Genomic DNA, 57,671 nt, shown 5'->3' on the forward strand with positions numbered 1-57,671 from the left:
CGCGGCTAGACGGAAAGACCCCGTGAACCTTTACTACAGCTTGGCACTGAACATTGAACCTACATGTGTAGGATAGGTGGGAGACTTAGAAGCAGAGACGCTAGTTTTTGTGGAGTCGTCCTTGAAATACCACCCTTGTAGTTTTGATGTTCTAACGTTGGCCCCTGAATCGGGGTTACGGACAGTGCCTGGTGGGTAGTTTGACTGGGGCGGTCTCCTCCCAAAGAGTAACGGAGGAGCACGAAGGTTGGCTAAGTACGGTCGGACATCGTACGGTTAGTGTAATGGTAGAAGCCAGCTTAACTGCGAGACAGACACGTCGAGCAGGTACGAAAGTAGGTCATAGTGATCCGGTGGTTCTGAATGGAAGGGCCATCGCTCAACGGATAAAAGGTACTCCGGGGATAACAGGCTGATACCGCCCAAGAGTTCATATCGACGGCGGTGTTTGGCACCTCGATGTCGGCTCATCACATCCTGGGGCTGAAGTCGGTCCCAAGGGTATGGCTGTTCGCCATTTAAAGTGGTACGCGAGCTGGGTTTAGAACGTCGTGAGACAGTTCGGTCCCTATCTGCCGTGGGCGTTTGAGAATTGAGAGGGGTTGCTCCTAGTACGAGAGGACCGGAGTGAACGAACCGCTGGTGTTCGGGTTGTCATGCCAATGGCATTGCCCGGTAGCTACGTTCGGAACTGATAAGCGCTGAAAGCATCTAAGCGCGAAGCAGGCCTCGAGATGAGTTCTCACTAGACTTTTAAAGTCTCTGAAGGGCCGTTGAAGACTACAACGTTGATAGGCAAGATGTGGAAGTGGTGTGAGCCATTAAGCTAACTTGTACTAATTACCCGTGAGGCTTAACCATACAACGCCAAACGCGTTTTATGTGATAGTTTAAGCGCAGAAGTTAATATGACTAAAGTAGATTTACGATACTCTTTATTATCAGAATTCCAAATTTTAGTAAGCTCGATTAAATCGACCTTACACCAAATTTGCTTGGTGACAATAGCGTTTTGGACCCACCTGACCCCATGCCGAACTCAGTAGTGAAACGAAACAGCGCCGATGATAGTGTAGCATTTGCTATGTGAAAGTAGGACATTACCAGGCTCCAAATTAAAGAAAGCCCGACTAGAAATAGTCGGGCTTTTTTACGTCTGCAGAAAAGTAAAAACGTAGGTGAAAGGTAAAAGGCATCAGGTAAAAGGAAAATAATAAGCGCCTAATGCCGACTCTATACATTTGCTATGTGGCTCTCTACCGCTGTGGGCACCACGACACTACCAGGCTCCAAATAAGAGAAAGCCCGATTAGAAATAGTCGGGCTTTTTTACGTCTGCAGAAAAGTGAAAAATAAAGTTGCAAGGTGAAATGCACTAGTTAAAAGGAAAAAATAATAGCCAAAAGCTACCTGCATGCTTTCATTATGGCTCTCAACGCTGTTTTGCCATGCGCTGTTGCTAAGAAGTAGCAAACAGACTCAAATGAGCCGCAGCTTACTTTGAGTTTTTATATTATTAAAGCAAGCTTAACGGTGCTCGTTTCTGAGAAAAATATAATTTTGCTTTGTTAGTGGCTTTGATTTAGGATCAAAACAGTTTAAAACCAAGAATGATTTGCCTGTGTATAGATTATTAATTAGCGCCTTATCCATTTTCTTTTGTGTTTCTGTATCTGCAGTTGAAGTAACTGATCTATATCAAGATATTTTGGTCGTAGAAGATAAATCTCGTGATGCGCGTTTAGACGCTAGTCGCAAAGCGCTTCTTAACGTACTAGTAAAAGTGAGTGGTGATAAAAGTGCAGATGAAAATCAGATAGCACAGCAACGCACCAAAGATATATCTGATTATATGCTTAAATTTGAATACGATGAGCGTATTCCTGGAACGCTTAAGTTACTAGTTAAATTTGAAGCGCGAAAGATCAATGCACTAATAAAAGATCTTAATTTGCCGTTGTGGGGAGCTCAACGCCCACTGGTTGCCATCTGGTTAGGCATTGAAGATAACAGGCAGCGAGAGCTGGTTACTCAAGAGAGTTATCCTCAGTTAGAGCAACTGATTTACGACAAAGCAAGCCGCCGCGGTTTACCGGTTGTTGTGCCTTTACTCGATTTACAAGACAGACGGCTTGTTGGTGTCCCTGAAGTTTGGGGAAATTTTTCTGGGCCTGTAGAAGAGGCATCTAAACGCTACAGTGCTGAGCGCAGTATTACTGCTAGAATGTATCAAGAGTTTAACTCCGATAATTGGGTATTAGATTGGCGTTTTACTAATGACGAAATGTTTGAATCTAACCGAATTATTGGCTATAGACAGCAAATCGTTGCGCAAATGATTGATGATTTAGCGCAAGGTTTAGCTGGCGAATATGCGATCGATCCGAATGCGTATTATGAGCAACGTACTGCCAATTTGACCTTAAAAGGGACAGATAATTTTGTGGATATAGAGTTGGCAAAGCGTCGTCTACTCAACCTAAGTGTTGTCACCCAAGCGGTTATTATACGTAAAACTCCCGATTCGGTTGAGTTTGAGCTTCATCATACGGGGACTGTGAGTGACCTTAAAAAAGCCCTTGGCCTGGATAACGCCTTTAAAGACTATGTTGATCCTCGTGCTTTTTATCACATAGTTGATGAGCAAAGCCTAGAGTATCAATGGGTTGTAAATTAATGCTAACTCAAGAGCCAATACAAATGGCATTGCCGGTTACTTTACCGGACGATGAAACATTTGCATCCTACTTTGGCGGTGAAGACTCACTCGAGGTAAATCATCTCAAAGATAGCTTTTCTAAGCTTGCTCACTCTTTTCAGTATACCTATTTGTGTGGCTTAGGAGATTCTGGTAAATCTCACTTACTATATGCCACTTGTATTCAGGCACAAGAGCGTGGCTTATCTAATATGCTGCTTTCCATGCGCGAGGTCATTCATTTTGGACCAATGGTTTTAGATGGGCTTGAAGCATTGGATGTATTGTGTATTGATGATGTGCACTTGGTAGCAGGCAATGATGCATGGGAAAAAGCGTTATTTAACTTTTTTAATCGCTTTAATGAGCCCAATAAAATGCTGGTAGTGACTGCCGATTTACTGCCTAACATGCTTAATATTAGCTTGCCCGACTTAGAATCCCGTTTAAAGTGGGGCACTACGTTTCAAATTCGTTCTATGAGTGACGATGATAAAGCACAGGCGCTGGTTAAGCGTGCAAATATGCGTGGGCTTGAACTGAGCGATGAATGTGCGCGATTTTTATTAACGCGTTTGAGTCGTGATATGCGTGCTTTATTGGATGTATTAGACAAATTAGATCACGCATCCATGGCTGCACAACGAAAATTGACTATTCCTTTTATAAAATCAACGCTAAAGCTGTAGTAGGTCTAGAATCTAGACCCTGCTTTCAGTTATCATTAGCTAACTAAATTGTAATCACCTTCTGTGAAAGATCAGGTATCGAATGAACTTAGAAAACATATTAGCGCAAGCACTTGAGGCGGTAGCCAGTGCCAGTGAAATCGCGCAGCTAGAAGAGATCAGGGTTAACTATCTTGGTAAAAAAGGCGAAATTACCAGCTTACTTAAAACGTTAGGTAAAATTGCCCCTGAAGAACGTAAAGAAGCAGGCCAAGTAATTAACCAAGCTAAGCAAGACGTGCAAGTTGCGATTAATGACAAGCGTGAATTGTTAGCAAGTAAAGCATTAGAAGAAAAACTAGCAGCAGAAACAATCGATGTAACTTTACCTGGGCGTGTTATGCCATCGGGTGGTTTGCACCCAGTAACTCGCACCATTGAGCGTATTGAAAGCTTCTTTGGTGAACTTGGCTTTGCTGTTAAATCAGGCCCTGAAGTTGAAGATGATTTTCATAACTTTGATGCGTTAAATATACCAGAGCATCACCCAGCTCGCGCCGATCACGATACCTTTTACTTTAATCCTAAGCTGGTTTTACGTACTCAAACCAGTGGTGTACAAATTCGTACTATGGAAACTGAGCAACCGCCACTGCGTATTATTTCGCCAGGGCGTGTATACCGTAATGACTACGACCAAACACACACGCCTATGTTCCATCAGGTGGAAGGGTTGATGGTTGATACTGATGTAAGCTTCACTGAGCTTAAAGGTATTTTACATGACTTTTTACGTAACTTTTTTGAAGAAGACATGGAAATTCGTTTTCGTCCTTCATTCTTCCCGTTTACAGAGCCTTCAGCCGAAGTGGACGTGATGGGTAAAGATGGTAAATGGTTAGAAGTATTAGGCTGCGGCATGGTTCATCCTAACGTACTTAAGTCTGTAGGCATCGATCCTGAAAAATACACAGGTTTCGCTTTTGGTATGGGTGTTGAGCGCTTAACCATGTTGCGTTACGGCGTAAACGATTTACGTGCGTTTTTCGAAAATGACTTAAAATTCCTAAACCAGTTCCGTTAAGAGTGAAGAGATAAAATGAAATTTAGTGAAAAGTGGTTAAGAGAGTGGGTAAATCCTGCAATTGATACGCAAGCTCTTTCGGAACAGCTTTCAATGGCTGGTTTAGAAGTAGATGGCGTTGAGCCGGCAGCAGCCAAATTTAATGGTGTTGTTGTAGGTGAGGTGGTTGAATGTGGCCAGCACCCTGATGCAGATAAACTACGTGTAACAAAAATTAATGTTGGTGGTGATGAACTGCTTGATATTGTTTGTGGTGCACCAAATTGCCGCCAAGGTATTAAAGTTGCAGTTGCCACTGTTGGCGCAGTGTTACCAGGCGATTTCAAAATTAAAAAAGCCAAACTCCGTGGTCAGCCTTCACACGGCATGTTATGTGCGTTTGATGAGCTAGGTATTAGTGAAGAAGGCGATGGCATTATGGAATTGCCTCTTGATGCGCCTATTGGTAACGATTTACGCGAATATTTAGCGCTTGATGACAACATTATTGACGTAGATTTAACGCCTAACCGTGGCGACTGTTTAGGTATTAAAGGGCTTGCCCGCGAAGTCGGCGTACTTAACAGTATTGATGTAAATACATTAAGCATTCCAGCGGTAACGCCGACAATTGAAGACAAAGTATCAATTGAGTTGGTTAACGATGATGCCTGTCCTCGCTATTTAGGGCGTGTTATTAAGGGCATTAACCTAGACGCTGAGACGCCATTATGGATGGTTGAAAAGCTACGTCGTAGTGGTGTACGTTCAATCGATCCGGTTGTTGATGTGACTAACTTTGTATTATTAGAGCTTGGCCACCCAATGCATGCATTTGATTTAAATGCGATTGAAGGTGGAATTAAAGTACGTAGTGCAACCCCAGGTGAAGAGCTGGTTTTATTAGACGGTAATACGGCTAAATTAAATGAATCGACATTAGTGATTGCCGATCATCATAAAGCACTAGCCATTGCTGGTATTTTTGGCGGTGAGCAATCGGGTGTTACTGAAAAAACAACTGATATCCTGTTAGAAAGTGCATTCTTCAACCCTGTGGCTATTGCAGGACAAGCACGCAGCTATGGTTTGCACACTGATGCATCTCATCGCTATGAGCGTGGCGTCGACTTTGCACTACAACACGATGCCATGGAGCGCGCTACAGCGTTACTTCTGGAGATTGTAGGTGGTAACGCAGGTCCAATCGTTGAAGCTGTTGCTGCAGATAAACTACCAAAAGTAACTGAAGTGCGTTTACGTCGTTCACGTTTAGACCGTGTTATTGGTCATCACATTGACGATGCTAAAGTAACCGATATACTTACGCGTTTAGGTCTTGATGTTAAATTTGACAATGATAGCTGGAGCGCTGATGTACCAAGCTACCGCTTTGATATTCGTATTGAAGAAGATTTAATTGAAGAAGTAGCACGTGTATACGGTTACAACAGTATTCCTAATGTGGCACCAACTGCAAAACTTAAAATGACCACACACGATGAGTCAACTGTTGCACTGAGCCGTTTTCGTAATGCGCTAGTAACCCGTGGCTATCAAGAAGCCATTACTTACAGTTTTGTTGATCCTAAAGCGCAAGCTATTTTACATCCAGAGTGTAACGCATTGGTATTGCCGCACCCAATTTCAATTGAAATGTCAGCGATGCGTATAAGTTTAATGCCTGGCTTATTAGCATCTGTTGCCTATAACCAAAACCGCCAGCAACCACGCATTCGCTTATTTGAACATGGCCTTAAATTTATCAGCGATGAAAGCGCAGAAAATGGCGTTTACCAAGTGCCTGTTATTGGTGGTGTTATTACCGGGCTTGTGCATGGCGAACATTGGGTTGAAGAAAAACGTAACGTTGATTTTTACGACCTAAAAGGGGATGTTGAAGCATTACTTGCTATTACCAATGATGTTAGCCGCTTTGAAATTAAAGCCGAGCAATCAGATGGCCTTCATCCTGGTCAATCAGCTGTTATTTATGTTGATGGAAAAAAAGTAGGTTTCTTTGGTGCATTACACCCTCAAGCGCAAAAATCGTTAGATATCAATAACGCTACTTTTGTGTTTGAAATTGAAATGTCGGCATTAGAAAAAAGAAATTTACCGCAGGCTGTTGGGGTGTCTAAATTCCCATCAAATCGCCGCGACATCGCTATTTTAGTACAAGACAGCGTTAAAATAGGTGATATTTTAAACGTCATCGGAAAAGTTGGCGGAAATCAATTGGTTGACCTAAACTTATTCGATGTGTATAAGGGCAAAGGTATTGAGCCAAATTATAAGAGTTTGGCGATTGCTCTAACACTGCAAGCGGTTGATAGAACACTCGAAGAGAAAGATATCAATCAGGTAGTTGATAACGTGGTGGCCGCACTGGCCGAAAAGTTTAATGCATCGTTGAGGGACTAGATATGGCGCTTACTAAAGCCGACATAGCTGAACACCTATTTGAAAAGCTCGGGATCAATAAAAAAGATGCCAAAGATTTAGTTGAAGCGTTTTTTGAAGAAATCCGCTCAGCGCTTGAAAAAGGCGAGCAGATTAAGCTCTCTGGATTTGGTAACTTTGATCTTCGAGATAAGAAAGAAAGGCCGGGACGTAATCCGAAAACGGGAGAAGATATCCCAATTTCAGCACGTCGCGTGGTTACCTTTAGACCGGGGCAAAAGTTAAAAACCCGTGTCGAAGTAGGCACTAGCAAAAAATAAACAAAAAGGCAGCGTAAGCTGCCTTTTTTGTATCTGTTTTATTATTTCCGGGGGGAGATAAACGTTCCTTGATCTATTTGCTGCAAAGTCTGCTCGGCTAACCTATCTAAACTCTCTAAATTCTTTCCTTGTGCTATTAACTGCTGCTCAATTAACAGTATATCAATATGTTCAATACCAGAAAACTGAGCTATTTTGGCAAAAATATAAGCATGTTTATATTGTTGATGTTTATAAAACAGGCTGATTAAAGACATATATATTTCAGGGTTCGGTTCATGCTTCGCTTTATTCAGCGCTAGCGTGTTGTATAAAAAATTAATCGCTTTTTCTTCATCAACCTTAATGTAATAAGACGCTAAGTAAAATTGCATCTCAGCACTTTGTTCAACTTCTGCAGTATGTTCTAAAGCGAGCAAACGTGTTAATGCACTTTCGTCATTGTTTCTTGACCAATGATAATAAAGCAAGCCCGGGTGGCTGGTGTGTTTTGTCTGTTGATAAATCCGTGCCATTTCCCTCATGCTCGTTAAGTGGGCATGTCGGCGAGCCGTGGTTTTGCTTTTTAGTTTTATGTGCTGAATGTTGGCTGCCAAAGCAATACATTGATTGTAATGCTCAAACGCTTTAAGTAATTGATATTTGTGTTCATCGGTTGGTTGTAAAGATTCAAGGTGACGAGAAAAAATAGTACGTTCTCGCTGCGCTTTACAGTGACTATCTTGGTTAAGATCATTACATATGGCCGGCGATTGAACGCAAATATCTTCAACGGTTAAAGATTCTTCACAGCCTGTAAGCAAAATTGCAAAGGCGAGGGTTATGCGCTTAAAAGCCATCCGAGTCTCTCAAATTATTAGGGTCTGTTGACCTTTCAAGGTTGAATTTGCAGCAGTCTGTTTGGTATTGAGACAAGGCAGAGCCTATGTGGTGTGGTTATTCCCCATAAATAGGCGATAACGTAGCATCAATGCCAAACAGGCGCTGCCCGAAGGGTTCTGCCTAGGTGCGATTTACTCTTTGCTGCTCGGTTTTGACTTAGCCCACTAGGTTACAAACCTCGCGCCGCGATTAAATTGTCCCTAGTTTGAACAAATTTTAATCCGCAAAGGTCAACAGACCCTCATATAGTATTATTCTAGCCTAAACTTTAGTCTCTAACAGTAGAGAATAAAATGAGATTAAATTAGAATAGACCTGCCCGAAGGAATGCGTTGCTCTCAAAATTTGATGCATTCTTAGGCTATCCGTTCAAAATTGTTTAATTAGGTAAAAAAAATGACCTCATCTCACGAGTTAGAATACACAAGTAGCTGGCAAGAACGTCAAGATTACGCAGAAAGCATGCAGCCTATTATTGGTAAATTGTACCGTAATCGTGGTATCGAAATCGCTGTTTACGGCCGTCCATTAGTAAATTCAAGCACTATTGATATTATCAAGTCTCACAAATCAGTAGCTCAATTTGAAGGGACTAAACTGCGCCTACGTGAAAGCTTCCCATTCTTAGAAGCTATCAGCAAAATGGAATTAAATTCTGCCCGTATCGATATTGGTAAATTAGCATACAGCTATTTATACACAGATGCAGCGAATGGTCGTTCAGTAGAAGAGTTTGTTAAAGATGAACTTGCTGAAATTGTTGACTCTAAACCAAAAGCACCACGTGACGTTGTACTTTATGGTTTTGGTCGTATCGGTCGCTTATTAGCACGTTTGTTAATTGAAAAGTCAGGCCCGTATGCCGATTTAAACCTTCGCGCTATTGTTGTGCGTGGCGGTAAAGATGGCGATTTAGAGAAACGTGCAAGCTTATTACGTCGTGACTCTATCCATGGTCCATTTAATGGTTCTATCACCATCGATAAAGAGCGTAATGCAATTAAAGCGAACGGTAGCTACATTCAAGTTATCTACGCTAATTCGCCAAGCGAAGTTGATTACAGCGCTTACGGCATCGAAAACGCATTAGTCGTTGATAACACAGGTATCTGGAAAGATGAAGCCGGCCTTGGTCAGCATTTAGAATCTAAAGGGGCTGCAAAAGTATTATTAACAGCGCCTGCTAAAGGTAATATTAAAAATATCGTTTACGGTGTAAACAACCAAGATATTTTACCGGAAGACAAAATTGTCTGTGCAGCAAGCTGTACAACCAATGCGATTACGCCAACACTTAAAGCATTAAACGATCAGTTTGGTATTAAGAATGGCCATGTTGAAACGGTTCACTCGTACACTAATGACCAAAACTTAATTGATAACTACCACAAAGCGGAACGTCGTGGTCGTGCTGCGGCACTAAACATGGTTATCACTGAAACAGGTGCAGCGAAAGCGGTTTCTAAAGCATTACCAGAGCTTGAAGGTAAACTAACAGGTAACGCAATCCGTGTACCTACACCAAACGTATCGTTAGCTATCTTAAACTTGAACCTTGAAAAGAGTACAACGGTTGAAGAGCTTAATGCGTTTTTACGTGAAACAGCACTTCACTCAGACCTACGTGATCAAATTGATTACACAGCATCAACTGAAATCGTCTCTACCGATTTAGTGGGTAGCCGTTACGCAGGTGTTGTTGATTCTCAAGCAACGATTGTTGATGATAACCGCGTAGTACTTTACGTATGGTACGACAATGAGTTTGGTTATAGCTGCCAGGTAGTTCGCTGTATGCGCGACATGGCAGAAGTCTCATTCCCAAGTTTACCTCGATAAACATATGAGCAATTAAGAAAAGCCAGCACTTGCTGGCTTTTTTAGGCCTGAAGATTTTTAAAGTGAAGCGGTTATGGTACGCTTTATTAAATTGGGTACGCGTTTATACACTTTTAAAGTGCAGTGACACGTATTTACCTCTTGGCTAAATGCCTTAGTCAAAGACACACAGTTAACTAATAGGTTTGTTGTAATGAAAATCAGTAGCAATTTCGACAGTGGTAATATTAAAGTTATTGAAGCCACCGATCCGTTAAATATTCAGCTAGAAATTAATAAAGATCACCAGTCTGAGTTTTATCAGTGGTTTCACTTTCGCCTTGAAACAACGCCTTATCAACTTCATCAGTTAAATATTAATAATCTTGATAAGTCTGCATACCCTGATGGTTGGGTAGACTACCAAGCTGTTGCTTCATACGACCGTCAAACATGGTTCCGTGTACCGTCTTCGTATGAAAATGGCACATTAACATTTGAGCTTGAGCCTGAGTGCAGCAGCGTTTACTTCGCCTACTTTGCACCTTACAGCTACGATCGTCATTTAGACTTATTAGCATGGGCGCAAAGCCAAGAAATTTGCCAACTAGAAACACTAGGTCAAACCCTTGATGGGCGTGACATGAGCGTGCTTAAAATTGGTCAGCCAAGCGCCGATAAAAAAATCATCTGGGTTACGGCTCGCCAACATCCAGGTGAAACTATGGCAGAGTGGTTTGTAGAAGGCTTATTACACAAACTGCTTGACGATGAAGACCCACATGCAGCAGCCTTACTATCAAAAGCGGTATTCTATGTAGTGCCAAACATGAATCCAGATGGCAGTGCACGTGGTCACTTACGTACTAATGCTAAAGGGGTTAACTTAAACCGTGAATGGCAAACGCCAAGCATGGAAAATAGTCCTGAAGTTTACTTAGTGCTTAATAAAATGCGCGAAGCCGGCTTAGACATGCACCTAGACATTCATGGTGATGAAGCCATTCCATATAATTTTGTTGCCGGTAGCGAAGGCATACCAAGCTATGATGCACGCCTAAAAGGCTTAGAGGATAGCTTTAAGGCCGCGCTTTTAACTATTACTCCAGAGTTTCAAGATACGCATGGCTACGATAAAGACGAACCAGGTCAAGCTAACCTAACAGTAGGTTCATCAGCGACAGCAGAAGAATTTAAAGCACTTACTTACACAGTAGAAATGCCATTTAAAGATAATAATGACTTACCCGATCCAGATTATGGTTGGTCAGATCGTCGTTCTTATCAATTTGGACAAGATACTTTAGCAGCCATTGTTAATGTTGTAGACAACTTAAGATAAAACGTTTGTTTCAAAGGGTATCAATAATATTGATACCCTTTTTACTTTTAGCTAAACCAACCGTACCAAAAAATAAGAATCATTTACCCACCACAGCACTAAAACGTTTCAATACACCTTCTCGACAGATTTAATACCATATAGTCTAAATCAATTTGCACTTAGTTAAACCTTGTCTTAGCAGGCTCAATATAAATAAACAATAAGTTGTTTTGAAAATTAACTGTTAACAATATTGGGTACTTAAGTTAATATCGATTGAGCAATAAGAAAGACGGAAAAGATTAATCCCTTATTTCGTAAAGCTTATAACAGGTATTCTGAGTAGCAGAGTATGGTAATTAATAATAATAAATATAACTGTGAGGATGTTCATGGAAGCTTTTGTAAGCGCCGTTAATGATGTTGTTTGGAGTGATGCACTCATCTATTTATGCCTAGGCGCAGGCTTATTTTACTCCGTACTAACTCGATTTGCTCAAGTTAGACATTTTAAAGAAATGTGTAAGCTATTATTTAGCCCTAACACCTCAGAAAAAGGGATTTCATCTTTTCAAGCTCTTGCTGTCTCATTATCTGGGCGAGTAGGGGTTGGTAATATTGCCGGGGTTGCAGCCGCAATTGGTTTTGGTGGCCCTGGCGCTATTTTCTGGATGTGGGTTGTTGCTTTTTTAGGTGCAAGTACTGCATACGCGGAGTCAACATTAGGTCAAATTTATAAATTAGAAGAAGACGGCCAATACCGCGGTGGTCCAGCGTATTATTTTGACCGTTGCTTAGGGCAAAAATGGCTGGCTGTATTATTTGCTGTGTCGGCAATTATAGCCTGTGGGGTTTTCCTACCGGGCGTGCAAGCAAATGCTGTGGGCAACGCATTCACTCAAGTATTTGGTGATGGCACTATGGTGTCTACAAGTTTTGGTGAAGTAGGCAGTTTTAAACTGGTTGCGTTGGCCATTATTCTTATTGTTTTAGCGTTTATTATTTTTGGTGGTATAAAGCGCATTGCTAATTTTACGCAAATTGTAGTGCCATTTATGGCGCTTGGTTACATCGTATTGGCCTTAATTATCGTATTTTTAAATATAGACAAAGTCCCGGGTATTTTCTCGCTCATTATTGGTGATGCATTTACAGCCCAAGCAGGTTTTGGTGCTGCAATTGGCTGGGGTGTTAAGCGTGGAATATACTCTAATGAAGCCGGCCAAGGTACAGGTCCTCATGCTGCGGCTGCGGCAGAAGTTGATCACCCTGCACAGCAAGGTTTAGTGCAAGCTTTTTCTGTTTATGTTGATACACTTTTTGTATGTACAGCAACGGCATTAATGATTTTAATGACGCAGCAATACAATGTAGTCGGTACTTTGCCAGAAGGGCAATTCATTATACAAAATGTGGATGCGGCAACTGAAGTGGGATCAGCAGCATTCACCCAAATGGCGTTGTTTAGTGTATTTGGTAGCTTTGGAGAAGCGTTTGTAGGTATCGCTTTATTCTTCTTTGCTTTTACCACCATACTGGCTTATTACTTCATTGCTGAGACAAATATCGCGTACTTAAATCGCTACTTTAAAGGAAGTATTCCGCTTGTAGTGGTAAAACTTATGATTATGTTTATGGTAGCCTACGGCATGGTTAACAGTTCCGGTTATATTTGGACTATTGGCGACATAGGCGTTGGCTTAATGGCGTGGATCAACATATTGGGTATATTAGCCATTTTCTTTGTCGCTAAACCGGCCTTAACATGTTTGAGTGATTATGAAGACCAGAAGAAAAAAGGTGGCCAAATCACATTTGATCCCGTTAAGTTAGGGATTAAAAACGCCACCTTCTGGGAAAAACGTCTTGAAAAGCAATCTAAAGACGCTGAATAAACAGATCCCAATAACCTAATATCATCTATTGGGTTAAATTCAAAAAAGACAAAGAGCAATAAAACAAGTACAATGAAAAGCGCCGAAAGGCGCTTTTTTTATGCGTAGTATGGAGAGAGATGTATGGCGATTACTCGTTGCCCCAAATGTGCAAAATCAATTTCAGATAAACATTCGCAGTGTCCACATTGCCAAAGTAACGTTGCTGAATTAAATGCCGAGCAAGTTCAACAACTTCAACGTGAGCAGCGAATTAAAAAGCAGCAAATGTTTATGAACCACTCCTTTTTAGCGCTGATCTTATTTTTAGGTGGCTTCTTTTGTTTGTACTTCCTACAACCTCAAGAAAAAACACTTCAGTGGTATGCGTATACCTCGGCCATTGGCATTGGCTGTATTTGGTACCTTATTAACCGTATTATTTTAGTGACTCTGAAAAAGAAAAAATGACATGAATATTGACAACCTAGTACAGAATATTACTCCAGAATTATTTGAGCGCTTACAGTATGGTGCGGCAACGGGAAAGTGGCCAGATGGCACGCCTTTATCAGATGAGCAAAAGCAACAAACAGTGCAACTAGTGATGTTGTACCAAGCAAAAGTAGCACAATCAAACGAGCAGTTTACCATTGGTGCAAATGGAGAAATGATCCAAAAAACCAAAGCGCAACTACAAAAAGAATTCAAATCAGATAACGAAATAGCTAGGTTCAGTGAAAATGATCTTTAAACACCTTTTTACACCAAAATGGAAACACCCAAAGCAACAAGTTCGTTTAGATGCGATTGAAAAACTTGATGTGGCACGTGACGTAACAATTTTAAGCACCTTAGCCCTTGAAGACTCATCGGCTGAAATTCGTCGTAAAGCACTGCAAAAAGTAAACGACTTACCACTGTGGTGGAAAGCTTACAAACAAGATCAGGCATTGAAAGATGTTGCTGAACAACAAATCTCATCGGCTGTATTAAACAGTGAAAGTAGCTTGTCGGCGCAGATTAAAAATGAGTACATTGAACGCTTTGCACCGGTTAAAACCCTTGAAAAACTAGCATTTGCTGAAAAAGAACTGCAAGTGAGAGTTAAGCTATTAAAACGCCTAGCTAACCCTAAACTGATTGAAAAAGCCTTTAAAGAAGCAAACGAAGAGCTGCAAAAACAGTTAGTTGATTTAGTCATTACTCAGCAGTTAACTAAAGCACTGTTAAAGCATGCTCAAGGTGAAGCCAAAGTTGCGCTAGAAAGTCATCTTGAAAACGAGCGTTTAGCGCTTGAAATGCCATCGCAAGTTGAAAACGCAACCCGTGTTATTTTAGCCAAGCTTAATGCATTGCGTGATAAAAATGACTACGCCATTGTTGACCCACAAGCTGCAGAACTCATGGCGCAGTGGCAAGCTCTTGAATTAAAATGGCTAAGTGAAGAACATGTAAAAACCCTTGATGCTAAATATATATCAATTACCGATAAGCTTAATGCTCACATTGCCACATTAAAAGCGCAACATGAAATAGAGCAGCAACGTTTAGCGCAGCAACAGCGCCAAGTCTTAGCATTAGCTACGTTAGAAGCATTAAGTGAAGAAATTGAAAATGCATTGCAACTTGGATTAGAAACCCCAGAGCAAATTCAGCAAGATTGGCTTAATGCAAAAGTAGCACAAGCAAAAGACACACTAGATAAAACGCAATTGATGGCTGATCAGCAATCAAAACAAGTGATTAATAAGCTTGAGCAACTATTTTTACAAGTAGCCAAGTTACCTGAGCTAACTACGGCGATTAAAGAATATAAAATTGCCTACAGTACGCTTATTGAAATAAAACCTGCAGAGCAACTTAGCGATTACGATCAACAACTAAGTGCCTTTAATCACACATTTAAAGAGGCACGCAGCCATTTAGATGTACTTAGCAATGATTTACAAGCGTCATTTAAAACCCAACTTAATGCGCATAAAAAGCAATTTTTAGCTGCAATGAGCGAACTCACTAAGCTGCTTGAAAAAACCCAGAGCCAAGCTAAACGCAAGGCACGTGATGTAAAACGTTTAATTGAAGAAGGGCGCTTTAACGTTGCATTTGGTGTATTTAAAGGCTTCGAAGAGTTATTTAATGCCCTAACTGAAAAGTATCAACAGCCGCTGGTTAACTTAAAAGCAGACCTAGAAGCGCAATTAGCCGATGCTAAAGATTGGCAAAAATATGCGGCCGCACCAAAACGTGCAGCACTTTTAGAAGAAGTAACAGCGTTAGTTGATGAGCCGTGTAACGATCCACAACAGCGTGCTGATCAAGTTAAAGTACTTCGCAAGCGTTGGAACGAGCTAGGACGCCTTGATACAGAGCAAGAGAAACAACAGGGCAACGAGTTCGATGAAAAAATTGAGCTTTTATTTGCCCCTTGTCGCAGCTACTTCGCTGAGCAAGAAGTGCAACGTGAAGCAGCAAAAGCAGAGCGCGAGCAATTGATTGCTGATATGCATGCATTGCATTTACAAGCAACTGATACGGCTGATTTAGATTGGAAACAACTAGAAAGTCACTATAACCGTTTGCAAAAGGCATGGCGAAGTGTGGGTAAAGTTGACCCGAAAACATACCGCGTATTAAACGAGCGTTATAAGGCAGAGCAGCAACAGGTTGTAGCGTCACTTAACGCGTTTCATAAAGGCAATGCCGCACTTAAAAATGAGCTCGTTGAACAAGCACAGCAATTATCACAAAGCGATAATTTAGCAGACGCTTGCCAACAGCTAAAGCAGTTACAGCAACAGTGGCAAACCATAGGGTTTGCAGGCTTAAAAGCTGAAAATGCATTGTGGCAAAAATTTCGTCAGTTTAATGATGCAACTTTCACTAAACGAAGCGAAGAGTTTGAACAGCAAAAGCGCGAACAAAGTGAGTCAGATAAGCTGGCAACAACTGAGCTGAATGAGCTTGAAGCAGCATTAAATAGTGTTGAAGGTAAAGCCCAATTACTTGATTTGCAAACCAAAGTTAAAGGGTATAAACAGTTTAAATCGTTAACCCCTAAAGTGTCTGCTTTGTTATCAGCCATAGATGAAAAGCTGACAGGGTTAGCGGCTAAAAATGAGCAAGCTAATTTAGATGCTTTATTTGTTGCACTTGAGAACAACGAGCCAGTCCCGAGTCAATTTAATGGTGCAGTTAAAACAGCATTGAGCTGTGAGCAGCTGTTAACGCGTATGGAAATACTTGCGAGCGTAAGTTCGCAAAACTCATCGCAAAGAATGGTAGAGCAAGTAGCTATGCTTGATGATAAGCACCGTGGCGAACACGCTGATTTAAATTATTATTTAAAGCAGTTATTAGCACTCAGTGAGGGTTCAGTCACAGCTGACACACTAGCAAGGTTAAAAGTTATTTTTGCTGTAAATTAAGCGCAATCACTTTTATCAACTAAAATGAAAAAGCCGCTATTAAAGCGGCTTTTTGTTATGGTTACTTACTGCCTATACGATTAACCAATAGGGTTTTGCATGAAAATTTTTGTTTTTATTTCACTACTATTTTTAACTGCCTGTAACAGTACGCAGGGTATTTCGGTTTATTCATTTACAAATTCAGAGGTTGAGTCGTTACTAAATAAAGAGTTACCTAAATTAAGTGAAAAAGTTAGCCTGATGGGCTTACCTGTGCAGTTTGATGTGAATGATTTAAGCGTTAATATTGGCCCAGATAATAGTGATTATGTTTTATTAGGTGCAGATTCTAGCGCCGAGATTAATGCTTTTGCATTAAAGTACCCAGTGCGCTTAAAGCTGCAAATACAGGGCACTCCTTTTTATGACAGCGAGAAAAAAGCGGTATTTTTACGTAATGTTAAGTTACTCGACTCAAGCATTGATGCCGGTGGCTTTAAAGGTAATTTAGAAGTGCTGGATAACGAGGCCATGGATGTAATGAATGCTTTTTTAGCCGTTAACCCCGTTTATAAGTTAAATATGAACGATCCTAAAATGGCATTATTAAGTAATTTACCTTTAGATTTAAAAGTAGTAGAAGGCGCTATTAAGCTAGTCCCTCGGTTATAATTTAGATCCAATAGGCGTAATAAAACGTATTAGTTGACCTTATTATTAATAGATTAGGTTAATTATGGCTAATGAGCGATCCGTTCCCACATCTCGACTTTCACGTTTTGCAAAGTTAGGCTCATTAGCCACTGGCGTCGCCACGAATATGTTAGTGGGCGGGGCTAAAAGTGCGCTTTCTGGTAAAGGCTGGGATAATAAAAGCTTATTGCTTCAGCCTAAAAATATTGAAAACCTAGCCACTCAACTCTCACACCTGCGCGGTGCGGCAATGAAGCTTGGGCAGCTGCTTTCAATGGATGCTGGCGACTTACTAACCCCCGAACTTGCTCAATTGCTGTCTTTATTGCGCTCAGATGCCAACCCGATGCCACACAAACAACTGGTTAGTGTTTTAAAAGAGCAATGGGGAGAGGATTGGTTATCGCGTTTTTCTCATATTGAGCTCAGGCCGTTTGCGGCGGCGTCCATTGGCCAGGTTCATTTAGCTTATAAAGAAAATGGCGCGCAACTGGCAGTTAAAATTCAATACCCTGGAATCGCAAAAAGTGTAGTGAATGACGTAGATAACGTGATCACTTTACTTACTTTATCGCGGTTATTACCTAAAGAGCTGGATATTAAACCCCTAGTGGCTGAAGCCAAGGCACAGCTATTAGCAGAGGCCGACTACACTCGAGAAGCTGAATATTTATCACGTTACAAAAATCTGTTAGCAAATAACGCGCATTTCAAAGTCCCTAGCGTGTATCCCCAGCACAGTACTGCGCAAGTGCTAACCATGGAGTATGTAGATGCCAAGCCTATAGAGGGCATTACATATTTACCACAATCAGAGCGAAGCCGAGTTGCTGAACAACTGATTGATTTATTTTTTAAAGAAATGTTTGTCTTTAATTTAATCCAAACCGACCCTAACTTTGCAAATTTTCATTACCAACCTGAATCACAAAAAATAGTATTATTTGACTTTGGTGCCACACGAGAAATTACCCCAGCACTAAGTAATGCCTATCTAGCTTTATTTAAAGCTGGTAGTAATAACGATCGTGAAGGGGTGCTCAATGCCGCCACCGATATTGGCTATTTTAAAGATTCCCTCAAAGACAATTACAAAGAAAAAGTGATTGATTTATTTTTAATGGCCTGCGAGCCACTGCGCTATAACGGCGAGTTTGATTTTAAAAATAGCGCGCTTGCTAGCAATATTAAAGATGCAGGCTTGCAGTTAAGCGCACAGTCGCAGCAATGGCATACGCCTCCTGTTGATGCGTTGTTTATTCACCGTAAGCTAGCGGGCTTGTATTTAATCGCAGCACGGCTAGAAGCAAAAATAGATATTAAGGCATTATTTAGCCATTACTAGGTGCTAAAGCAAGAGAGAATTGGCATAATACTCGCGATATTTCGCGAGGTCTGCAATGATAAAAAACTTTTTAAACGATCCTACTTTATTACTTAATGCGGTAGGTGAGGGCATATATGGATTTGATTTATCTGGTAATGCGGTGTTTGTAAACCCAGCGGCAGAGCGAATGACGGGTTGGACAGCCGATGAATTGCTGGGTAAAAAAATACATCAATATCATCATCACAGTCATGCAGATGGCACGCCTTACCCTGCCGATGAATGCCAAATTTACTGCACCATGTTTGATGGCAAACGCCGCGAGGTTAAAAACGAAGTATTTTGGCGTAAAGATGGCAGCGCCTTTGCTGTTGAATATACCTCCACGCCTGTTTATAAAAATAGCCAGCTTATTGGTGCCGTGGCCGTTTTTCGCGATATATCAGCGCAGCAGCGAACCCAAACCGCGCTCCAAGATGCTTTAGCGCAAGTAAAGCATTTAAGCGAGCAGCTCAAAGATGAAAACGACTACCTTACTGCCGAGCTAAATCAAGATTGGCAAGACTCGGGGCTAGTAGGGCGCAGTGATGTATTTCAACGTATGTTGCAGCAAATACAGTTAGTGAGCGAAACCGACAGTACGGTGTTGATACTTGGCGAAAACGGTACTGGCAAAGAGCTGGTGGCGCGTAACTTACATAGATTAAGCAAGCGCAATGAGCAGGCGTTTATAAAAGTTAATTGTGCGGCGTTTACCCCTAGCTTATTAGAATCGGAGTTGTTTGGACACGAACGAGGCTCGTTTACCGGCGCAAATGAGCGACGTAAAGGGCGTTTTGAACTTGCTGATAAGGGCACTTTATTTTTAGATGAAGTGGCAGAGCTGCCGTTAGAGTCACAAAGTAAATTATTACGAGTATTACAAGAGCGCGAATTTGAGCGAGTAGGGGGCAGCCAAACTCTAAAAGTCGATATTCGTATCATTGCTGCAACCAATCGTAACTTGTGGGAAATGGTACAAGCAGGGCAGTTTAGAATGGACTTATACTACCGTTTGAACGTGTTTCCTATCAAAGTGCCAGCACTAAAAGAGCGAAAAGAAGATATACCTTTTTTATGTCAAAACTTAATTGCTCAAATAAACAAGCGGCTAGGTAAGCAATTACAGGGGTTAAGTAAGAAAGCTATTAGGCAACTACAAGCCTATGACTGGCCAGGCAATATCAGAGAGCTGCAAAACGTGTTAGAGAGAGAAGCTATTTTATCTACACAGCCCACACTGCAGTTAAGTCAGCCGCTAAAAGCCGGTGATGCGAATGCCGTTAACCCAACGCTTACACTGGATGAGGCGCAAAGACAGCATATTATCTCCGTACTGATGTTATGTAACTGGAAAATTGCAGGCGAACAAGGCGCGGCAAATAAGCTGGGCTTACCTGAGAGTACGCTTCGCTCAAAAATGCGAAAATTGGCAGTGCAACGCACACGTTAACTCGCGATATATCGTGCATGTCGTTAAATGTCGCGAATTTTCGCTTGGGTAGTATATGTAAAATTAATTAATATCAATAAGTTAAATTAACTTTCACTGTGGTCTGAAAGTTGCAAAATCGTACTTAATACCCGTCACTATTAAGTAAGTAACATGAAGTTTGATATTAAAGAAGAAGACATGATCATTAAGCCCTACAAAGAAGAAGGGCCAATTTATATACGCGAGCAAAAAGGGTTTTTTCAGCGTATACGCCGTAATTTAGGTTGGCTGCTAATGCTCAGCTTTATCGCCATTCCTTGGATTCAATATAACGGTCAGCAAGCGGTTTTATTGGATGTTGCCACCCAAAAGTTTACTATTTTTGGCCTAACCTTACTACCTCAAGACTTTATGATTCTCGCCATGCTATTTATGGTGGGGGCGTTTGCGTTATTTTTTGTGACCAATTGGCTTGGCCGTGTGTGGTGCGGCTATACTTGCCCGCAAACAATTTGGATGTTGATGTTCTCTTGGGTGGAGCAACGTATTGAGGGAACGCGTAACCAGCGTATTAAGCTTGATAAAAGCCCATGGGATATTACCAAGTGGCGTAAAAAAATTACTAAGCACAGTGCATGGCTGGTTATTTCACTCTTAACTGCCACTTCTTTTTTAGCGTATTTTATTCCAGCTAAAACCTTATACCTAGAAATGGTTAATTTTGAATGGTCTGGAATTACCAGTTTTTGGGTGTTTTTATTTGCGTTTTGTACCTATGGCAACGCAGGTTTCTTACGAGAAAAAATGTGCACAGTGGCGTGTCCGTATTCGCGCTTTCAATCAGTGATGTTTGATAAAGACACGCTGGTGGTAACCTATGATAGCGAACGAGGTGAAAACCGCGGTCCACGTAAACGTAAAGCCGATCCTAATGCGCTTAATTTAGGTGACTGTGTAGACTGTAACTTATGTGTTGAAGTATGTCCTGCTGGGATTGATATTCGCAATGGACTGCAATATGAATGTATTAACTGTGGCTTATGTATTGATGCCTGTGACGATACCATGGATAAGTTTGGCTACGAAAAAGGCTTAATTAAATACGCCAGTGAAAAGCAAATGGCGGGGCAAAAAACTAATCCATTTAGGCTCAAGTTAGTGGGCTATGGCGCTTTAACTGCGCTGTTAATTATTTCTATGTTTGCTTGGATGCTACAACGTACGCCTATCGAAGCCTCTGTGCTTAGAGACAGAAACGCACTGTATCGGGTAAATTATGAAGGGTTAGTCGAAAACCCTTATACACTCACCATCATTAACAAAACGCAGCAACCTTTGCATTATTCTATTTCAATTAGTGGGTTAGAAGGTGCGAGCTTGCAAAGTCCTAACGCCGTGTTGGTAGAGCCAGGGTTGATGAAAAGTGTTCCTGTAACGGTTACTGCCGATGGATATGATATACCCACGAAGGTGAGTAAGCTGAAGTTTAAAATCACCGCACAAGAGGACAATAGTATTTCAATTACTAAAGAGAGTCAGTTTTATAAAAACTAGCCCATTTGGTTTTTCGTTGACTATACCTCGGTCGTGTAATTGATTTACTCGGCTGAGGTAAGCTGACTTTTTATAAATGCCTTAGCGCTTGGCAAGTCATCAAACAAGCATTCTTGTAAATAAGCGTCACGACCTGAGCTGTGCATAATACGTTGTAGTTGCCTTATGGCAATGGGAGAGGTGAGTATAAAGGCACTCATTATGCAATTATTTATCCCCATTGTTTGGCTAACATCGATCATATTTTTTTCAGCGTCAGGGGTGGCGGCCACAACGTCGGGCGAATGGCTAATATAGCCCCAAGGTTGATGTTTAAACGTTGTAATGGTGTCTAACAGAGCGGCTTTAAAGTGATTTAATAACTCAGGGTTTAAGTTGCCTTTAAATTGGGCAATAACAATATTTCCCTCAACATAAAAACTGTAACTGCCGTAATTATTTTTAAATTCCAATAGCCGCTCCTTTGTCTGCACCTTACTATGTGCTGATGAATACCATAACTATTACTTATTAATAATGTAGTCCAACGCACCCGAAATTGCCGCAACTTGCGCTAATATGCACTCTTCAGGGTTGGCCGTTGCACTATCTGGGTAAACTTCAGTGGTTGTAACGTAGGTTGCATCAGATAACCCCATGCATAAACCTAACTCTTTTGCTGCATAGTTTACTACCCCAAATTGTTCTTGAGGTACACCAATTAATTGTTTATTTTCATCGCTTGGAGCGATGTGTGTGACCTTTTCAACACATTCAATAATAGCTTTTTGAAAAGCAGGCTCTGGTTTGTTGCTGTCAGCGACTAAATAAAAACCGTCTGGTATATTCCAATTAGTATTTATTTTACCTTCGCGCGCTGCAAGTGCAGGGCGAAATTCACTGTTATCTGAATCAGTGGTTTCATGCAAATCGATATGCGCGATTAAATCAGTATTTAAAGATTGCACATAATTCATTACCAATGCAGATTCTTGCGCTGGGCTGCCTTCATAAAAAGAACGGTTTGGATCAATTGCCTCTGGGTTCCAGCGGTTTATTGTTTCATAACCCCATGGGCTAATGCAGGGAGTAATCACCAGATTAAATTTCTCTGCGTATTGAGTTGCCAATGTTTTTGCAAACCTTAACGCACCGTGTACTCCGCTGGTTTCGTAGCCATGTACGCCGCCAGTGATTAGCACTGTGTGTTTATTTTTATCAAAGTGTTGGGTTTTTAATGCAAACAAAGGGTAACTGTTTTGAGCATAATTAAGTTCACCATATTGATCTACAACAAGCGTATCTTTTAGCTCATTAATTAGCGTTAATACTTCATCGTTATAACTACGTTTAATTTTCTGGGCTTCAAGCCATTGGAGTTTATGATTGTTATTCCACTTTTCACCAGGGTTGCCAATAGGGTAGGTACTGTTATTCATATTAAACCTTTACGTTGAATTATCTCTGCGGGCTATAGAGCACATAGACCATAATGACGAAAATAAAGCGTTAGCTTAACGCTGACTAAAATAGCGCGCAAGTATATGCGATAGTCACTGCATTAGTTAATGGCTGAGCTTGAATGCGGATAGTGCCTTTGTTGCATAAAGTCTTCTAAAAACCATGCGGCAAACTCATGTCTGCCCTCTACATCGGCTTTACTATAGATGTCTGATGCTTGTTGGCGAACGGTTTTTTCTTTTGTGTTTCTTAGTGCGCTTATTTCTTTAAAGCTTAAGCCTTTAAGTAATAACATCGCGACTTCTTGCTCGCTACGAGTGAGTGTCCACTGAGAAAACTGCGTTTGTATAACACCACTGTATTGATGACGCGCGTCTTTCATTTCCTGCGATATGTTGTTTAACTGAGTCACAGAACTGTGTAATTCGCGCTTAAGGTTAATAATTTTTTTAGTTCGCGCGTTAATATCTTTAATTAAATACAGAGCACCCAAGGCAGAAATAATCACAATTAAGCTCTCAGTAAAAATATGCCACTGCGGCACCCCTAATTTTAAATCCATGATCACGTCAAAAAAATTTAACACCATGATCACCAATAGCGTTGCTGCGATTATTTTATCTCTCATTAAGTTCTCTAATATCAGTAGGTTAAATTTGCAATGGACATATGTACTGTACTGCCAAAATCAGGGTTTATAAGCATATTAAGGCGTATGCCTGATGCGATAACCCCACAAAAAAGGCATGGTTATTCTATAAAATTAATCACATGCGAACAAACCAAATGCAGTTAAATTTTACAAAAAAAACGCGTCATTTTTTGCGTATTCAATATACGTTATTTTTCTTCTTTACGGTGATTTTATTAACATTTAATCCTGTGTTTGCTTCGCAAAATTTAGCACCTGTAGGGCTTTCGTCACTCAGTGGTTTTGATGTTGAATTTGCGCCGATTCAAAAAACAGAGTTTATTAACGGGCAAAGTTTAATTGGTGAAGTTAATTTCAAACCTGGGGTCAATTATACGGTGCTGTTTGCGTTTGATGTACAGCAGGTTCGTTACTTATACCCTAACGGCAGCATGGTTGAAAAGGGCGCTACTATTGCAAGCGTTGAGGGCAGTGATGTACACCATTTTTTAGATGCCTATCAATCAGCAAAAGACATGCTTTCTATTGCTAAAAGCCATTACGACATAAACCAACAACACTTAAAAAACAAAATAATAAGAAGTTCTGAATGGGTTGAAATCACAAAAAGCTATTTTGAAGCCAAGCTAAATTTTGAACATATGCAACATCAAATGGCATTTTTAAACATTGATGATAATGAAAATGTGACCTTAGTGAGTCCAAAAACGGGCATTTTAAAACTCACTAATGAGTCGGGAAACCGTGTGATGGGTGACACCGCGTTTGATATTATCGATGCAAGTAGTATTCGCGTTAAGATTAAAGTCCCTCTTAGTTTTACCAACACGTTAGCGCATTTCAAGCTGTCACAAAGTTGCAGCTTAAATATTGAGAGCTATGACAGTATTGCAGATAAATACCATCAAATAGTGTGGGCGTCGCCAAGCTCAAATGAGTGCCAGCTTAGACTGGGGCAAACTATCAAAGTCACACCGGTAAATAAATTAACGGGCTTTAAAATAGCAAAGTCAGCGGTGTTTGAATTTGAAGATGTTAATTACATTGCTTTAAAGTCTGGCGATAACCTTGAGTTACTGCCGATTGAGCTCAAGGGTACACAAGGCAAAGACTATGTATTTACTGCCAATAAAAACCTAGATGATCAGCAGGTACTAATAAGCTCGGTAAGTGCGCTACAAGGTATGTTGCTTCACTTAGGGAGAGAGTAAATGTTAAACCAGCTTATTAAGTTTTCACTTACTCAGCGTTTGTTTGTTAGTATTTTTGTTATTGTTGCTATGGCCATTGGTGCTAAATCTTGGTTAAGTATTCCAGTGGATGCTTTTCCAGAAATATCACCTACTCAAGTTAAAATAGTTTACAAATTACCCGGCATGAACGCCCTTGAAATAGAATCGCAAGTAACACGGGTGATTGAAACCGAATTACTGGGTATTCCGTCACAGCAAATGCTGCGCTCTACCACTAAGTATTCTATTACCGATATTACCATTGACTTTGAAGAGGGCACCGACATTTATTGGGCCCGTCAGCAAGTTAATGAGCGTTTATTAAATATTTTGCCCACCTTGCCCAGTAATATTAGTGGCGGCATGGCGCCAATGAGCACGCCTTTGAGCGAGGTGTTCATGTTTACCATAGAAAGTACTCACTTATCGCTGATTGAAAAAAGAGAGCTTTTAGATTGGCAAATTCGTCCATTACTGCGCACTGTAACCGGCGTTGCTGATGTAAATAGCCTTGGCGGCTTTTCAAAAACCTATGAAATACTTCCCAATACTTTATTGATGCAACAGCATCAAGTCAGCTTTGATGAAATGAAGTTAGCAATCACGCAAACGAATCAAAACGGTGGCATAGGGCGCTTAGAAAAAGGCAACGACACCTTAATTTTGCGCACTGAGGGCAAATACACCGATATAACCGCCATTGAAAATACCGTGATTAAGTCCACTCAAAATAAGGTTATTCGGTTAAGTGATATTGCCACGGTACACGTTGGCAGTTTAACCCGTTATGGCGCAGTCACTAAAAACAGTGAAGAGGCGGTACAAGGGCTTATAATTGCGCTTAAAAATAGTAATACAGCGCAAGTTGTTGCAGATGTAAAAGATAAACTTCGCACCATTGAAGCGTCATTACCGCAAGGCACAAAAATTAATGTGTTTTACGACCGTTCTAACTTAATAAATACCGCAATTAGCACCATTACCAGCGCATTAGGCCAAGCGATTATTTTAGTGATAGTGCTACTTGCCTTGTTTTTAGGTGATATTCGCTCTTCATTGGTGGTGTCTTTGTCTTTACCTATGTCGGCATTGCTGACGTTTATAATGATGAAGCAGTTTGATTTATCGGCTAATTTAATGAGTTTAGGCGGCTTAGTGATTGCCATTGGTATGCTGGTGGACTCATCGGTAGTTATTGTTGAAAACATAGTGAATCGGTTGGCTAATAATCAGCACCTCCCTCGGCTGCATGTTATTTATCGCGCCTGTAAAGAAGTCGCGGCGCCAGTGTTCTCAGGCACAATTATTATTATTATCGTGTTTTCACCGCTATTAATGTTAACAGGGTTAGAGGGCAAGTTATTTACCCCAGTGGCGCTCACTATCGTGTTTGCCATGCTAAGTGCGCTGTTGTTGTCGTTAACGGTTATTCCAATTTTAGCCTCATTGTTATTAAAAAATGAACCCGTAACCCAGCCTAAAATGGTCACGCTATTACAAGGTTTTTATACTAAAACACTTGCCCAAGCAATTAAAAAGCCGGTGGCTATTAGTGTTATATCGGTAGCTGTTTTAGTGCTCAGTGGGGTGTTATTTCAGGGGCTTGGTAAAAGCTTTATGCCCGTTTTAGATGAAGGCGACATTATTGTGCAACTGGAAAAATCGCCGAGTATTTCCTTGCAAGCCTCGCTGGATATCGATAAACAAATTGAAGCCACACTGCTAAAAAACACCCCAGAAATCGTACAAATTGTTGCCCGTACCGGCTCCGATGAACTCGGGCTTGATCCTATGGGGTTAAACGAAACCGATGTGTTTATGGAATTAGCGCCAAAAGATACGTGGCGTTTTGACTCCAAAGCGCGGCTAATCGAGGATATTCGACAAACACTTACGCAATTTCCAGGGGTAAATATTGGCTTTACTCAGCCAATACAAATGCGGGTATCAGAAATGCTCACCGGTGGCACCGGTGATATTTCGATTAAAGTATTCGGTAATGACATTGCGACACTTGCCTCATTAGCTGAAAAAATCACGGCACTTGCCACTAATATTGACGGCGCAAGTGATGTGCAAATGGCGCTTATTGAAGGGGGTAAATACGTAAATATTAAACTTATTCCTGAGGTTGCCAGTCAGTTTGGTTTAACCACCGAAGGATTAAGCGATTATTTAAAGTCGCAATTAGAAGGCCTACAGGTATCGGCACTGCAAGAAGGAAACCGCGTGATCCCTATTGTGTTTAATGCACAAAAAGGCGAAAGCGCAGCACACTTTGAGTTATCGTCAATGAGCGCATTAAAACAAAAGTTAATTTTAATGCCCGACAACAGCCTACTACCACTTGAAGAGGTGGCTAATATTAGCTTTAAAACGGGGCCATTGTTAATAGAGCGAGAAAAAGCAAAGCGCTTTGCTTCTGTAAGCGTTAATGTGGATAACCGCGATGTGGTTAGTTATGTAAATGAACTGGAAGCTAAAATTAATAGCAGCATAAAGTTACCCAGTGGTTTTACCTTGTCGTTTGGTGGCGAATTTGAAAGCCAGCAACGTGCAACACAAAACTTGCTGGTGCTTATTCCTGTGGCATTAATACTGATTTTCATTATTTTATTTACCACGTTTAAATCCTTATCTAAATCAACGCTGATAATTGCTAATATTCCGTTTGCATTAATGGGGGGAGTGATTGCCCTATTTATTAGTAATGAATACCTCTCGGTGCCTGCATCGGTTGGTTTTGTTGCTTTACTTGGCGTAGCGGTACTCAATGGTATTGTGATGATCAGCTACTTTGAGCAAATAAAAATGTTTTCTGCCAATGTAACGCAGCGCATTTTAGATGGCGCAAGCAGACGCCTTCGCCCAGTGTTAATGACAGCCACAACCGCCATGTTTGGTTTACTGCCACTGGTATTTGCCACCGGCCCCGGCGCTGAGATTCAAAAGCCATTGGCGATTGTGGTTATTGGCGGGTTAATTACCTCAACAATTACAACACTTTATTTATTACCTATCTTTTATGGTTGGTTGGAGAAAAAACATGGCTGAACAGTTACTTTTTACCCTAAATGTACCCACAAACATAAAAGATGACGTGGTTGATATATTAATTGGCATAGACTGCATTACCGGCTTTAACTTAAAAAACATTGAAGGCTACAGTAAAGAGCACAGTGAATTTGACATTGCCGAGCAAGTAGAAGGGCATCGCAGCTTTTATCAGTTTGAGGTGCATATATTATTACCTGAACTTGCCATAGTAAAAACGGCGTTAAGCCCTGTTTGTAAGTACACGCCGTTAAAATATTGGGTTACGCCTATAGTTGAAAGCGGGCATATTGTTTAGCTTTTTGTATTAGGTTTATTTTATAAGCTACTTCAATTGGATTGATATTTGAGCTTATTTAATTGATCTTAACAACTTATCAATGTTTAATGAGGCGATATGTCTTAACTGATTTTTATTATGCACTTTCTCAATAAGTACTTCTTACTTAACGATCATCATACTGCCCATGATGAAGTCGCACACTGGCGGGTGAGTGCACTACGGATAATTTTAACGCTCGTTACTTTGCTCTGTTTTTTGGTCGTTTGTTATACATACACCCGCGCAATTGAATTTAACCTAATTTATATTGCAGTTATTACTATTAGTTTTTTCACTATTGCTTTTAGTCTTTTATTAGCAAGTAAGCGATTTTACACATTTAGTGCAAATGCACTTCTATTAACTATCGTTGCCGGTAGTTTATCAATGAATTTATTTTTAACTGACTTAGAGCTTGCCAAGGTGGGTTCTATGTTTATGTATTCATGTCCCATCATTGCTCTTATGCTACTCGGTTACAGAACGGCTTTGGCCTACGGTATTTTAAACATCATACCTTTTTACATGATTATTAATAATGTTGATTTATCCGGCTATTCAGGAATAGCAAGCCAATTACCAGAAGCTGACTTATATATTACAGGCCTAATATTTTTATTTTTTAATATTTGTATCCCACTTGCCACTGCGCGAACAATTGTTGCTGCCAAACGTTTAAACAAAACCATGTTAAATGCTAATAGCTTCCTTAAAGATAAAAACGAGCTTTATCGCACCTTATTTACTGAATCTAATAAAGCTAAAATTATTGTCGACGAAAATTTAGTAATTACAGATTTAAATCAACATGCTATTGAAATGTTTGGATTAAAAAACAGCTTGAAAGAAAAGGCTGTCAGAATTGATGGGTTATTCCCTGCACTTAATAGCAAAGAGTTAAATATAAAAAATCAAATCATAGAATATAAGAGTCGCTACTATAAGAGTAATTATCAGCAAATAGCAATGAGTACAAATTATCGAGTGTATGACTTTTATGATTGCACGCAAGAGCAGTTAATTAAACAAAACTTGTCTATGATGGAGCAAGAGAACAAACGTCTAAGGTTTAGAGACTCGCAAACGAAATTGCCTAATCGAGAGTGGTTTGAAATGCAATGCGATAGGTTAACGTCTAAATACCAAAAAGGGTTTTATATTGTCGTTACACAAAGCGCAAATAGTGAATATTTAAATTTAAAACTTAACAAAGCTGACTCGCAATCATTGCTAATTACTGCTTATAAGCGCTTAAAAGCAATGTCAGAGGGGCCTTTGCTTTGTGCGTCTATAGAAGGTGGCAAACTTGGCTTTATTATTGGTTCAAGCTCAAGTGAACAGCAAAACAAGTTATTAATACAAATTAAAAGCACCTTAGATCAAGCTTATGATGTGTTTGGTACTAATTACCAACAATCATTTTTATTTGGTTTTGCTAAGTGTCCTGAGCATGGTGAAAATAGTGCGATTGTTCTTAGTAATGCGTGTGAGGCGCTCAAACTCGCAGACTATAACTCGCCATTTAATGGTTACAATCAAAAACAATCACAGGCCTTTATGGAAAAGTATGAAATTTCCATGTTACTTGATGAAGCTTTGCAACAAAATGATCTGTCAGTACATTATCAACCTAAAGTGAATGCAAAAGGTGAATGTATAGGGCTTGAAGCATTAGCTCGTTGGCATAGCTCTGTACTTGGCAGTGTATCGCCCGCTGTATTTATTCCTATTGCAGAAGAGTATAGAATGATTAGCCGATTAACGGACTTAATTATTCAAAAAGTCTGCGCTCAAATTGCCCAATGGAGTAAAGTTGGTTTGCCACTTTTACCCGTAGCAATAAACATATCTTTACTCGATTTTAGCCAAGCTGATTTTATGTCAAAGTTGGTAAAATATTTGGCGGATTTTAATGTAAAACCGAATCAAATAGAATTAGAGCTTACTGAAACGTCACTTGAGGCTAACCAAGTTCACTCTCTAAAACTTATGCAAACTCTGCAAGATTGGGGGTTCACTATTACAGTGGATGATTTTGGTGTTGGATACTCGAATATTGCACGACTTGCTGATTATCCCATTGATAAACTTAAATTGGATCGCTCTTTAATAAGTAAGGTTACAAGCTCTACACGCCAAAAAAGCTTAGTTAAAGCCGTGCATGTGATGTGTGATGAACTTAATATTAAGTGTGTAGCCGAGGGAGTAGAAACCGAAGAACAGGTCCTAATAATGTCCGAAATGGGATGTAAAGAGTTTCAAGGCTATTACTTTTCTAAACCTATGAGTGCTCAGGTTTATGCTGAATATATAAATCAAAATGGTCTGCTTTTTACGACAAAAAACTTAGCTACGGCGAAAAGTAGCTGAATTTAACAACTAGGTTCTAGTGACCTTGTTGGATTGATATTTGTTTAAACTAGGGTAAAAAACTCTTTGGTGTTAAATGCTGCTGAAATATCTCAGCAGCATTTTAGCTGTACTAGCTTATTCAAACACTCCTTTTATAACTGCATGGGTGTTTTGCACCATTAATGTGCCGTTAGCCCATACATACTCAGGGGTTAGGGTCTCTTTATCGAGAAGGACAACATCCGCGTCGCTCGCTGCTTTAAGACGGCCTTTATCAACTCCTAAAATATCGGCAGGATTACTGGTTATGCTCATTAAAGCGTGCTCAATAGGGACGTTATATTCTTTGACTGCTTGCTGAAACGAGGTTAATAAAGATGCCTCTTTGCCCACCTCAAGCCCTAATAAATTAAAGTCTTTATCAAAAATAGGTAAACTGGCATGGCCATCTGAGCTCATAGTGAGTTGATTTGGTGCTACGCCTTGTTCTAAGCAGTAGGCAAGGGCATGGGCTGCTGCATATTCACCATGGGCTAAATCATAGTCGGTTGTGCTGGTGGTAAAGTCGATAGTACCGCCCTGATCACAAAAGTGAATACCGGCATCAAGAAGTGCTTTATTGCGGTTCATATGCGTAGGATAAAACTGTTTAAGCTTAATATCACTTTGCTCAGCCACCTGATGTAAAATAGTTAAATGGCTATCAACAGGGCCAACATGAATACTCACAGTGCCTTTTTTACCACTGAGCATACCGGCTACTTTGGCCTCTGCTGCCAATTCTGCTAATTGCTGTACCGTAGGTTGGCTACTACGATGATCAGAAATCGCCACTTCGCCAACACCTATAAACTCCTCTATATACATGATGTCGTCAGTAATTGAGTGGGTGAGTGTTTTCGCGGGTAAATGATACGAACCGGTATGGCAAAATACATTCAGCCCTTGCTCTTTTAGGCCTTTTGCTTTGGCAACCAAGTTGGTCAGTGTACGTGAGCTTGAATCGGTACCCAGTGCGGCCACCACCGTGGTGGTGCCCGATAAGGTTGCATCTGTTAGGTTCATTTCAGGGGTGCGGCTGGCAAATCCAGCCTCGCCACCGCCACCGGTAATATGCACTAAAGAATCAACAAACCCCGGCGCAACCAGCTTATTTTTACCGGCAATCCGTTTGACGAGTACACTGCTGTCGAGGGTTATATTTTCGTCAATAGCAATGATTTTACCACCGCCAATTAAAACATCTTGTGTGCCTAGGAAGGTAGGTGCATAAACGGTTGCACCTTGAATTAAAGTTAACATAACAAATTCTTTTTATTGATAATTAATAAAGTAAGCAAGAAATATAAAGCCGCTTGCTAATACAAAAAGTGCTAGGGCAAAGCGCCAAATAAACGCAGCCCATTCTCCCCAATCTAATTTCACTACCCCTAAACAACCAATTAAACTAGCTGAGGTGGGAATTAAAATGTTGGTTAATCCATCGCCTAATTGAAAGGCCAATACCACAATTTGCCTTGATACATTGAGCAAATCGCCAAGTGGAGACATCAGTGGCATAGTGATGGCAGCTTGCCCTGAACCCGATGAAACAAAAAAGTTAAATACACTTTGAAACACCAGCATTCCCCAAGCTGCAATGTAATCTGGCACACTGGCTATGCTGTTTGCACAGTAATAAAGCAGGGTGTTGAGGGTTGAGGGAGTGGTTAAATCACTACCCCCTAATAGTAATACAATGCCTTTAGCCAATGCGACCAATAACGCCGCTGGCAATAATTCTTGTGCACCGTGTTTAAACGCATCCGCGCACTCATTCGCGGTTAGCTTTTTAAACACGATGGCAATTATTGCACTGATAAGGCCAATGCAAAAAAACTGTGCAGCAAGCTCAGGAATATAATATTGGCGCGCCATCACCCCCCATACAACCCAAGCTATGCCCAATACAAACACTAATAATGTGAGTGCATCGGCTAGGCTAAGTTTAATCGTTGGCTGATCACCCGTTTTTTGGGGTTGTGTTTTTATCCGTTTTGCATAGCGTATAGTAAACACAAGGCCTACAAGGGTAAAACAAGCCCATGCTAACATACGAAAGCCCGCACCTGAAAACACTGGGATTTCAGCTATCGATTGCGCTATAGCAATGCTAAAAGGGTTCATCCATGAGGTGGCAAAGCCTATTTGCGTGGCCACATAAGTTGTAAGTACAGTGACTTTAGCGTCGTAGCCAAGTTGTTGCATAATAGGGAGCAGCACAATACAAAAGGCAATAGCCTCTTCGCCCATACCAAATACCGCGCCGCCTAACGAAAATAGTAAAAACAGTAAGGGAATAAACAGCCATTCAACCCGCTGGGTCTTATTAATAAGTGCCATAATACCGTTATTAATCGCACCGGTTTTCATAATAATGCCAAAGGCACCGCCAGTGATTAAAATAAACGCCATTACGCCAATCGCTGCACCATATTTATCACCCGACACGAGGCCTTCAAACAATACATTAGCTAAACCAATCTCGCCACCTTGTGCAAAAACAGGTGGTGATTGTTGGTCGTTAACGGCTTGATATTGTGAAAGCTGCACAGTATGGCTGTCAGGCTCTGCATTAAATACCCCAGGGGTAATAAATACCGTGGCCATATAGGCAATCACAGCCACACAAAGCAAAATGATGCTTGCATCGGGCATAGAAAATTGTTTTTGTTTCATAATTTCACTTTAATAAAAGGTCATTGTGTTGATGCGTAAATAAACGCTTAAACGTACTTTAGCACTTAATAGGCAGTGTCACTGTAGCCATGACCTGTAATAAAAGGAATGCCGCAAAGCGTTTGCTTTGCGGCTAAGCGGTTAAAAACGGTAGCTAATACTTAATTTGTAATTAGCACCTAGGGCATTATGGTTGATTGAATCAAAGCCACGGCTTGAACCATAAAGTGTGGGTGGCTCTTTATCAAAAATATTATTGATGCGCGCGCGCAAAGTCAGCGATTTATTAACATAGTAACCCGCTGATAAATCCCAAACGAGCCAGTCATCAACCTGATGCTCACCTTTTGAGTCTAATACGCCAAGTGAATCTAGCTCATCAATTTCACGGCTACGCAGGCCTTCTATATCATCCTCGTAGCTGCTGGTGTAGTTTGCACCTAAGTTAAGGTAGTAACTTTGCGCTTCCCAATCTATTGACATACGCGCAATATTTTCAGGATAACGATATGTACCCACTAGCTTTTCAATTGAGTCTGAGCCCGGTTTGTTGCGTTCAAATTCAAGGTAGTGAGTACCGTCAAAAGCGAAGGTTAAGTCGCCGCCAGATAACGCAAAGCGATGGTCAAATTTAATATCAATACCCGCTAACGTTTGTGTACCAGTGTTTTCAAGCGGAATGACATGGTCGCGGAATAAGGGTAAGTAGTCTTCACCAGGACGGGGATTAAAGTTATCTGGGTTTTTATCGCCAGCTTTGTTATCTTCATCAACATAGTTAGCTAAAATCTCAGTTAAATTAGCGCCGTCTTGCTCTATGTTTAAACCACTGTTGTCGGTGACATCACATAATGCTTCATCGTACGATATGCCTTGCTCGCCCGGTGGTACAATGCCACAGTGACGAAGTGATGCATCGGTTATGGCGCGATCTAACACAGCGGTCATGTTGGTATCGATTACTTCTTCATGATCAAACTGCCAATAATCAATGGTTAAATTAGTATTAGCCGAGGGACTCCATGCAAAACCAACACTAATAGCCTCAGATTCTTCTGCATTTAGATTTGGGTTACCTAACTCTAACGAATTAACACTCACTTGGGTGCCATCACCCATACAGTATAAATCGGCTACAGCTTGGTTTGCACCACAGTCAAAAGTAGATTGTGTGGTTCTTAATTTAACGCCAGCCTGTGTTAATGATGGTGCTCTAAACGAGGTTGACCATGAACCACGAACAACTAACGAATCAGTTGGGCGATAGCTCAAACCTATTTTAGGATTAAAGGTGCCACCAAAATCATCGTAATGATCGTATCGACCTGCTGCTTGCAGCTCTATTTGCTCTGTGAGTGAAATACTTAATTCAGCAAACGCTGCATATTGAGTGCGATCGGCTTCTGATAAACTAGAGCCAAAGCCAAATACATCAACAAGATAGTCTTTATCTGCTTGAGCTTGTGAATCAAGCGAAGGAATGTCGCTTAGCTCTTCACGGCGTGCTTCTACCCCAAATGAGGCATAGGCAGGCAGGTCGTTAAAGGTAAATAGCTCACCATTAAAATTAGCATCCCAGCCGTAAACTGTACTTTCTCCGCTGCGTGTTGGGCGAGCTTGCGCTGTTGCCAAAACGGCATCATTAGCGGCGTCGCCTTGAAGGAAAGGGTTGTAAAAAGGCAGCAGTTCTCCCGATGCACAGTTTAAGTCAGTACCGTCATAACTTGCCAGCGTACCGTCTGAACATAGCTCGCCGGTGATAGCGCCATGGAACTGGTAACGATTATAAACTCCTGCAATCGCTTCTTGCTCTGAACGTGAGCGAGAAAAGGTTACCCCAGATTCCCAACCCCAATCACCAATTTCACCACTTAGACTGCTTACCAAGCGAAAGTTTTTCGTTTCTACTTCCACCGTTCTTGGGGCATTAAAGCGCGCATCAAATGCAAAACCATACACTTCTCGACCACTTTGGGTATCAAATGGGTCAATGTAGAGTTGATCTAATAAATCATTACTACCATCGGCATTATCGTAAATAAATAAGGCGTCTTCTAAAACATACGGGCCGTCGTCGTCATTAATTTGGTTAATAGGTGAGGGCGATGAGTACGCTTTTGCCTTGGTCTGACTGTAAAAAAAGTCAGTATGCCATTGCATACCACCAAGCTCACTATTAAACATAAAGCCGGTTGAAATGCTTTCAAATGGCGTTTCTAGGTAATCATCTTGATTAGGGTAGTAAGCACAAATTTGTTCATCTAATTCAGTAGTAACTAATTCGGTTTTGCAGTTTGGTGATGGAAGTTCGTTACCATCTCGGCTGCTGAAATAATAAATATTAGGTGAGTTCTCCAGCTTAGGTAAATAGGAGTAACCATTCACTAAAGAGGGAGAGGCCGTGTAATTACGATCGGTCGCTTTAAAAGCGTTACGGTCATATATATCAGCAAATACCGTTAAATTACTTTCGCCTATTTTTGTACCATAAACTAAGTTTAATTGTTTTTTACTTTCGTCATGCTGATCAAAGCTATCGGCAAACGAAGTATTGATTTCAGCGCCTTCAAAATCATCTTTTAAAATATAGTTAATAACACCTGCCACAGCATCGGCACCATAAACGGCTGATGCGCCTGTGGCTAAAATATCAATGCGCTCAATGGCGGCTAGTGGAATAGAGTTTACATCTACAAAGTTTTCAGTACCTGCAGCAAATGAACTAGGTGCAACTCTTCGCCCATTTATTAATGTCAGCGTTGCTGATGGCCCCATGCCTCTTAAGCTCGCAGCTGATTGACCCGCTGGTGTTGAGGTAGACGTACCGCCACTTTCAGAGGTTGAAAATGTGCCGCTTCCGCCCTTAAAAACAGATAAATCTTTGAGTAATTCATGAATGGTATTAGCGCCAGAGCGTTTGATTGCATCTTGGTCTAGTACGGTTAATGGGATAGTTCCTTCAAGATCAACGCCTTTTAAGCGAGATCCTGTTACTTCTACTCGTTCAATGTTGGTGTCGGTGTTGGTTTCTTGTGCATGTGCAAAAGTGATCGGGTTCAGTAATGCGCTTACTGTGGCCGCAATTGTTAGTTGACGAAACATCTTAAATACCTTTTGTCTTTTAAGCGCACAAAAACATACAAACAGATCTGTGGCTTTTAATTGTTATATTTTTAGACAGGGCAGTGGTGAAATGACACGCTAAGCCCCTCACTGTGAAAAAGTGAGGTGGTGGGCTACTCGTCAAACCACTCCGAAAGATAGTGTGGTGAGTAGAAATATGTTGTAAGCAAACGTGCTTTTTTAAACATAATTCTCATTCCAAAAGGTTTTTGACAAAGCCAGCAAAGGGGTGCTAGCTTACTCGCGTTTTAAAGTTCCTTTTTTTTATAGCAAGTGAGAGACGCTCTCGCAAGTTATTTCTTATAATTTTTTACATGAGTATAACATAATGGAACGAATATATTTACCAAACAAACGGTTAGCTAAATCGCGCATAATAACGGCTCTTTTTTCGTTTTTTATTGCTTTTTCGCTGCAGTTAAGCGCAAAAGAATCTGAACAAACGTTAGTATTAGTCGGCGGTGCACTCACAACGTGTGCTAGTTTAAGCCCTAAAAATTGTGAAAAAAACACACAAATTCCGGGTAAAATACATAATGTATTTACGCTCTCCCACGCTAAAATTAGTCAAATAAAGCAACAATGGCCAAGTAAAAATACGCAAGCTAAAAACAAAACTATTAAAAATTTAGCAACAATGCAGGCTAAATCATCACCCACATTGTCAAAAAAAGAGCTGTTATGGTTATGGCGCGATATTGATAGTAAACAGCTCAATAGTTTAACGGATCAAGAATACAATTTTGTAATAGATATGCTTGAAGTAGCGCAGCTGCAGGGCGACAATACGCGACTAAAAGAGCAGGTCAATACCGCGCTTAATAGCGAATCCGCCGCGACAGATATTTTGCAATTTATATCGGGCAGTTTAAAAGTAAAAAGTACTAACCCGAGCATACTAGCCATTACCGCCTCAAGCAGAGACCCTTATGAATCTGCTGATTTTTACGAAGGATTACTTCGTTTTCCCAATATAAATTCACAATGGCTTGCATTAACTCCTGCGCTTGCTAAAGCAATAACTACCAATAAATGTGATGATTTAAACACGCTTAGGCACTCTGAAATGGGGCTATATCAACGTGAACATATTTACCCTGATCGCACTCAAGCAGAATATTTGCTGTGTAAAAACGGCACAGGCGCTTTAGTGCAGCTAATCAAAAATAGTACCGGTGTTATGTTTAATGGCGGCGATCAAAGCTTAACGCGCAAGGTATTGTTTGATGAAAATAATCAGCCATATCCATGGACAAAAGCGTTACAGTCTCGCCCTGTTGTTGTAGGTACAAGTGCAGGCACCGCAGTGCAAAGTGGCGGGCAAGCGCACGGTGGTAATGTGGTTATGATCACTAATGGCACAAGTTTATCGGCATTGAAAGAAGGCGCGCAAGCCATTGATGCGCCCAGTGAGCGCTCAAACAGCGATAGTTTAACTTACAACCGCTTTGGGGGTTTAGGCACATTTAGTTACGGTGTACTCGATACACACTTTAGCGAGCGAAACCGTACATTAAGACTAGGCACTTTGCTCGACAGCTTTGGTGCAAATCAAGCTCAACCCGCATTTGGTTTTGGTGTAGACGAAACCACCGCCTTAGTGGTTATTAAATCTGAATCAGGGAATTTAATGACCGTAATTGGTAAAAATGGTGTGGTGATGGTTAAATCAACAGGGCAGGCTCAGGCTGAAACTAAAACCTACAGTTACTCGTACTGGCCTGCTGGCAGTGTGATTGATATTAAAAATAATGATTTTACCTTAAGTCAGCGCAGTATTAGCCAAGCATTGCCAGCAATTAAAATACCGCCTTTGCCGGTTCAGCGTTTCGGCAATATTTTAACGGATGCCAAATTGCGCTCTTTAACGCAAGCCATGTGCTTGAGCCAAGAACAAACAGCTGTTGGTCAGCAAGATGCGTTTATTATTAGTCTATCAACTAAGCCTGAGTCGGCTTATCACCGTATTAGTGCTGAGCAGTATGGCTGTGCGGTGAGTAATTTAGAAATTTCAGTGAGTACCTTTTAATTTAATTAAACACGCTGCTTAGTTGATTTTAGATTAAGCGGCCATACTATACTTAAAGCGTGTTATTAAATCACAACAAAAGGAAGGTTCATGAGTAAAGTAGCGGTTATTTATTTTTCTGGATATGGCCATACCAAAAAAGTGGCGGAATTTGTGGCTGATGGAGCAAACGCTCAGCTTATTGCAATCGATGAAAATGGTGATATTAAAGACACCGATTGGGATGCATTAAACAATGCAGACGCCATTATTTTTGGTGCACCTACCTATATGGGCTCATACCCTTGGCAGTTTAAAAAGTTTGTCGATGCCACCTCTAAAGTGTGGTTTACCATGGGTTGGAAAGATAAAGTGTTTGGCGGTTTTACTAATAGCGGCAGCCTAAATGGCGACAAACAAGTCACCCTAATTAGTATGCAAACGTTAGCTTCACAGCATGGTGGACTTTGGGTAAGCCTAGGGTTACCACCCGCCAATAAATTGGAATCAACCCGTCAAGACATCAATAACTTAGGCGGTTCGGTTGGCGTATTAGTACAATCACCTACTGATGCTGACGAAACGGCTATTCCATCAGGCGATTTAGAAACGGCTCGTTTATACGGTGAGCGCGTTGCTGAAATAGCAAAACGATTAAAGTAAAAATGACCTAAATTAAGTTTATTTAATCCGTAAAGCCACACTTAATTAGTGTGGCTTTTTAGTTTGATAGCCCCAGTTCTTGCTTATGCTCAAGTTGATATAAGCTTGAATATTCACGTTTATGCACTTCAAATAAATACGCTCTCAGTTGCTCTTTACCATGGTGAATATGCTTTATTTTAGCTGCTATGCCACACTCACTGTGCCTAACGGGTTCTATGTCTAATGATATAGCCGCTTCATTGGGTAAAATAAATTGCATATTTTGTAACTCATCAAGTTCACTGTTTATTGATGTGGGTTTTAAAAATATTCCTGTGCTTGAGATAGATTCAATGCAAAAACCTTGGCTTTGAATATTTAATTCACTTAATCGCCAGCTACGTTGAGTGCCTTTAGTATCAATCACTTCTGGGGCTGCTAACACAGTACTGAAATGGCCTAATTCATCAGTTTTAAATTGAAGTGGAAACCACAGTTGGTAATGAGCTACTTCTGCTAATAGGGTTAATTTAGCCTGACCAAGTAAATGCGCAATACCATCTGGTATTGATGTTTGTACTGTTAGTTTTGTTTCATTAATTAATGCTGTACTTTGACTAGGTTCAAACAACCCAGATAAAAAGTTAATTTCTTCGTCAGACAAATCCATGTATTTTCCTTAATACGTAAATCGTAGATTCTATTCCTTACAAGGTTACTGCCCAATGAATGACCAGTTTATTATTTTGTAAGATTTGGCCTGTACGGCTTTATTTTTATACAATTTATAATCTCAGCTTTCCTGGCTGGATTTATAAGCAATTGATTTAAATTAATTATATTTTCTTTTAAGCTTGTTTAGTTAAATCACTGAATAAATCTTTTGGTATTCTAACCCCAATAACAGCAATAAGTTAAGTAATAAAGTGTACAAAATTAAAGCGCTCTGCAACGTTTTTATACCAACTATGCGTAAATGAGACTTAGGTCTAGCTTACGAAGCATAAGGAAATACTTAGAATAGCGCCCAAATAATAATGGGGTTTAAGGGGTTCCAAATGCAATTAGAACGAATTCGTCGTAGTGACTTACACAACAAAGTGATGTCTGCAGAGCAGGCCAGTTTATTTATTAAAGACGGCATGACCGTGGGCATGAGTGGCTTTACTCGTGCTGGTGAAGCGAAAGCTGTACCACGTGCACTTGCCGAGCGTGTACGTGAAAACCCAATGAAAATTAACCTAATGACGGGCGCGTCATTAGGTAACGACTTAGATAAGCTACTTACTGAATCAGGTGCGTTAGCGCGTCGTATGCCATTTCAGGTAGACAGCACATTACGTAAAGCAATTAACAACGGTGAGGTCATGTTTATTGACCAGCATTTATCAGAAACTGTTGAACAGTTACGTAATCATCAGTTAACTATGCCAGATGTAGCGGTCATTGAAGCCGTAGCTATTACAGAAGAAGGCCACATAGTACCTACAACGTCAGTGGGGAACTCAGCAAGCTTTGCTATTTTTGCTAAAGAAGTAATTGTAGAAATTAACATGTTACATCAGCCAGAGCTTGAAGGGCTGCACGACATATACATTCCATCGTACCGTCCAACGCGCACTCCAGTGCCGCTAGTGAAAGTAGATGACCGTATCGGTAGTGCTGCTATTCCAATCGATCCGGCTAAAATTGTGGGTATTGTATTTACTAATCAAAGTGACTCATTTTCAACAGTAACCGACCCAGATGCCGATACCGCCTCTATTGCACGCCATTTAGTTAACTTTTTTAAAGAAGAAGTAGCACAACAGCGCATGCCTGCAAACTTAGGCCCATTACAAGCGGGTATTGGTAACATAGCCAATGCAGTCATGATGGGTTTATTAGACTCAGATTTTAAAGACCTCACTATGTACTCAGAGGTACTACAAGATTCTACCTTTGACTTAATTGATGCGGGTAAACTTAATTTTGCCTCTGGGTGTTCAATTATTTTATCAGAGCGTTGTAACGCACAAGTATTTAATAACCTTGAAAAGTACCGCGATAAGCTAGTACTTCGCCCACAAGAAATGTCGAATCACCCTGAAATTGTGCGTCGTTTAGGTATTATTGCAATTAACACGGCACTTGAGTTTGATATATATGGCAACGTTAACTCAACTCATGTGTGTGGTACTAAAATGATGAACGGTATTGGTGGTTCAGGCGACTTTGCACGTAATGCGCATGTATCGGTGTTTGTAACTAAATCAATTGCTAAAGGCGGCGCTATTTCAAGCGTGGTACCTATGGTAAGCCACGTCGATCATACCGAGCACGATGTTGATATTTTAGTGACCGAGCAAGGCCTTGCTGATTTACGTGGATTAGCGCCACGCGAACGGGCTGTTGAAGTAATTAAACACTGTGTACACCCAGATTATCGCAACGCTATGCTTGATTACTACGAGCGTGCTTGTGTACGTGGCGGCCATACGCCCCACCTTTTAGAAGAAGCGTTTAGCTGGCATACCCGCCTTGAACAACAAGGCACAATGAAGCAAAGCTAATACTTAAAACCCCGCATTTGCGGGGTTTTTACAAATACTTTTAATTTTGCTTTACAGAATGTTGTTATGACTTTGCCTATAAGGTGGTTTAAGTTTTTACTATGTGCTGTAAAATAACCGCATATTATTGACAGACTCGCTATGGCGAGCAACACATAGAGCAACCACAATGGAAAACAAACTAACTGCAATCTACACCCTCGCTGAACTTGAAAGCTTTTTACTGCAAGTTGAAAACGGCGGCTTAGGTTTAACCGGCGTAGCAGGCGTGGGCATGGCAACTAACAATGCTGACGGCAGCCGTTTTGTTGCGGTGTTTGATGACAAGCAACAACTTTTATTAGCACGCGAAATTACCGAAGAGATTTTTCAAAGCGGCCAAGACATGGTGCGCAACGGCGTAGGGCGTAAGCATTAATTCCTTGCTACTAATCTAAAAAGCGCCAAATGGCGCTTTTTTTGTGGTTTATTTTAAACAGTTGTTAAATATAAAATAAATTTATACTAACGGTGCTCTTTGTAATGGTTTTACTATATAGAAACAAATAATCGATAAGGTGAGATTATGATGATTCAACCGTTATTAGGTGTTAGTTAGTATGGACTTTATTGCTACCGCATTTTTCTTTTTAGTTCTTCTAATCGCTTTATCTATTGTTTGGAGCACGCTAAAAACGGGAATTTCACCGATGATGAGCTCAAGCAAAGCGCGACAAGCTATGCTTAATGCAATAAGCATGGATGAAAAAGGCGCATTAATTGATTTAGGTTCAGGTTGGGGAACGCTCGTTATAGCGGTTGCCAAAAAGCATCCTAATAAACAGGTTATTGGCTATGAGTTATCGTGGTTTCCCTGGTTAATTTCAATGCTTTTTAAATATAGTTTAGGTTTAGATAACCTTACCCTCTATCGTAAAGACTTTAAAAATGCCGATTTTAGTACAGTGTCTACTCTGGTGTGTTACTTGTTTCCAGGTGGTATGGTAGCGCTTGAAGAAAAGTTAAAACATGACGTAGTTAATAATAAAATCACTATTGTGAGTAACACCTTCGCTTTGCCATCATACAAACCAACTAACGTTATCAAGCTTAAAGATTTTTACCAAACACCGATTTATGTGTATCACTGGCAACCCAAATAGATGAGTATTATTTAGGGTCAGTGCTTAGTTGATGTCATATTTTTTATCCATAAGTTCATCTTCTCTGCAGACATTGGTTTGGCAATATAATAACCTTGCCCATGATAGCAACCCATGCCTATAAGTACTTTTTCGAGCTCTTGTGACTCTATCCCCTCTGCAACTAGGTTATACCCAAATGCTTTACTTAGCGCCACGATACACGTAACGATGGACTTGTCTTCATGGTCTGATAGGAGCTTTTTAACAAAGCTTTGATCTATTTTTAATGTATCTAAAGGTAATTTTTTTAAGTAACTCAACGAAGCATAACCTGTACCAAAGTCGTCTAGCGCAATACTTACCCCTAAATCGCGGCAGCCATTGAGAACGTCGACTGCTTGGTCAACGTTTCCAATTGTAGTGCTCTCTAAAATTTCCAATTCGAGGGTTTTTGGTTTTATATTATTAGTGCTGATGAGTAACTCTCTGAGGTTTTCAACAAAGCCCTCACTAAGTAAATGAGCTGGAGAGATGTTTACACTCATAGAAAGATGATTTCTTGTCCAAATTTTATGCTGTTTTAAGGCCTCAGCAAGTACCCATTCACCAATTAAAATACCAATGTGTGGATGCTCTAATGCCTCTGAAAAGTGACCAGGATAAAGTAAACCCAAAGTAGGGTGATTCCAGCGTATTAAGGCTTCAACGCCAATCAACTGGTGATCCATCAAATTTACCTTTGGTTGATAATGTAAAATAAACTCTTTGCGAGCAATGCCTTTTTCAGCAGCCAATAATAAATCATGTTTTGCATGCCTTAGGCTTTCTTCTTCTGGATCAAAAAACAGAATTCGGTTTGTTCCTGATCTTTTTGCTTGGTACATTGTTTGATCGGCTCTGCGTAAAATGTCATCACAAGTTAAGCCATCATCACTGGGAAGTGCAACGCCGATGCTGACTGAAATTTGAACGGAGCACGAAAACTCTGCTAATTTTATTGGGTCGTTTACCTCAATCAGCACCTCTTGTAACAGAGTCTCATATTCTTGTATCGTGTGCGCAGCCCCTCTTAATAAAAAGATAAACTCATCTCCGCCAATACGCGCGAGTGTATCTTCTTTGCGTAATGTGCTTTTTAGTCTTTGGGCAATAGTTTTCAAAACGAAGTCACCGGTTTCGTGACCGTATTTGTCATTAATGGGTTTAAAATTATCTAAATCTAAATAGGCAACGGCGAGCTTTTGCTCAGATGTAATGGCCTGTTGGAGTTGATCAATTAAAATAGGGCGGCTTGCTAAGCCTGTTAGGCTATCGTAGTGTGCCATGTCATGAAGTTTTTTTTCTAAGTTTGCGCGTTGAATTGAGCTAGATATAGAGTGTATCAACTGATCGCTTTTTAATTGATTTTTAAGTAAATAATCGCTTGCTCCTAGCCGCATAGCTTCTGCTGCTATTTTTTCATCTCCTAAGCCCGTGATCATAATCACAGCACAGTGGTTATTTTCAGTCTTTCTAATATTATTTAGCAGGGTAAGCCCCGATCCGATACCTAATCGGTAATCAACTATGACACAATCAAACTCACCATGTTCAAGGTAAGACATCGAACTTTCAATAGAGGATGCCTCTGAAATTTTCGCCTGTATATTTGAGCGAGATATCATACGACGTATTTGTTCTCTATCAACCGCATCGTCATCAACAATGAGTAGGTTAATACTGTCGCAGGTTTCAAAATTATCTATTGAAGTTATCATATCCATATCTCTTGCAAAATGGCTTATTCAAGCTCAACGGCATGTATATAAGCATCCATAAGTGTCGCTAATTTGGCAAACTGCGGGCCAATTGCATGTTTAACCATGTAACCTGCTACGTTGTTATGGTACGCGCGAGTACGATCGTTATCCTCATTGGAGGTCGTGAGTATAAATACAACGGTATCGTTTAATTTTTTATCTTTACGAATATGCTCTAAAAATTCAAACCCATTCATCACTGGCATATTCAGGTCTAACAATACTAAGTAGGGCTCTGATATTACTTTTTGTTGTGCTTTTTCTCGTAACGCATCTAACGCAAGTTTTCCATTTTGTTTCCAAATTATTTTAATTTTAGGATCCACTTTTTTTAGGCTTCTTGTTACGGCTTCCGCGGCAACATCATCGTCTTCAACAAGCAGTATAGATAGATTTTTGATCATAAATTCTCTTTCCTTGCAAAGCGCGGCCACCAAACATGAAATGTAGACCCTTTTTGCGGTTCATTTGAGCTAACGGAAATGCGCCCACCATGAGCTTGTGCCAGACGCCGACTAATAGACAGCCCAATACCTGAGCCTGACTTATCGTCAGAGGTTGTTTGAAATAAACTAAAAATACGTTCGTAAGCTTCTGGTGGTATACCGGGGCCATCATCAGTCACAGTGATATGGCAAAGCGTATTTTCTGCTACACAACGAATCTCTATAGTTCCCTCTTTACTGTCGTGATGTTTAATGGCGTTACTTAATAAATTGCGGACAACGGTTTCAAGTGGCGTCCATGCAGTGACGATAGTATCTAATTGAACGTCTTTATGAAGCTTCATTCCAGCAGGTAAATCTAATAGTTCGGTAACGTTAGAGATTAATTTATGCATATCGATTACTTGAGTATCTAGGGTAGCTTTGCCAGCTCTTGCATAGGCCAATAAATTATCAATTAACGTCTCCATTTTATGAATACGATCATCAATACGCGTTAAGTTGTACTCTACTTCAGGCGTGGTAGTGCCTAAATCTTCTTTTATCCATTCAATTAAGTTTGAAATGCCACGCAATGGAGAGCGTAAATCATGAGAGGCCACATAGGTAAACTCTTTCAGGCTAGTGTTATTTTCTCTTAGCTCAGTTTCCATTTGTTTTCGTTCTGTTATATCTAACAACGAGACAAACACCATGTCTTCATCATTGGTGTTTATAAAAGGACTCAAGCCTACTTCAACCGGGAATTCTTTACCGTCTTTGTGTAACGCGGTTAAATCTCTACCTACTCCCATACTTCTTACACTGGGTTCACGGTGAAATGAATGACGAAGTGCTGAGTGATGCCCTTGGTAGCGCTGCGGTAATAACATTTCCATTTTTTTATCGAGTAGCTCTATTTCACTGTAACCAAAAGATTTACATAACGATTGATTAACCGCTTGAATAATGCCCGCTTGGTCAACTATTAACACACCATGTGGTGCAGCTTGAATAGATCGTTGAAACATATTATTAGCGCGCAGCCTTTGCGATATATCAACCAGTGTGGCTAAAACTAATTCTTGTTGTCCTTGTATTGGGTTTAAACCTATTTCAATTGGGATTTGCTTACCACTTTTTTGACTCGCAAATAACTCACGGCCTTCACCCATTAAGCGTTTTCGAGGGTTAGCAAAAAACTGACTCATCAAGTGGGTATGATTGGCTTTAAATTGAGCTGGAAGTAAATTATCTATGTTCATCCCTATGAGTTCTGAATCCTCATAGCCCAGTATTTCAGACAGTTGATTATTGGCAAAAAGGATCTGAGCATCAGTATTAACTACCATTGCCCCCATGGGTAAACAATTAACTAGTTGAGTTAAAAATGCTTCATCCATATTTACAGTTAAACTTGGTGAGTTAGATTTTTTATTTACTTTTTTAAGGTCCATCAAGCATCCCGCAAGTAAATTTAGTTCCCATAATATAGTAATAGTCGAACAAGTAATGAACAGCAAATCTAGCGAAAGATCATGTTATATAAATGCCCATTTTAATAGTTTCTTCTTATATTTTAGCGAGTCATTATGGTTAAAAAAGGCACATTGATTTAGGATCGGGTTGGGGTATGTTGGTTTTAGTGCGTATTAAATATAGTTTGGGTTTAAATAACCTTACTCTTTATCGCAAAGACTTCAAAAATGCTTATCACAGTACTGCGTCTACTCAGGTGTGTTACTTGTTTCCTGTTGGTATGCTAGCGTTTGAAGATAGACTCAAATATGATGTAGCTAACAAAATGACCATGGTGAGTAATACCTTCGCTTTGCCATTACATAAACCAACTAAAGTGATCAAACTTAAATATTTCTACCAAACGCCTATTTATGTGTGGCACTCGCTACCAAAGTAAACTTTGCCTGAAGTCTTAACACAAACGGCAGCAGCTTTGTCGCGATTTTTAATTGCGATACTTATTGGTGCAATAAGCTAATACTGCTTGAAGCTGATAAACTTTATCTCAATGCTCATAATAAAACTATAGAATTAACAAAAGAGCTTGAGAAAAATAGAAATGCATACCGAAAGCTTGTATTCGATAATGAATCACTTAATGGAAAGATGGATTTAATTAAATCTGAAACATGTAAGCTTAATAACGTATTTAAGCTTAATACACTAAGCAATATAACTACACCAACAAAGAATGAATTGATACTAGCAATACAAAGCTTAAGAAATATTGACAAAATATTGAAAGAGTAGTTTATTTGAATAGTTTGTAACCCGCACCCTGCGGGGAGGGCTATGCGTGTAAGAAAGCTCCAAAATGAAACTTCTTCTCAAACGCTTTCTAACTCCCGCCGGTATCTATGGAACATTCGGTGAGCTGTATGTATAACATACGTTATTTTGTTACACCGTTGAGCTTGAGTTGAAGAAAACCATAGGGGTAAATCTTGACTTCAGACATTACGGCTATTTAGCATCTACTCATAGCTGCATATCAATGACCTCAAACCAATACATCAATAATTAAAGCAGTTACGTGCTTCTTTATTATTTGAAAAGTATTTAACTGTGGGGTCACATAATCTCAATATCTTTGAAATCATAAAAAGCAGGAAAACAGTCAATAAATTGGTTGGTGCGATAAATGTGCGATATTTTTTATTATTAAATTAGCTAGTACGAAAGTAAAATGGTTTTTATTGGATGAAACTGAATTCTGAAGAGTTTTAAATGGTCGGTATGGAGAGATTCGAACTCTCGACCCCTGCCACCCCATGACAGTGCGCTACCAAGCTGCGCCACATACCGACTTCGACTGCAATAGTACGTGTATTTTTAAAAAAATCAATAAGCATTTGTTTGTTTGGATGTTTATTGCGCAAGCGTTTAATATTAAGCGCTTGCGCCAGAAGTTTTACACGGCTTTACTCTTTATTTAACCACTGGTTGATCGTGTTATACATTTCATCTCGTAGTATTGGTTGCGCAGTTTTGTTAGGGTGTAAGTTATCGTTTTGCATTAGCTCGCTTTTGCCTGCTACTTTAAGTACAAAAAACGGCATTAAATACGAGCCTGTGGCTTTGCTAACACTGGCAAAGCTATCGGTGAACATTTTACTGTAACGTGGGCCATAGTTAGGTGGAATATAAATTTCCATTAGCGCGGTTTGTGCATCTATTGCTTGGCTTTTTTCAATTAGAGCGGTCAAGTTGTCTTGCATTTTAGTAATTGGGAAACCGCGTAGACCGTCATTAGCGCCAAGCTCTATGAGCACATGAGTTGGTTGATATTGCTCAAGCAATGCATCAAGTCTGCGCAGGGCGCCACCAGTGGTTTCACCGCTAATACTGGCATTAACTAAATTGAGATTACGTTGCTCGGCATCGTATTTATCTTGTAACAATTGCACCCAGCCTTGTTCTTGTTTTAAGCCATAGGCTGCGCTTAAACTGTCACCAAGTATTAAAATCGTGTTGTTAGCTGCCACAGTAAGCGGGTTAATAACTAAAAATAAAATAAATACAAAACGTAGGATTGAATGAGTCATATGTCAGCGCTTTCTCAATTAAATATAATTCAAGTAAATGGTTTGTCTAAAGTTGTATCTACCCTTGAAGGTGAGTTGTCCATCCTCAGCGACATCAGCTTTAATGTCAAGCACGGTGAGTCTGTTGCTGTTGTTGGCACGTCGGGCTCAGGTAAATCCACTTTATTAAGTTTATTAGCAGGGCTTGATACGGCAAGCAGCGGTGAAGTAATGTTAGATGGGGAGCCGCTGCACGAATTAGACGAAGAAGCGCGGGCCGCACTCAGAGCTGCAAAAGTTGGCTTTGTGTTTCAGTCTTTTATGTTGGTACAAAGTTTAACTGCACTTGAAAACGTGATGCTACCGGCAGAGCTTGCAGGTAAAGAAGACGCCAAAGAACAAGCGCTCGCTTTGCTTGAAAAAGTAGGCTTAAGCCATCGGGTTGATCATTACCCGTCGCAGTTATCTGGTGGTGAGCAACAACGTGTTGCGATTGCCCGTGCATTTGTGGGTTCACCAAAAATATTGTTTGCCGATGAGCCATCAGCTAACTTAGATAGCAAAAATGGCCATATGATTGAGTCGTTATTATTTGATTTAAATAAGCAAAACGGTACAACCCTCATTTTAGTCACTCACGATGAAGCCTTAGCACAAAAATGTGAACGCATTATTCAAATAGAGGCGGGGGAGCTGGTACAAAATTCAACAGAGGAAATGGCAAATGTGGGCTAAATTAGCGCTTAAATTATTTTCTCGTGAGTTTCGCCGCGGTGAACTAACCGTAATAAGTGCTGCCATTGCTTTAGCGGTATTAACCGTGCTTACTTTATCTATGGTAACTGAGCGAATTGCACAAAGTATTGCACAAAAAAGCAGTGCATTTATAGCAGCAGATCGTGTTCTTGCCAGCAATCACGCCATAGATACCGCCTTTATAACCAAAGCAGAACAACAAAACTTACAAACTGCACAAATGGTGTACTTTGACACTATGCTGTTTGCAAACGATCAAATGCAGTTTAGCTCGGTAAAGGCTGCATCAAACAGTTACCCGCTTAAAGGCCAATTGAAAGTTAAGTCGGGTTTGAATGCTCAAACTGAGGTTGCCCCCGGTGCGCCAAGCCCTGGTAACGTATGGTTAAGTGAGTCAGTTTTTTATAGCTTAAACATAAACGTAGGCGACCAAGTTGAATTAGGTGCCGCGTTATTTAACGTTGAAAAGGTGATTGTAGAAGAACCCGACGCGCCATTTAATGTGTTCTCTAGTAGCCGTAGGGTGCTCATAAACATAGATGATGTGGCAAAAACCGAAGTAATACAGCCAGGCAGTCGTGTATTTTACCGCCAGTTATATGCAGGTGATGAAAACGACATCAATAGTTTTTACGATTGGTTAAAGCCGCAACTCAAAGAAAACCAAAACTGGTATGGTGTAAAAGACCGCCAGTCTCCTATTTCAAATAGCTTAAACAGAGCCGAAAGCTTTTTATTGTTAGCAGGTTTGCTGGGCATTATATTAGCCGCGGTTGCTATTGCAGTATCGGCTAAGCGCTATTGTGAGCGCCAATATGACCCAGTCGCAATGATGAAAACCTTAGGTGGCAGCCGCGATATGATCCGCAAAATTTACCTTATGCACTTATTAATGGTGTGTACCATGGCGGTAGTCGTTGGCCTTGCTATTGGTTACGGTTTACAAGAAGTTGCAACTGGTTACCTTGCAAAAAGCATGGGAACCGAACTGCCCATGGCAGGGTTTAAACCGTGGTTAGTGGCTATTAGCACCGGGGTTATTTGTGCGGTTATGTTTTCTATTAAGCCATTGTTAGATTTATTTGATATTCCACCACTTAGAGTGCTTCGCCGTAATTTAGGCGACCGCCTTGCGGTAAGTAAAATCCATTTAGGGCTTAGCGCCTTAACGGTATTTTTATTAATGTGGTTATTTAGTAACAATATTAAAATTACCCTTATTTTATTTGCCTCAACGCTTGCGCTTATTTTAGTGTTGTTTTTAATTTCTAAATTAATATTTGGCGGGGGCCGAAAGCTTGGCTTAAAGCCAGGTAACAGCTGGTCGTTGGCTATTGCGTCTATTCAAAAGCGCGCCAACGTTAATGCGGTGCAGCTAATTAGTTTTTCGCTAGCGATTAAATTACTGTTGTTTTTAATTTTGCTAAAAAACGACATTATTTCGGATTGGCAGTCTCAGTTACCAAGCGATGCACCTAATGCCTTTTTGGTTAATATTACGCAAAATGAGCTGGACCCGGTAAATGAATACTTAGCGCAAAAAGGCATTCAAGTGTCGGAGTTTTACCCAACGATTCGTGGCCGCGTGAATGCAGTAAATGGCGAAGCAGTAGCACGTGAAGTGTCATTGCAAGACAACGAGAAAAAAGACGAAGAAGCCCGCTCAGGCATTGGCCGCGAGCTTAACTTAACTTGGCTTAACGAAGTCCCCTCACAAAATGACATTATAGATGGCCAGTGGTTTGGCGATGACGCAGTAGCTGAGGCCTCACTTGAAGAGTCGATGATGAAGCGCCTTGATGTGAAAATGGGCGATACCCTCACGTTTTTAATTGGTGCGCAGTCGTTCGACGCTAAAATTACCAGTGTACGTAAAGTTAATTGGGCCACGCTTAAACCTAACTTTTTCATTATTTTAAGCCCTGATGTGTTGAGCAGCTTTCCGGCCACGTATATTTCATCAGTACGTATTGAGCCTGAGCAAAAGCGCGACTTTAGCCAGCTATTGCGAGCATACCCTACTATTACAGCGATTGATGTAGACAACTTTGTTAAACAAATTCAATCGACTATTGAGCAAGTGTCGTTAGCTATTGGCTTTGTACTGGCTATTGTGGTGTTGTGTGGCGCGTTGGTACTTATATCGCAGGTGCAAGCAAGCTTAGGTGAGCGCATGCAAGAAATTGTAATATTGCGTACGTTAGGCGCTAAAAGCCGATTAATAAAGAATGCCACCTTGTATGAGTTTTTATTACTGGGCGGTTTAGCCGGACTGGTGGCTGCATTTTTCAGTGATATAGCACTGTTAATAGTACAGCAGCAAATGTTTGATTTGGCAGGTAAGCTGCATCCTAATATTTGGGTTATTGGCCCCGTTGCTGGTGGCGTGTTTGTAGCAGGGTTAGGCTATTTTATGATTGCCCGTACGCTTAAACAAAATACTCAAAGCTTAGTGCGCGCTTTAGCGTAAACTTTGCGGCCAAATAGCGTTTAAATGCCTACTTTTTAAGTAGGCATTTTTGTTTTTGCTTTGTACTGGTAATTTATACAGTGCTCTGGCATTATTAGCACTATTAATAAATAACAATAATGAGAGTGCTGTTTGGCCATAATTTTAGGGATCGATCCGGGCTCGCGTTTAACGGGTTACGGTGTGGTTGCGCATCAAGGTGCCAAGTTTACATACTTAGGCAGTGGCTGTATTAAATTAGCCGATCATGACTTTCCCACCCGACTTAAAATGATTTACCAGGGCATTACGCAACTTATAGAGCAATTTTCGCCTGAAACATTTGCTATAGAAAAAGTATTTATGGCGCATAACCCTGATTCTGCTTTAAAGCTAGGTCAAGCCCGTGGTGCTGCGATTGTCGGTGCCTCTATGGCCGACTTACCGGTTTTTGAATACTCAGCACGGCAAATAAAGCAAGCCGTTGTGGGTAACGGTGGGGCAGATAAATCGCAAGTTCAACATATGGTTAAAAACATACTTAAACTGCCAGGTACGCCGCAAGCCGATGCGGCGGATGCGCTTGCAATTGCAATTTGCCATGCCCACTCTGAACAAAATTTAATAAAACTAGCGGGTAGCGCAAGCAAAACCGTTAGAGGACGTCTAAGGAAATAACAATGATAGGTCGCTTAAACGGCGTGTTAGTTGAAAAACAGCCCCCAGAAATACTATTAGAAGTGAGCGGCGTTGGCTACGAAGTACAAATGCCAATGACCTGTTTTTACGATTTGCCTAAAGTAGGCGACAACGCCATTGTGTACACTCATTTTGTAGTACGCGAAGACGCACAGTTATTGTTTGGCTTTAATAATAAAACCGAACGTGCGTTATTTAGAGAGCTGTTAAAAGCCAATGGAGTAGGGCCTAAATTAGGCTTAGCCATTTTGTCGGGCATGTCGGCGCAGCAGTTTGTAAGTTGTGTAAATAATGAAGATGCCACTGCCTTGGTTAAATTGCCAGGGGTGGGCAAAAAGACCGCAGAGCGCTTAGTGCTCGAAATGAAAGACAGATTAAAAAATTGGGGTAATGACTTATTTACCCCATTTAGCGATAGCGCCGTAATAGAGCCTGCGAGCGATGCAACTATAGCCAATAATGCGGCCGATGATGCGGTTTCGGCGTTAGTGGCGCTCGGTTATAAATTGCCACAAGCGCAAAAAGCAGTAAAATCAGTAAGCAAACCCGATATGTCGACTGAGGTTCTAATTAAAGAATCTTTGAAATCAATGCTGTGAGTAAATTATGATCGAAGCTGATCGCTTAATAGATGCTGCTGAAAAAACCAACGAAGACACCATAGACCGTGCTATTAGGCCTAAGTTATTGGCCGACTATCGTGGTCAGCCGCATGTTAAGCAACAAATGGAAATATTTATTGAAGCTGCGCGCAGTCGTAGCGAAGCGTTGGATCACTTATTGATATTTGGCCCACCAGGCTTAGGTAAAACCACGCTTGCTAATATTGTGGCGAACGAATTAAACGTAAATATTAAAACCACGTCTGGACCTGTGCTTGAAAAAGCGGGCGATTTAGCCGCATTGCTCACTAACCTTGAAGAGGGTGATGTACTGTTTATTGATGAAATTCACCGTTTGAGCCCGCAAGTTGAAGAAATACTCTACCCGGCAATGGAAGATTACCAGCTCGATATTATGATAGGTGAAGGCCCTGCAGCGCGTTCTATTAAGCTTGATTTACCCGCATTTACACTCATTGGTGCAACTACCCGTGCGGGATCATTAACTTCTCCACTGCGTGACCGTTTTGGTATTGTTCAGCGCTTAGAGTTTTACTCTGTGGAAGACTTATCGCATATTGTGGGGCGCTCAGCGCATTATCTTAGTTTAGAAATGTGTGACGATGGCGCGGCCGAAATAGCCAAACGTTCGCGCGGTACGCCACGTATTGCAAATCGTTTATTGCGCCGAGTGCGCGATTACACCCAAGTAAAGTCAGACGGTACGGTTAATGCTGAGGTGGCCCAACAAGCCCTCGACATGATTGACGTTGATAAAAGCGGTTTTGATTACATGGATCGTAAATATTTACTCGCCATCATCGAAAAGTTTATGGGTGGCCCTGTTGGCCTTGACAACTTAGCCGCGGCAATAGGCGAAGAGAAAGAAACCATAGAAGATGTGATTGAACCCTTTTTAATTCAACAAGGATTTATTCAGCGTACGCCGCGAGGGCGAATTGTCTCTGATAATGCGTACCACCATTTTGGCTTGTTACCTAAAAAAGATTAAATAACCAGAATAACTAGACTCTTTCTAAAGCCACTGTCATTTTAACGACAGTGGCTTTTTAGTATGAGCAAAAGCTAAATTTAGACGTATTTTACTTTGCCAATAATTCACTGAGCGTTAAGACATATCAGGCTATTGTGCGCCTGCTGTAACGTTACTGAGGCCGAGTGTAGCTGATTTGACAAATTGCGGGCAAAAAAAAGCCCGCAAATAATGCGGGCAAACAACAAGTTTAAGGAAGTAATCTAGGGAACTACGTTTTACTTATTGAGGTCATACCCCAAGAAGTAAAAAAGTAATACGAAATAAATCATATTACGAAGAACTGGATTCAATGAAATAGCTTTCATTTAATGCGCTAGCTCGGTATGGGAGAATAATACCGAAGCGGCAGAATTTGTTCAAACTAGAAAATTTATATTTTCAGATTAAAAAAACTAATAGCAGGGGTTTTCTGTTTTTACTTAATGTTGCATGTTAATTAACCATTAATTCTATAAGTTAATGAAATGCTTTGTTTATGTATATTAACATATAAACGTTCGGTATTAGTTTTACTATTACGTTAAGGTAAGTGTGTAGTGTTTATGAGTGCTTATGCATTAATTTTGAATAAACAGCGTATTTTTGTGACTCTTTAGTGAAATTAAGCGGGCTTACAGATAGCTTTATTGTTATTTATTTATACAGTAAAACAAGAGTTAAGTAGTAAAACTATTTTTTTAACGTTTTTTGTTGGCTATTCACAGCAATATCGTTGTCAGCAGTAAATACACTAGATACACTAGCTGAACTTTAATGGTGGCTAATGTGTTACAAAGTTACCTTACTCAAATAAATCAATTTGATGTTTTTAATTATTTAGGAGTTTAACGTGGGATCAGGGCTTAATTTTTTAGATCTAATTCTAGAAGCCAGTTTGCTTGTGCAATTAGTAATGCTAGCGTTGGTTGCTATGTCGGTTATGTCGTGGGCTATTATTTTTCAACGTAAAAAAGCCATCTCTGACGCCTTAGCAAATGCCAAAAAATTTGAGCAACGTTTTTGGTCTGGTGTTGACTTAAGTAAGCTATATAACGAAATTTCATCACGCGGTGGTCAATCAACGGGTATTGAAGCGTTATTCACCTCAGGTTTTAAAGAGTTTGCACGCCACAAAAAAAATACCTTTCAAAGTGCAGGCATTGTTATGGAAGGCACGCACCGTTCAATGCGGGTTGCGCTTTCTCGTGAAATAGAAAAACTAGAATCAAGCTTATCGTTTTTAGCAACCGTTGGGTCAATTAGCCCTTACATAGGTTTGTTTGGTACAGTATGGGGTATTATGAATGCCTTTATTGCCTTAGGTGAAGTAAAACAAGCAACCTTACAAATGGTTGCACCAGGTATAGCAGAAGCTTTGATTGCAACAGCGATGGGTTTATTTGCGGCTATTCCTGCCGTTATTGCCTATAACCGATTTGCTAATAAAGTTGAAAAGTTAGAATCTCATTACATTAACTTTATGGAAGAATTTGCCAATATTTTACACCGTCAAGCAGCTACCCAAATAGAGGCTCAAGCGAATGTACCAGCGTAAAAAGCGTCGCCCAGTCGCAGAAATTAATGTAGTACCATACATTGATGTAATGTTGGTGTTGCTTATTATATTTATGGCCACTGCGCCATTGATAACCCATGGCGTAAAAGTAGACCTACCAAAAATGGAAGAGTCAGACTTGGTTGATACCAAAGATACGCCGCCCATTATTGCCTCTATTGATTCGCAAGGTAAGTATTATGTAAGCATAGGTACTGATCCGGAAGAGCCAATGGAAGCATTAGATGTAGCCGCTGTAATTAAACTACAACTAATGAAAAACCCTGATACTCCAGTAATGATTAAAGGCTCAGGCAAAGTGTCGTATCAAGAAGTGTTACTGCTTATGGATTTTTTGAAGAATGCAGGTGTACCATCGGTAGGCTTAATGACCGAATCCTTTGAGGGGACCAAGTAGTCATATGAATACGTCGTTAATCAAATCAGTAATACTGCATTTAGCATTAGGGGGATTTTTGTATGCATCAGCAAACATTCATCCACCTAAACCTAAAGTAATGGAAGTGACGCTTAATGCCGCCATTCCTGAGCCAGAAAATGCGGTGTCTGCTGTGACCGTGGATCAACAGCAGGTTGAGCAAAAAATTGCTGAGTTACGCAAAAAAGAAGAAGATAAAAGGCGCGCTGAAGATAAACGCATTCGTGATTTAGAACGCCGCGCAGCAGACGCACGTAAGCAAAGTGAATCTGAAGCAAGACGCATTAAAAAGCTAGAGCAGCAGCGCAAAGCTAAAGAGAAAGAAAGAGCTGAAGCCGAAGCTCAAGCTAAAAAAGCCCGCGAAATAGAACAACGTGAGCGAGCAAAGGCCAAACAAGCGCAAAAGCAAAAGCAAGAGGCTGAAGATGCTGCTAAAGCGGCTGCCGACAAACGCAAAGCCGAAGAAGCCGCGCTTAAAAAAGCGGAAGAAGAGCGTAAAAAACGTGCTGAAGAAGCCGAGCGTAAACGTCAGCAAGCATTGCAAGAACAAATACTGCAAGAGCAACTTGCCAAAGAGCAGGCTGCTCGTAATAAAATACGTCAACAGCAAGTAGTGAGTGAAGTTGATAAATACCGTGCATTAATTATGGCGCGTATTCAGCAAAACTTATTAATTGATGAAAAAATGAAAAACCAGCAATGCCGCATTAATCTCCGTCTTGGGTTTAATGGCTTGGTTACGCAGGTTAAGTCGTTAGGCGGTGATAAGTTAGTGTGTGAAGCTGCTTTAAGAGCGGTTCGCATGGCTGACACATTACCGGTATCGAAAGATAAAGACGTATTCGAACAATTAAAGAATATTAATATAACCATCGCGCCAGAGTTTTAAGGGATGACATGTTTAACAAAATTAAAATAGCCTGTTTAGTTTTAATATTAGGGTTTCAGGGCGTTGCACACGCGGCACTTGAAATTGTTATTACTGAAGGAATAGACGGTGCAAGACCGATTGCGATTGTGCCTTTTAAATACCAAGGTATTGGCCCTATTCCAGAGCAGCTTAGCGATGTTATTGCTGCTGATCTAATGCGCAGTGGTAAATTTAAGCCAGTTAGCGTTTCACAAATGCCTCAACAACCACATAAAGACGGCGATATTGATTACGGCGCTTGGGTTAATAAAGGCGTTGAAGCGGTTTTAGTGGGTGAAGTAGAACAGCAAACCAACGGACGTTACTTAGTACGTTATGAGCTTGTTGATGTTATTCGCGGCCAAATTACTGGCGGTGAAACACAAATGATGAGCAACGGTAAGCTTGTTCAAAGCCAAGACCATATTTTAGAAGCACGTCAAAGCGTAATTGGTGAAACTGGATTTCGTCGATACTCGCACCGCATTAGTGATGTTATTTATGAAAAGCTAACTGGCGAAAAAGGCGCGTTTTTAACAAAAATAGCCTATGTTATTGTACGTGATACCGAAGAAAAGCCTTATCAGTTAGTGGTTGCTGATTACGATGGTTTTAATGAACAAGTATTATTGCGTTCAAAAGAGCCATTAATGTCACCGGTTTGGTCACCTGACGGTACTAAGTTAGCGTATGTAACCTTTGAAAATCGCCAGAGCCAAATTTACA

The 57,671-nt window shown here is 40.6% G+C and carries 46 protein-coding genes, 1 tRNA gene and 2 rRNA genes (2 of these 49 cut by a window edge); 36 read left to right on the plus strand and 13 right to left on the minus strand.

The window, feature by feature from the left end; translation table 11 throughout:
• From PTET_RS05815 to ihfA, 7 genes are all read left to right on the plus strand, one after another.
• Positions 1 to 861: ribosomal RNA gene (locus PTET_RS05815) — 23S ribosomal RNA — on the plus strand (it extends 2,026 nt beyond the left edge of the window).
• 133 nt (positions 862 to 994) lie between these two features.
• Positions 995 to 1,109 (plus strand): 5S ribosomal RNA (rrf, locus tag PTET_RS05820).
• 512 nt (positions 1,110 to 1,621) lie between these two features.
• Entirely contained in the window at positions 1,622 to 2,677 is a 1,056-nt protein-coding gene (locus PTET_RS05825; RefSeq protein ID WP_013464598.1) for a DUF2066 domain-containing protein, read from the plus strand.
• Positions 2,677 to 3,387 carry a DnaA inactivator Hda gene (gene hda / locus PTET_RS05830; protein WP_024603126.1) on the plus strand — a complete coding sequence of 237 codons (711 nt, stop codon included), beginning with the start codon at positions 2,677 to 2,679 and terminating at the stop codon, positions 3,385 to 3,387. Before PTET_RS05825 ends, hda begins: the two co-directional genes overlap by 1 nt.
• 82 nt (positions 3,388 to 3,469) lie before the next feature.
• Positions 3,470 to 4,450 carry a phenylalanine--tRNA ligase subunit alpha gene (gene pheS, locus PTET_RS05835; protein WP_013464600.1) on the plus strand — a complete coding sequence of 327 codons (981 nt, stop codon included), beginning with the start codon at positions 3,470 to 3,472 and terminating at the stop codon, positions 4,448 to 4,450.
• A gap of 15 nt (positions 4,451 to 4,465) precedes the next feature.
• The gene (pheT, locus tag PTET_RS05840) at positions 4,466 to 6,853 is read left to right on the plus strand and encodes a phenylalanine--tRNA ligase subunit beta (RefSeq protein WP_096038313.1); all 2,388 of its coding nucleotides are present in this window, start codon (positions 4,466 to 4,468) and stop codon (positions 6,851 to 6,853) included.
• A gap of 2 nt (positions 6,854 to 6,855) precedes the next feature.
• On the plus strand, positions 6,856 to 7,152 hold the full coding sequence (gene ihfA, locus PTET_RS05845; protein WP_008114070.1) for an integration host factor subunit alpha: 297 nt from the start codon (positions 6,856 to 6,858) through the stop codon (positions 7,150 to 7,152).
• Between the two features lie 41 nt (positions 7,153 to 7,193).
• On the opposite strand, the gene PTET_RS05850 is transcribed toward ihfA, so the two are convergent.
• Positions 7,194 to 7,991 carry a DUF2989 domain-containing protein gene (locus PTET_RS05850; RefSeq protein WP_024603129.1) on the minus strand — a complete coding sequence of 266 codons (798 nt, stop codon included), beginning with the start codon at positions 7,989 to 7,991 and terminating at the stop codon, positions 7,194 to 7,196.
• A gap of 439 nt (positions 7,992 to 8,430) precedes the next feature.
• Here PTET_RS05850 and PTET_RS05855 point away from each other — a divergent pair, with 439 nt between their 5' ends.
• The 10 genes from PTET_RS05855 to ccoG all read left to right on the plus strand — a co-directional run bounded on the left by PTET_RS05855 (position 8,431) and on the right by ccoG (position 21,508).
• Entirely contained in the window at positions 8,431 to 9,873 is a 1,443-nt protein-coding gene (locus tag PTET_RS05855; protein WP_013464603.1) for a glyceraldehyde-3-phosphate dehydrogenase, read from the plus strand.
• A gap of 193 nt (positions 9,874 to 10,066) precedes the next feature.
• Entirely contained in the window at positions 10,067 to 11,194 is a 1,128-nt protein-coding gene (locus tag PTET_RS05860; RefSeq protein ID WP_096038314.1) for a M14 family metallopeptidase, read from the plus strand.
• A gap of 374 nt (positions 11,195 to 11,568) precedes the next feature.
• Entirely contained in the window at positions 11,569 to 13,071 is a 1,503-nt protein-coding gene (locus PTET_RS05865; protein ID WP_096038315.1) for an alanine/glycine:cation symporter family protein, read from the plus strand.
• Positions 13,072 to 13,194: 123 nt separating this feature from the next.
• Positions 13,195 to 13,521, plus strand: a complete 327-nt coding sequence (locus PTET_RS05870; RefSeq protein ID WP_096038316.1) for a hypothetical protein — start codon at positions 13,195 to 13,197, stop codon at positions 13,519 to 13,521.
• 1 nt (position 13,522) lies between these two features.
• The gene (locus PTET_RS05875; protein WP_013464607.1) at positions 13,523 to 13,804 is read left to right on the plus strand and encodes a YeaC family protein; all 282 of its coding nucleotides are present in this window, start codon (positions 13,523 to 13,525) and stop codon (positions 13,802 to 13,804) included.
• Positions 13,794 to 16,478 carry a DUF349 domain-containing protein gene (locus tag PTET_RS05880; protein ID WP_096038317.1) on the plus strand — a complete coding sequence of 895 codons (2,685 nt, stop codon included), beginning with the start codon at positions 13,794 to 13,796 and terminating at the stop codon, positions 16,476 to 16,478. Before PTET_RS05875 ends, PTET_RS05880 begins: the two co-directional genes overlap by 11 nt.
• A 99-nt stretch (positions 16,479 to 16,577) precedes the next feature.
• Complete coding sequence (locus PTET_RS05885; protein WP_024601178.1) at positions 16,578 to 17,132, plus strand: DUF1439 domain-containing protein; 555 nt, start codon at positions 16,578 to 16,580, stop codon at positions 17,130 to 17,132.
• A gap of 64 nt (positions 17,133 to 17,196) precedes the next feature.
• The gene (locus tag PTET_RS05890) at positions 17,197 to 18,498 is read left to right on the plus strand and encodes an ABC1 kinase family protein (protein WP_013464610.1); all 1,302 of its coding nucleotides are present in this window, start codon (positions 17,197 to 17,199) and stop codon (positions 18,496 to 18,498) included.
• A 55-nt stretch (positions 18,499 to 18,553) separates the two neighbouring features.
• Complete coding sequence (locus tag PTET_RS05895) at positions 18,554 to 19,972, plus strand: sigma-54 interaction domain-containing protein (protein ID WP_013464611.1); 1,419 nt, start codon at positions 18,554 to 18,556, stop codon at positions 19,970 to 19,972.
• A 153-nt stretch (positions 19,973 to 20,125) separates the two neighbouring features.
• Positions 20,126 to 21,508, plus strand: a complete 1,383-nt coding sequence (ccoG, locus tag PTET_RS05900) for a cytochrome c oxidase accessory protein CcoG (protein WP_016899754.1) — start codon at positions 20,126 to 20,128, stop codon at positions 21,506 to 21,508.
• A 44-nt stretch (positions 21,509 to 21,552) separates the two neighbouring features.
• On the opposite strand, the gene PTET_RS05905 is transcribed toward ccoG, so the two are convergent.
• The 3 genes from PTET_RS05905 to PTET_RS05915 all read right to left on the minus strand — a co-directional run bounded on the left by PTET_RS05905 (position 21,553) and on the right by PTET_RS05915 (position 23,576).
• Positions 21,553 to 21,960, minus strand: a complete 408-nt coding sequence (locus tag PTET_RS05905; protein ID WP_013464613.1) for a hypothetical protein — start codon at positions 21,958 to 21,960, stop codon at positions 21,553 to 21,555.
• Positions 21,961 to 22,011: 51 nt separating this feature from the next.
• On the minus strand, positions 22,012 to 22,926 hold the full coding sequence (locus tag PTET_RS05910) for a M14 family metallopeptidase (RefSeq protein WP_013464614.1): 915 nt from the start codon (positions 22,924 to 22,926) through the stop codon (positions 22,012 to 22,014).
• A 122-nt stretch (positions 22,927 to 23,048) separates the two neighbouring features.
• Positions 23,049 to 23,576, minus strand: coding sequence for a helix-turn-helix transcriptional regulator (locus tag PTET_RS05915; RefSeq protein ID WP_013464615.1), 528 nt, complete (start codon positions 23,574 to 23,576; stop codon positions 23,049 to 23,051).
• Between the two features lie 158 nt (positions 23,577 to 23,734).
• Here PTET_RS05915 and PTET_RS05920 point away from each other — a divergent pair, with 158 nt between their 5' ends.
• The 4 genes from PTET_RS05920 to PTET_RS19100 all read left to right on the plus strand — a co-directional run bounded on the left by PTET_RS05920 (position 23,735) and on the right by PTET_RS19100 (position 30,578).
• Positions 23,735 to 24,811: an RND family efflux transporter gene (locus tag PTET_RS05920; protein WP_013464616.1), complete on the plus strand. Its 1,077-nt coding sequence runs from the start codon at positions 23,735 to 23,737 to the stop codon at positions 24,809 to 24,811.
• Complete coding sequence (locus PTET_RS05925) at positions 24,812 to 27,886, plus strand: efflux RND transporter permease subunit (RefSeq protein WP_013464617.1); 3,075 nt, start codon at positions 24,812 to 24,814, stop codon at positions 27,884 to 27,886.
• Positions 27,879 to 28,184 carry a DUF3240 family protein gene (locus tag PTET_RS05930; protein WP_013464618.1) on the plus strand — a complete coding sequence of 102 codons (306 nt, stop codon included), beginning with the start codon at positions 27,879 to 27,881 and terminating at the stop codon, positions 28,182 to 28,184. The genes PTET_RS05925 and PTET_RS05930 overlap by 8 nt, the downstream gene beginning before the upstream one ends.
• Positions 28,185 to 28,304: 120 nt before the next feature.
• A complete protein-coding gene (locus PTET_RS19100) occupies positions 28,305 to 30,578 on the plus strand; it encodes an EAL domain-containing protein (RefSeq protein WP_016899758.1) in 2,274 nt (757 codons plus the stop codon).
• A 117-nt stretch (positions 30,579 to 30,695) separates the two neighbouring features.
• Here PTET_RS19100 and iadA read toward each other — a convergent pair whose 3' ends face one another.
• From iadA to PTET_RS05950, 3 genes are all read right to left on the minus strand, one after another.
• A complete protein-coding gene (gene iadA / locus PTET_RS05940; RefSeq protein WP_013464620.1) occupies positions 30,696 to 31,862 on the minus strand; it encodes a beta-aspartyl-peptidase in 1,167 nt (388 codons plus the stop codon).
• 12 nt (positions 31,863 to 31,874) lie between these two features.
• Positions 31,875 to 33,278 carry a putative basic amino acid antiporter YfcC gene (gene yfcC, locus PTET_RS05945; RefSeq protein WP_016899759.1) on the minus strand — a complete coding sequence of 468 codons (1,404 nt, stop codon included), beginning with the start codon at positions 33,276 to 33,278 and terminating at the stop codon, positions 31,875 to 31,877.
• A 141-nt stretch (positions 33,279 to 33,419) separates the two neighbouring features.
• Positions 33,420 to 36,380 (minus strand): TonB-dependent receptor domain-containing protein, encoded by a 2,961-nt coding sequence (locus tag PTET_RS05950; RefSeq protein WP_013464622.1) that lies wholly within the window; start codon positions 36,378 to 36,380, stop codon positions 33,420 to 33,422.
• 349 nt (positions 36,381 to 36,729) lie between these two features.
• Here PTET_RS05950 and PTET_RS05955 point away from each other — a divergent pair, with 349 nt between their 5' ends.
• Both PTET_RS05955 and PTET_RS05960 read left to right on the plus strand, forming a co-directional pair.
• A complete protein-coding gene (locus PTET_RS05955) occupies positions 36,730 to 38,430 on the plus strand; it encodes a cyanophycinase (RefSeq protein ID WP_016899760.1) in 1,701 nt (566 codons plus the stop codon).
• Positions 38,431 to 38,520: 90 nt separating this feature from the next.
• Positions 38,521 to 39,072, plus strand: coding sequence for a flavodoxin family protein (locus tag PTET_RS05960; protein ID WP_013464624.1), 552 nt, complete (start codon positions 38,521 to 38,523; stop codon positions 39,070 to 39,072).
• A 58-nt stretch (positions 39,073 to 39,130) separates the two neighbouring features.
• Here the strand turns inward: PTET_RS05960 and PTET_RS05965 are convergent, their stop codons facing one another.
• Positions 39,131 to 39,724, minus strand: coding sequence for a hypothetical protein (locus PTET_RS05965; protein ID WP_013464625.1), 594 nt, complete (start codon positions 39,722 to 39,724; stop codon positions 39,131 to 39,133).
• 388 nt (positions 39,725 to 40,112) lie between these two features.
• On the opposite strand from PTET_RS05965, the gene PTET_RS05970 reads away from it, so the two are divergent.
• The 3 genes from PTET_RS05970 to PTET_RS05980 all read left to right on the plus strand — a co-directional run bounded on the left by PTET_RS05970 (position 40,113) and on the right by PTET_RS05980 (position 42,748).
• Positions 40,113 to 41,606, plus strand: coding sequence for an acetyl-CoA hydrolase/transferase family protein (locus PTET_RS05970; RefSeq protein ID WP_024601161.1), 1,494 nt, complete (start codon positions 40,113 to 40,115; stop codon positions 41,604 to 41,606).
• A 169-nt stretch (positions 41,607 to 41,775) separates the two neighbouring features.
• Entirely contained in the window at positions 41,776 to 42,024 is a 249-nt protein-coding gene (locus tag PTET_RS05975; protein WP_096038318.1) for a hypothetical protein, read from the plus strand.
• Between the two features lie 181 nt (positions 42,025 to 42,205).
• Entirely contained in the window at positions 42,206 to 42,748 is a 543-nt protein-coding gene (locus PTET_RS05980) for a methyltransferase (protein ID WP_013464627.1), read from the plus strand.
• A gap of 17 nt (positions 42,749 to 42,765) precedes the next feature.
• On the opposite strand, the gene PTET_RS05985 is transcribed toward PTET_RS05980, so the two are convergent.
• The 3 genes from PTET_RS05985 to PTET_RS05995 are packed head-to-tail and all read right to left on the minus strand — an operon-like array spanning position 42,766 to position 46,411.
• On the minus strand, positions 42,766 to 44,487 hold the full coding sequence (locus PTET_RS05985) for a GGDEF domain-containing response regulator (RefSeq protein WP_235190276.1): 1,722 nt from the start codon (positions 44,485 to 44,487) through the stop codon (positions 42,766 to 42,768).
• A gap of 23 nt (positions 44,488 to 44,510) precedes the next feature.
• On the minus strand, positions 44,511 to 44,933 hold the full coding sequence (locus tag PTET_RS05990) for a response regulator (RefSeq protein ID WP_013464629.1): 423 nt from the start codon (positions 44,931 to 44,933) through the stop codon (positions 44,511 to 44,513).
• Positions 44,930 to 46,411: a PAS domain-containing sensor histidine kinase gene (locus tag PTET_RS05995; protein ID WP_013464630.1), complete on the minus strand. Its 1,482-nt coding sequence runs from the start codon at positions 46,409 to 46,411 to the stop codon at positions 44,930 to 44,932. Before PTET_RS05995 ends, PTET_RS05990 begins: the two co-directional genes overlap by 4 nt.
• Positions 46,412 to 46,587: 176 nt before the next feature.
• Here PTET_RS05995 and PTET_RS06000 point away from each other — a divergent pair, with 176 nt between their 5' ends.
• Positions 46,588 to 46,872, plus strand: coding sequence for a hypothetical protein (locus tag PTET_RS06000; protein ID WP_013464631.1), 285 nt, complete (start codon positions 46,588 to 46,590; stop codon positions 46,870 to 46,872).
• An 831-nt stretch (positions 46,873 to 47,703) separates the two neighbouring features.
• On the opposite strand, the gene PTET_RS06005 is transcribed toward PTET_RS06000, so the two are convergent.
• Together PTET_RS06005 and PTET_RS06010 are read right to left on the minus strand one after the other, a co-directional pair.
• A tRNA-Pro gene (locus PTET_RS06005) sits at positions 47,704 to 47,780 on the minus strand.
• 116 nt (positions 47,781 to 47,896) lie between these two features.
• Positions 47,897 to 48,520, minus strand: a complete 624-nt coding sequence (locus tag PTET_RS06010) for an arylesterase (protein WP_013464633.1) — start codon at positions 48,518 to 48,520, stop codon at positions 47,897 to 47,899.
• Here PTET_RS06010 and PTET_RS06015 point away from each other — a divergent pair, their 5' ends adjacent.
• The 9 genes from PTET_RS06015 to tolB form a co-directional block, all read left to right on the plus strand.
• Positions 48,521 to 49,234 carry an ABC transporter ATP-binding protein gene (locus PTET_RS06015; RefSeq protein ID WP_008114127.1) on the plus strand — a complete coding sequence of 238 codons (714 nt, stop codon included), beginning with the start codon at positions 48,521 to 48,523 and terminating at the stop codon, positions 49,232 to 49,234. It abuts the gene before it with no gap.
• Positions 49,224 to 51,725: an ABC transporter permease gene (locus tag PTET_RS06020; RefSeq protein WP_096038319.1), complete on the plus strand. Its 2,502-nt coding sequence runs from the start codon at positions 49,224 to 49,226 to the stop codon at positions 51,723 to 51,725. The genes PTET_RS06015 and PTET_RS06020 overlap by 11 nt, the downstream gene beginning before the upstream one ends.
• 132 nt (positions 51,726 to 51,857) lie before the next feature.
• Positions 51,858 to 52,382, plus strand: a complete 525-nt coding sequence (gene ruvC / locus PTET_RS06025) for a crossover junction endodeoxyribonuclease RuvC (protein ID WP_008114131.1) — start codon at positions 51,858 to 51,860, stop codon at positions 52,380 to 52,382.
• A gap of 2 nt (positions 52,383 to 52,384) precedes the next feature.
• A complete protein-coding gene (ruvA, locus tag PTET_RS06030) occupies positions 52,385 to 53,002 on the plus strand; it encodes a Holliday junction branch migration protein RuvA (RefSeq protein WP_008114133.1) in 618 nt (205 codons plus the stop codon).
• Between the two features lie 7 nt (positions 53,003 to 53,009).
• Positions 53,010 to 54,017 (plus strand): Holliday junction branch migration DNA helicase RuvB, encoded by a 1,008-nt coding sequence (gene ruvB, locus PTET_RS06035; protein ID WP_013464636.1) that lies wholly within the window; start codon positions 53,010 to 53,012, stop codon positions 54,015 to 54,017.
• Between the two features lie 874 nt (positions 54,018 to 54,891).
• Positions 54,892 to 55,596, plus strand: coding sequence for a protein TolQ (gene tolQ, locus PTET_RS06040; protein WP_016899821.1), 705 nt, complete (start codon positions 54,892 to 54,894; stop codon positions 55,594 to 55,596).
• Positions 55,583 to 56,014, plus strand: coding sequence for a protein TolR (gene tolR, locus PTET_RS06045; protein ID WP_016899822.1), 432 nt, complete (start codon positions 55,583 to 55,585; stop codon positions 56,012 to 56,014). Before tolQ ends, tolR begins: the two co-directional genes overlap by 14 nt.
• 4 nt (positions 56,015 to 56,018) lie before the next feature.
• The gene (tolA, locus tag PTET_RS06050) at positions 56,019 to 56,924 is read left to right on the plus strand and encodes a cell envelope integrity protein TolA (RefSeq protein ID WP_013464639.1); all 906 of its coding nucleotides are present in this window, start codon (positions 56,019 to 56,021) and stop codon (positions 56,922 to 56,924) included.
• An 8-nt stretch (positions 56,925 to 56,932) separates the two neighbouring features.
• On the plus strand, positions 56,933 to 57,671 hold the 5' portion of the coding sequence (gene tolB, locus PTET_RS06055) for a Tol-Pal system beta propeller repeat protein TolB (protein ID WP_013464640.1). The gene runs 620 nt beyond the window's last position; the window shows 739 of its 1,359 coding nt (coding positions 1–739); it begins with the start codon at positions 56,933 to 56,935; its stop codon lies off the right edge, out of view.

The organism is Pseudoalteromonas tetraodonis (genome assembly GCF_002310835.1).
In the GTDB taxonomy this organism is placed as follows: Bacteria; Pseudomonadota; Gammaproteobacteria; order Enterobacterales; family Alteromonadaceae; genus Pseudoalteromonas; species Pseudoalteromonas tetraodonis.

Excerpts from the sequence above, each read along its gene's own strand:
- hda (WP_024603126.1), top strand. The coding sequence starts at position 2,677 with ATGCTAACTCAAGAGCCAATACAAATGGCATTGCCGGTTACTTTACCG.
- pheS (WP_013464600.1), top strand. The coding sequence starts at position 3,470 with ATGAACTTAGAAAACATATTAGCGCAAGCACTTGAGGCGGTAGCCAGT.
- pheT (WP_096038313.1), top strand. The coding sequence starts at position 4,466 with ATGAAATTTAGTGAAAAGTGGTTAAGAGAGTGGGTAAATCCTGCAATT.
- ihfA (WP_008114070.1), top strand. The coding sequence starts at position 6,856 with ATGGCGCTTACTAAAGCCGACATAGCTGAACACCTATTTGAAAAGCTC.
- PTET_RS05850 (WP_024603129.1), bottom strand. The coding sequence starts at position 7,991 with ATGGCTTTTAAGCGCATAACCCTCGCCTTTGCAATTTTGCTTACAGGC.
- PTET_RS05855 (WP_013464603.1), top strand. The coding sequence starts at position 8,431 with ATGACCTCATCTCACGAGTTAGAATACACAAGTAGCTGGCAAGAACGT.
- PTET_RS05860 (WP_096038314.1), top strand. The coding sequence starts at position 10,067 with ATGAAAATCAGTAGCAATTTCGACAGTGGTAATATTAAAGTTATTGAA.
- PTET_RS05865 (WP_096038315.1), top strand. The coding sequence starts at position 11,569 with ATGGAAGCTTTTGTAAGCGCCGTTAATGATGTTGTTTGGAGTGATGCA.
- PTET_RS05870 (WP_096038316.1), top strand. The coding sequence starts at position 13,195 with ATGGCGATTACTCGTTGCCCCAAATGTGCAAAATCAATTTCAGATAAA.
- PTET_RS05875 (WP_013464607.1), top strand. The coding sequence starts at position 13,523 with ATGAATATTGACAACCTAGTACAGAATATTACTCCAGAATTATTTGAG.
- PTET_RS05880 (WP_096038317.1), top strand. The coding sequence starts at position 13,794 with ATGATCTTTAAACACCTTTTTACACCAAAATGGAAACACCCAAAGCAA.
- PTET_RS05885 (WP_024601178.1), top strand. The coding sequence starts at position 16,578 with ATGAAAATTTTTGTTTTTATTTCACTACTATTTTTAACTGCCTGTAAC.
- PTET_RS05890 (WP_013464610.1), top strand. The coding sequence starts at position 17,197 with ATGGCTAATGAGCGATCCGTTCCCACATCTCGACTTTCACGTTTTGCA.
- PTET_RS05895 (WP_013464611.1), top strand. The coding sequence starts at position 18,554 with ATGATAAAAAACTTTTTAAACGATCCTACTTTATTACTTAATGCGGTA.
- ccoG (WP_016899754.1), top strand. The coding sequence starts at position 20,126 with ATGAAGTTTGATATTAAAGAAGAAGACATGATCATTAAGCCCTACAAA.
- PTET_RS05910 (WP_013464614.1), bottom strand. The coding sequence starts at position 22,926 with ATGAATAACAGTACCTACCCTATTGGCAACCCTGGTGAAAAGTGGAAT.
- PTET_RS05915 (WP_013464615.1), bottom strand. The coding sequence starts at position 23,576 with ATGAGAGATAAAATAATCGCAGCAACGCTATTGGTGATCATGGTGTTA.
- PTET_RS05920 (WP_013464616.1), top strand. The coding sequence starts at position 23,735 with ATGCAGTTAAATTTTACAAAAAAAACGCGTCATTTTTTGCGTATTCAA.
- PTET_RS05925 (WP_013464617.1), top strand. The coding sequence starts at position 24,812 with ATGTTAAACCAGCTTATTAAGTTTTCACTTACTCAGCGTTTGTTTGTT.
- PTET_RS05930 (WP_013464618.1), top strand. The coding sequence starts at position 27,879 with ATGGCTGAACAGTTACTTTTTACCCTAAATGTACCCACAAACATAAAA.
- PTET_RS19100 (WP_016899758.1), top strand. The coding sequence starts at position 28,305 with ATGCACTTTCTCAATAAGTACTTCTTACTTAACGATCATCATACTGCC.
- iadA (WP_013464620.1), bottom strand. The coding sequence starts at position 31,862 with ATGTTAACTTTAATTCAAGGTGCAACCGTTTATGCACCTACCTTCCTA.
- yfcC (WP_016899759.1), bottom strand. The coding sequence starts at position 33,278 with ATGAAACAAAAACAATTTTCTATGCCCGATGCAAGCATCATTTTGCTT.
- PTET_RS05950 (WP_013464622.1), bottom strand. The coding sequence starts at position 36,380 with ATGTTTCGTCAACTAACAATTGCGGCCACAGTAAGCGCATTACTGAAC.
- PTET_RS05955 (WP_016899760.1), top strand. The coding sequence starts at position 36,730 with ATGGAACGAATATATTTACCAAACAAACGGTTAGCTAAATCGCGCATA.
- PTET_RS05960 (WP_013464624.1), top strand. The coding sequence starts at position 38,521 with ATGAGTAAAGTAGCGGTTATTTATTTTTCTGGATATGGCCATACCAAA.
- PTET_RS05965 (WP_013464625.1), bottom strand. The coding sequence starts at position 39,724 with ATGGATTTGTCTGACGAAGAAATTAACTTTTTATCTGGGTTGTTTGAA.
- PTET_RS05970 (WP_024601161.1), top strand. The coding sequence starts at position 40,113 with ATGCAATTAGAACGAATTCGTCGTAGTGACTTACACAACAAAGTGATG.
- PTET_RS05975 (WP_096038318.1), top strand. The coding sequence starts at position 41,776 with ATGGAAAACAAACTAACTGCAATCTACACCCTCGCTGAACTTGAAAGC.
- PTET_RS05980 (WP_013464627.1), top strand. The coding sequence starts at position 42,206 with ATGGACTTTATTGCTACCGCATTTTTCTTTTTAGTTCTTCTAATCGCT.
- PTET_RS05985 (WP_235190276.1), bottom strand. The coding sequence starts at position 44,487 with ATGATAACTTCAATAGATAATTTTGAAACCTGCGACAGTATTAACCTA.
- PTET_RS05990 (WP_013464629.1), bottom strand. The coding sequence starts at position 44,933 with ATGATCAAAAATCTATCTATACTGCTTGTTGAAGACGATGATGTTGCC.
- PTET_RS05995 (WP_013464630.1), bottom strand. The coding sequence starts at position 46,411 with ATGGACCTTAAAAAAGTAAATAAAAAATCTAACTCACCAAGTTTAACT.
- PTET_RS06000 (WP_013464631.1), top strand. The coding sequence starts at position 46,588 with ATGTTGGTTTTAGTGCGTATTAAATATAGTTTGGGTTTAAATAACCTT.
- PTET_RS06010 (WP_013464633.1), bottom strand. The coding sequence starts at position 48,520 with ATGACTCATTCAATCCTACGTTTTGTATTTATTTTATTTTTAGTTATT.
- PTET_RS06015 (WP_008114127.1), top strand. The coding sequence starts at position 48,521 with ATGTCAGCGCTTTCTCAATTAAATATAATTCAAGTAAATGGTTTGTCT.
- PTET_RS06020 (WP_096038319.1), top strand. The coding sequence starts at position 49,224 with ATGTGGGCTAAATTAGCGCTTAAATTATTTTCTCGTGAGTTTCGCCGC.
- ruvA (WP_008114133.1), top strand. The coding sequence starts at position 52,385 with ATGATAGGTCGCTTAAACGGCGTGTTAGTTGAAAAACAGCCCCCAGAA.
- ruvB (WP_013464636.1), top strand. The coding sequence starts at position 53,010 with ATGATCGAAGCTGATCGCTTAATAGATGCTGCTGAAAAAACCAACGAA.
- tolR (WP_016899822.1), top strand. The coding sequence starts at position 55,583 with ATGTACCAGCGTAAAAAGCGTCGCCCAGTCGCAGAAATTAATGTAGTA.
- tolA (WP_013464639.1), top strand. The coding sequence starts at position 56,019 with ATGAATACGTCGTTAATCAAATCAGTAATACTGCATTTAGCATTAGGG.